This is a genomic window from Tepidicella baoligensis, assembly GCF_013432195.1.
GTDB lineage: Bacteria > Pseudomonadota > Gammaproteobacteria > Burkholderiales > Burkholderiaceae_C > Tepidicella > Tepidicella baoligensis.
Map to the genome: position 1 here is coordinate 55,721 of NZ_JACCDB010000002.1, position 55,290 is coordinate 111,010.

Annotated in this window: 55 protein-coding genes and 1 tRNA gene (2 of these 56 only partly in view); 28 read left to right on the top strand and 28 right to left on the bottom strand. The window is 65.1% G+C overall.

What is annotated here, in order from left to right; translation table 11 throughout:
* From ugpA to asd, 4 genes are all read right to left on the bottom strand, one after another.
* A protein-coding gene (gene ugpA, locus HZS63_RS03125; RefSeq protein ID WP_180682595.1) for a sn-glycerol-3-phosphate ABC transporter permease UgpA crosses the window boundary here: on the bottom strand, window positions 1–540 show its 5' portion. 345 nt of this gene lie to the left of the window's left edge; the window shows 540 of its 885 coding nt (coding positions 1–540); its start codon is at window positions 538–540; its stop codon lies off the left edge, out of view.
* Between the two features lie 76 nt (window positions 541–616).
* Window positions 617–1,939 carry a sn-glycerol-3-phosphate ABC transporter substrate-binding protein UgpB gene (gene ugpB, locus HZS63_RS03130; protein ID WP_180682596.1) on the bottom strand — a complete coding sequence of 441 codons (1,323 nt, stop codon included), beginning with the start codon at window positions 1,937–1,939 and terminating at the stop codon, window positions 617–619.
* Window positions 1,940–2,090: 151 nt separating this feature from the next.
* A complete protein-coding gene (gene ppk2, locus HZS63_RS03135) occupies window positions 2,091–3,008 on the bottom strand; it encodes a polyphosphate kinase 2 (protein ID WP_180682597.1) in 918 nt (305 codons plus the stop codon).
* Window positions 3,009–3,040: 32 nt separating this feature from the next.
* Window positions 3,041–3,952 (bottom strand): archaetidylserine decarboxylase, encoded by a 912-nt coding sequence (gene asd, locus HZS63_RS03140; RefSeq protein ID WP_180682598.1) that lies wholly within the window; start codon window positions 3,950–3,952, stop codon window positions 3,041–3,043.
* 57 nt (window positions 3,953–4,009) lie between these two features.
* Between asd and HZS63_RS03145 the strand changes: the two genes are divergently transcribed.
* Window positions 4,010–5,677 carry an aminotransferase class III-fold pyridoxal phosphate-dependent enzyme gene (locus tag HZS63_RS03145; RefSeq protein ID WP_180682599.1) on the top strand — a complete coding sequence of 556 codons (1,668 nt, stop codon included), beginning with the start codon at window positions 4,010–4,012 and terminating at the stop codon, window positions 5,675–5,677.
* 19 nt (window positions 5,678–5,696) lie between these two features.
* Here HZS63_RS03145 and HZS63_RS03150 read toward each other — a convergent pair whose 3' ends face one another.
* On the bottom strand, window positions 5,697–6,329 hold the full coding sequence (locus HZS63_RS03150; protein WP_219339068.1) for a hypothetical protein: 633 nt from the start codon (window positions 6,327–6,329) through the stop codon (window positions 5,697–5,699).
* 151 nt (window positions 6,330–6,480) lie between these two features.
* On the opposite strand from HZS63_RS03150, the gene HZS63_RS03155 reads away from it, so the two are divergent.
* Complete coding sequence (locus HZS63_RS03155) at window positions 6,481–7,737, top strand: glycosyltransferase family 4 protein (RefSeq protein WP_180682600.1); 1,257 nt, start codon at window positions 6,481–6,483, stop codon at window positions 7,735–7,737.
* On the opposite strand, the gene HZS63_RS03160 is transcribed toward HZS63_RS03155, so the two are convergent.
* Window positions 7,691–9,124, bottom strand: coding sequence for a UDP-glucose dehydrogenase family protein (locus HZS63_RS03160; RefSeq protein WP_180682601.1), 1,434 nt, complete (start codon window positions 9,122–9,124; stop codon window positions 7,691–7,693). The two genes, HZS63_RS03155 and HZS63_RS03160, sit on opposite strands and share 47 nt — an antisense overlap.
* Before the next feature lie 172 nt (window positions 9,125–9,296).
* Between HZS63_RS03160 and HZS63_RS03165 the strand changes: the two genes are divergently transcribed.
* The 4 genes from HZS63_RS03165 to HZS63_RS03180 all read left to right on the top strand — a co-directional run bounded on the left by HZS63_RS03165 (window position 9,297) and on the right by HZS63_RS03180 (window position 12,535).
* Window positions 9,297–10,148, top strand: a complete 852-nt coding sequence (locus HZS63_RS03165) for a GNAT family N-acetyltransferase (protein ID WP_246316120.1) — start codon at window positions 9,297–9,299, stop codon at window positions 10,146–10,148.
* Window positions 10,149–10,219: 71 nt separating this feature from the next.
* Window positions 10,220–11,074 carry a UDP-2,3-diacylglucosamine diphosphatase gene (locus HZS63_RS03170; RefSeq protein WP_425505909.1) on the top strand — a complete coding sequence of 285 codons (855 nt, stop codon included), beginning with the start codon at window positions 10,220–10,222 and terminating at the stop codon, window positions 11,072–11,074.
* A gap of 74 nt (window positions 11,075–11,148) precedes the next feature.
* Complete coding sequence (locus tag HZS63_RS03175) at window positions 11,149–11,670, top strand: arsenate reductase/protein-tyrosine-phosphatase family protein (RefSeq protein WP_180682603.1); 522 nt, start codon at window positions 11,149–11,151, stop codon at window positions 11,668–11,670.
* A complete protein-coding gene (locus tag HZS63_RS03180) occupies window positions 11,651–12,535 on the top strand; it encodes a hypothetical protein (protein WP_180682604.1) in 885 nt (294 codons plus the stop codon). Before HZS63_RS03175 ends, HZS63_RS03180 begins: the two co-directional genes overlap by 20 nt.
* Window positions 12,536–12,624: 89 nt before the next feature.
* Here HZS63_RS03180 and HZS63_RS03185 read toward each other — a convergent pair whose 3' ends face one another.
* A complete protein-coding gene (locus tag HZS63_RS03185) occupies window positions 12,625–14,046 on the bottom strand; it encodes a coniferyl aldehyde dehydrogenase (protein ID WP_180682605.1) in 1,422 nt (473 codons plus the stop codon).
* A gap of 8 nt (window positions 14,047–14,054) precedes the next feature.
* Window positions 14,055–15,218 (bottom strand): PQQ-dependent sugar dehydrogenase, encoded by a 1,164-nt coding sequence (locus HZS63_RS03190; protein ID WP_180682606.1) that lies wholly within the window; start codon window positions 15,216–15,218, stop codon window positions 14,055–14,057.
* A 350-nt stretch (window positions 15,219–15,568) separates the two neighbouring features.
* On the opposite strand from HZS63_RS03190, the gene rpoH reads away from it, so the two are divergent.
* The gene (rpoH, locus tag HZS63_RS03195; RefSeq protein ID WP_180682607.1) at window positions 15,569–16,519 is read left to right on the top strand and encodes an RNA polymerase sigma factor RpoH; all 951 of its coding nucleotides are present in this window, start codon (window positions 15,569–15,571) and stop codon (window positions 16,517–16,519) included.
* Here rpoH and lysS read toward each other — a convergent pair whose 3' ends face one another.
* The 4 genes from lysS to HZS63_RS03215 form a co-directional block, all read right to left on the bottom strand.
* Window positions 16,520–18,064 (bottom strand): lysine--tRNA ligase, encoded by a 1,545-nt coding sequence (gene lysS, locus HZS63_RS03200; protein ID WP_180682608.1) that lies wholly within the window; start codon window positions 18,062–18,064, stop codon window positions 16,520–16,522. It abuts the gene before it with no gap.
* 53 nt (window positions 18,065–18,117) lie between these two features.
* Window positions 18,118–19,398: a replication-associated recombination protein A gene (locus HZS63_RS03205; protein WP_343039943.1), complete on the bottom strand. Its 1,281-nt coding sequence runs from the start codon at window positions 19,396–19,398 to the stop codon at window positions 18,118–18,120.
* A 10-nt stretch (window positions 19,399–19,408) separates the two neighbouring features.
* Window positions 19,409–20,056, bottom strand: a complete 648-nt coding sequence (gene lolA / locus HZS63_RS03210; RefSeq protein WP_246316147.1) for an outer membrane lipoprotein periplasmic chaperone LolA — start codon at window positions 20,054–20,056, stop codon at window positions 19,409–19,411.
* Window positions 20,057–20,159: 103 nt separating this feature from the next.
* Window positions 20,160–22,583, bottom strand: a complete 2,424-nt coding sequence (locus tag HZS63_RS03215) for a DNA translocase FtsK (RefSeq protein WP_180682610.1) — start codon at window positions 22,581–22,583, stop codon at window positions 20,160–20,162.
* A gap of 93 nt (window positions 22,584–22,676) precedes the next feature.
* On the opposite strand from HZS63_RS03215, the gene trxB reads away from it, so the two are divergent.
* The 3 genes from trxB (at window position 22,677) to rpmG (ending at window position 24,271) form a co-directional block, all read left to right on the top strand.
* Window positions 22,677–23,624 (top strand): thioredoxin-disulfide reductase, encoded by a 948-nt coding sequence (gene trxB, locus HZS63_RS03220; protein ID WP_180682611.1) that lies wholly within the window; start codon window positions 22,677–22,679, stop codon window positions 23,622–23,624.
* Window positions 23,625–23,846: 222 nt separating this feature from the next.
* Window positions 23,847–24,083: a 50S ribosomal protein L28 gene (gene rpmB, locus HZS63_RS03225; RefSeq protein WP_180682612.1), complete on the top strand. Its 237-nt coding sequence runs from the start codon at window positions 23,847–23,849 to the stop codon at window positions 24,081–24,083.
* A gap of 17 nt (window positions 24,084–24,100) precedes the next feature.
* Complete coding sequence (gene rpmG / locus HZS63_RS03230; RefSeq protein ID WP_180682613.1) at window positions 24,101–24,271, top strand: 50S ribosomal protein L33; 171 nt, start codon at window positions 24,101–24,103, stop codon at window positions 24,269–24,271.
* A gap of 614 nt (window positions 24,272–24,885) precedes the next feature.
* On the opposite strand, the gene hrcA is transcribed toward rpmG, so the two are convergent.
* Window positions 24,886–25,905, bottom strand: coding sequence for a heat-inducible transcriptional repressor HrcA (gene hrcA, locus HZS63_RS03235; RefSeq protein WP_180682614.1), 1,020 nt, complete (start codon window positions 25,903–25,905; stop codon window positions 24,886–24,888).
* Window positions 25,906–25,941: 36 nt separating this feature from the next.
* Between hrcA and HZS63_RS03240 the strand changes: the two genes are divergently transcribed.
* The 3 genes from HZS63_RS03240 to rapZ are packed head-to-tail and all read left to right on the top strand — an operon-like array spanning window position 25,942 to window position 29,365.
* A complete protein-coding gene (locus HZS63_RS03240) occupies window positions 25,942–26,862 on the top strand; it encodes an NAD kinase (protein ID WP_180682615.1) in 921 nt (306 codons plus the stop codon).
* The gene (gene recN / locus HZS63_RS03245) at window positions 26,859–28,514 is read left to right on the top strand and encodes a DNA repair protein RecN (RefSeq protein ID WP_180682616.1); all 1,656 of its coding nucleotides are present in this window, start codon (window positions 26,859–26,861) and stop codon (window positions 28,512–28,514) included. The genes HZS63_RS03240 and recN overlap by 4 nt, the downstream gene beginning before the upstream one ends.
* A complete protein-coding gene (gene rapZ / locus HZS63_RS03250; RefSeq protein WP_180682617.1) occupies window positions 28,499–29,365 on the top strand; it encodes an RNase adapter RapZ in 867 nt (288 codons plus the stop codon). The genes recN and rapZ overlap by 16 nt, the downstream gene beginning before the upstream one ends.
* Window positions 29,366–29,373: 8 nt before the next feature.
* On the opposite strand, the gene mutY is transcribed toward rapZ, so the two are convergent.
* From mutY to mutM, 3 genes are read right to left on the bottom strand one after another with little or no spacing between them, the layout of a single operon-like run.
* Window positions 29,374–30,423, bottom strand: a complete 1,050-nt coding sequence (mutY, locus tag HZS63_RS03255) for an A/G-specific adenine glycosylase (protein WP_180682618.1) — start codon at window positions 30,421–30,423, stop codon at window positions 29,374–29,376.
* Entirely contained in the window at window positions 30,420–32,372 is a 1,953-nt protein-coding gene (locus HZS63_RS03260; protein ID WP_180682619.1) for a dynamin family protein, read from the bottom strand. Before HZS63_RS03260 ends, mutY begins: the two co-directional genes overlap by 4 nt.
* A 41-nt stretch (window positions 32,373–32,413) precedes the next feature.
* Window positions 32,414–33,229 (bottom strand): bifunctional DNA-formamidopyrimidine glycosylase/DNA-(apurinic or apyrimidinic site) lyase, encoded by an 816-nt coding sequence (mutM, locus tag HZS63_RS03265; RefSeq protein WP_180682620.1) that lies wholly within the window; start codon window positions 33,227–33,229, stop codon window positions 32,414–32,416.
* A gap of 46 nt (window positions 33,230–33,275) precedes the next feature.
* Here mutM and HZS63_RS03270 point away from each other — a divergent pair, with 46 nt between their 5' ends.
* The 7 genes from HZS63_RS03270 to pth all read left to right on the top strand — a co-directional run bounded on the left by HZS63_RS03270 (window position 33,276) and on the right by pth (window position 39,048).
* Window positions 33,276–35,078 (top strand): tetratricopeptide repeat protein, encoded by a 1,803-nt coding sequence (locus HZS63_RS03270; RefSeq protein ID WP_219339069.1) that lies wholly within the window; start codon window positions 33,276–33,278, stop codon window positions 35,076–35,078.
* The gene (locus HZS63_RS03275; protein ID WP_180682621.1) at window positions 35,075–35,563 is read left to right on the top strand and encodes a lipoprotein insertase outer membrane protein LolB; all 489 of its coding nucleotides are present in this window, start codon (window positions 35,075–35,077) and stop codon (window positions 35,561–35,563) included. The genes HZS63_RS03270 and HZS63_RS03275 overlap by 4 nt, the downstream gene beginning before the upstream one ends.
* An 11-nt stretch (window positions 35,564–35,574) precedes the next feature.
* Window positions 35,575–36,438: a 4-(cytidine 5'-diphospho)-2-C-methyl-D-erythritol kinase gene (ispE, locus tag HZS63_RS03280; RefSeq protein ID WP_180682871.1), complete on the top strand. Its 864-nt coding sequence runs from the start codon at window positions 35,575–35,577 to the stop codon at window positions 36,436–36,438.
* 65 nt (window positions 36,439–36,503) lie between these two features.
* Window positions 36,504–36,580: transfer RNA gene (locus HZS63_RS03285), tRNA-Gln, on the top strand.
* Window positions 36,581–36,606: 26 nt separating this feature from the next.
* Window positions 36,607–37,593, top strand: a complete 987-nt coding sequence (locus tag HZS63_RS03290; protein WP_180682622.1) for a ribose-phosphate pyrophosphokinase — start codon at window positions 36,607–36,609, stop codon at window positions 37,591–37,593.
* 110 nt (window positions 37,594–37,703) lie between these two features.
* The gene (locus HZS63_RS03295; RefSeq protein ID WP_180682623.1) at window positions 37,704–38,327 is read left to right on the top strand and encodes a 50S ribosomal protein L25/general stress protein Ctc; all 624 of its coding nucleotides are present in this window, start codon (window positions 37,704–37,706) and stop codon (window positions 38,325–38,327) included.
* A gap of 79 nt (window positions 38,328–38,406) precedes the next feature.
* Entirely contained in the window at window positions 38,407–39,048 is a 642-nt protein-coding gene (pth, locus tag HZS63_RS03300; protein ID WP_180682624.1) for an aminoacyl-tRNA hydrolase, read from the top strand.
* Window positions 39,049–39,054: 6 nt separating this feature from the next.
* Here pth and HZS63_RS03305 read toward each other — a convergent pair whose 3' ends face one another.
* The 5 genes from HZS63_RS03305 to HZS63_RS03325 are packed head-to-tail and all read right to left on the bottom strand — an operon-like array spanning window position 39,055 to window position 43,270.
* Window positions 39,055–39,312, bottom strand: a complete 258-nt coding sequence (locus HZS63_RS03305; protein ID WP_180682625.1) for a YfhL family 4Fe-4S dicluster ferredoxin — start codon at window positions 39,310–39,312, stop codon at window positions 39,055–39,057.
* A gap of 13 nt (window positions 39,313–39,325) precedes the next feature.
* Window positions 39,326–39,841 carry a pantetheine-phosphate adenylyltransferase gene (gene coaD / locus HZS63_RS03310; RefSeq protein ID WP_180682626.1) on the bottom strand — a complete coding sequence of 172 codons (516 nt, stop codon included), beginning with the start codon at window positions 39,839–39,841 and terminating at the stop codon, window positions 39,326–39,328.
* Window positions 39,838–40,506, bottom strand: a complete 669-nt coding sequence (gene rsmD / locus HZS63_RS03315) for a 16S rRNA (guanine(966)-N(2))-methyltransferase RsmD (protein ID WP_180682627.1) — start codon at window positions 40,504–40,506, stop codon at window positions 39,838–39,840. The genes coaD and rsmD overlap by 4 nt, the downstream gene beginning before the upstream one ends.
* The gene (locus HZS63_RS03320; protein ID WP_180682628.1) at window positions 40,503–41,870 is read right to left on the bottom strand and encodes a M16 family metallopeptidase; all 1,368 of its coding nucleotides are present in this window, start codon (window positions 41,868–41,870) and stop codon (window positions 40,503–40,505) included. Before HZS63_RS03320 ends, rsmD begins: the two co-directional genes overlap by 4 nt.
* Window positions 41,867–43,270, bottom strand: coding sequence for a M16 family metallopeptidase (locus tag HZS63_RS03325; RefSeq protein WP_180682629.1), 1,404 nt, complete (start codon window positions 43,268–43,270; stop codon window positions 41,867–41,869). The genes HZS63_RS03320 and HZS63_RS03325 overlap by 4 nt, the downstream gene beginning before the upstream one ends.
* Window positions 43,271–43,273: 3 nt before the next feature.
* Between HZS63_RS03325 and ftsY the strand changes: the two genes are divergently transcribed.
* The 4 genes from ftsY to HZS63_RS03345 all read left to right on the top strand — a co-directional run bounded on the left by ftsY (window position 43,274) and on the right by HZS63_RS03345 (window position 46,784).
* The gene (ftsY, locus tag HZS63_RS03330) at window positions 43,274–44,326 is read left to right on the top strand and encodes a signal recognition particle-docking protein FtsY (protein WP_425505912.1); all 1,053 of its coding nucleotides are present in this window, start codon (window positions 43,274–43,276) and stop codon (window positions 44,324–44,326) included.
* Between the two features lie 158 nt (window positions 44,327–44,484).
* The gene (locus HZS63_RS03335; protein ID WP_180682631.1) at window positions 44,485–44,787 is read left to right on the top strand and encodes a c-type cytochrome; all 303 of its coding nucleotides are present in this window, start codon (window positions 44,485–44,487) and stop codon (window positions 44,785–44,787) included.
* A gap of 12 nt (window positions 44,788–44,799) precedes the next feature.
* Window positions 44,800–46,083 carry an NAD(P)/FAD-dependent oxidoreductase gene (locus HZS63_RS03340; RefSeq protein ID WP_180682632.1) on the top strand — a complete coding sequence of 428 codons (1,284 nt, stop codon included), beginning with the start codon at window positions 44,800–44,802 and terminating at the stop codon, window positions 46,081–46,083.
* Between the two features lie 74 nt (window positions 46,084–46,157).
* Window positions 46,158–46,784, top strand: coding sequence for a c-type cytochrome (locus tag HZS63_RS03345; RefSeq protein WP_246316124.1), 627 nt, complete (start codon window positions 46,158–46,160; stop codon window positions 46,782–46,784).
* 64 nt (window positions 46,785–46,848) lie between these two features.
* On the opposite strand, the gene HZS63_RS03350 is transcribed toward HZS63_RS03345, so the two are convergent.
* The 5 genes from HZS63_RS03350 to rpsP all read right to left on the bottom strand — a co-directional run bounded on the left by HZS63_RS03350 (window position 46,849) and on the right by rpsP (window position 50,466).
* Window positions 46,849–48,201, bottom strand: a complete 1,353-nt coding sequence (locus HZS63_RS03350; RefSeq protein ID WP_180682633.1) for a DUF3422 family protein — start codon at window positions 48,199–48,201, stop codon at window positions 46,849–46,851.
* A 100-nt stretch (window positions 48,202–48,301) separates the two neighbouring features.
* Window positions 48,302–48,658 (bottom strand): 50S ribosomal protein L19, encoded by a 357-nt coding sequence (rplS, locus tag HZS63_RS03355; protein WP_180682634.1) that lies wholly within the window; start codon window positions 48,656–48,658, stop codon window positions 48,302–48,304.
* Window positions 48,659–48,790: 132 nt separating this feature from the next.
* Window positions 48,791–49,582 carry a tRNA (guanosine(37)-N1)-methyltransferase TrmD gene (gene trmD, locus HZS63_RS03360; protein WP_180682635.1) on the bottom strand — a complete coding sequence of 264 codons (792 nt, stop codon included), beginning with the start codon at window positions 49,580–49,582 and terminating at the stop codon, window positions 48,791–48,793.
* A gap of 22 nt (window positions 49,583–49,604) precedes the next feature.
* On the bottom strand, window positions 49,605–50,189 hold the full coding sequence (gene rimM / locus HZS63_RS03365; protein WP_180682636.1) for a ribosome maturation factor RimM: 585 nt from the start codon (window positions 50,187–50,189) through the stop codon (window positions 49,605–49,607).
* A 16-nt stretch (window positions 50,190–50,205) separates the two neighbouring features.
* Window positions 50,206–50,466: a 30S ribosomal protein S16 gene (gene rpsP / locus HZS63_RS03370; protein ID WP_180682637.1), complete on the bottom strand. Its 261-nt coding sequence runs from the start codon at window positions 50,464–50,466 to the stop codon at window positions 50,206–50,208.
* Window positions 50,467–50,585: 119 nt separating this feature from the next.
* Between rpsP and HZS63_RS03375 the strand changes: the two genes are divergently transcribed.
* Both HZS63_RS03375 and HZS63_RS03380 read left to right on the top strand, forming a co-directional pair.
* On the top strand, window positions 50,586–51,146 hold the full coding sequence (locus HZS63_RS03375) for a GNAT family N-acetyltransferase (protein WP_180682638.1): 561 nt from the start codon (window positions 50,586–50,588) through the stop codon (window positions 51,144–51,146).
* Window positions 51,147–51,148: 2 nt separating this feature from the next.
* The gene (locus tag HZS63_RS03380) at window positions 51,149–51,631 is read left to right on the top strand and encodes a hypothetical protein (protein ID WP_180682639.1); all 483 of its coding nucleotides are present in this window, start codon (window positions 51,149–51,151) and stop codon (window positions 51,629–51,631) included.
* A 15-nt stretch (window positions 51,632–51,646) separates the two neighbouring features.
* Here HZS63_RS03380 and HZS63_RS03385 read toward each other — a convergent pair whose 3' ends face one another.
* Both HZS63_RS03385 and msrA read right to left on the bottom strand, forming a co-directional pair.
* Complete coding sequence (locus HZS63_RS03385) at window positions 51,647–52,609, bottom strand: AEC family transporter (RefSeq protein WP_180682640.1); 963 nt, start codon at window positions 52,607–52,609, stop codon at window positions 51,647–51,649.
* 27 nt (window positions 52,610–52,636) lie between these two features.
* Window positions 52,637–53,173 (bottom strand): peptide-methionine (S)-S-oxide reductase MsrA, encoded by a 537-nt coding sequence (gene msrA, locus HZS63_RS03390; RefSeq protein WP_180682641.1) that lies wholly within the window; start codon window positions 53,171–53,173, stop codon window positions 52,637–52,639.
* 84 nt (window positions 53,174–53,257) lie between these two features.
* Between msrA and HZS63_RS03395 the strand changes: the two genes are divergently transcribed.
* Together HZS63_RS03395 and kynB are read left to right on the top strand one after the other, a co-directional pair.
* Entirely contained in the window at window positions 53,258–54,763 is a 1,506-nt protein-coding gene (locus HZS63_RS03395; RefSeq protein ID WP_180682642.1) for a potassium/proton antiporter, read from the top strand.
* Window positions 54,764–54,840: 77 nt separating this feature from the next.
* Window positions 54,841–55,290, top strand: partial view of an arylformamidase gene (gene kynB, locus HZS63_RS03400; RefSeq protein ID WP_180682643.1) — the 5' portion only. It continues 189 nt past the right edge of the window; the window shows 450 of its 639 coding nt (coding positions 1–450); its start codon is at window positions 54,841–54,843; the stop codon falls past the right edge of the window.

Consider the following 55,290-nt stretch of genomic DNA (forward strand, 5'->3'; position numbering starts at 1 on the left):
CAGACCCGCCAGAAAGAACAGAAAGTTGTAAGCAATCTGCTTCCAGGCGGAAGCCAGGATGACGAGTATCATGGCATCGGTCCCGTCGAGGGTAGGGTTCCAAGCCACGCCTGCTTGGCGCAAACCATAGGACACCACCCCAATGGCAGGATTGAACATGAACAGCCACAACACACCGGCGATGGCCGGAGCAATCGCGTAAGGCACCATGAGCGCGGTGGTGTAGGCCCCTCGCCCCCGCAGCAGGGCATCGGCGGCCACGGCCATGACAAGCGCTGGCACGAGCGCCAGCACGGTCACGGACGTGGAGAAAACCAACGTCCGCACCACGGCATCGTAGTACGCCGGATCGGTGAGCACAGCGTGGAAGTTGTCCAGCCCCACCCATTGCACGGCGAGGCCAAACGGATCCTGCTGCTGAAAGGCCATCAGCACCGCCTGTGCGCTGGGCCAGATGAAGAACACCAGCGTCACCGCCAACTGAGGGGCCAGCAACGCATACGGCAGCCAGCGGTTCGGAAAGACGACTTTTCTTTGCATAAGACAGCCACCCCTGCGGGAGGGGTGGGAATGGAGTCCAGAAAAGCGGCCAGTCCGGTGCCGGCCGGTGGGGCGATCAGTTTGCGGAACGTTCGAAAGCGCGCAGCAAGGCGTTGCCACGGCGCTCGAAATTCACCATGGCCTGAGCAGCCGTCTGACGGCCTTGCAGCGCACGCTCGACCTCTTCGTGATAGATGTCGCGGATTTCGGTCCAGCGACCAAAGCGGTAACCGTTGGTGTGCTCGCCTTTGGCGCCTTCGATCAGCGAGAGGATGGGCACGTCACGACCCGGGTTCTGAGCAAAGAAGCCTTCGTCCTTCATGGCTTTGAAGGCGCTGTTGGTGGCGGGCAGGAAGCCGGTGGTCTTGGCCCATTCGGTCATGACCTTGTCGGAACGCAGATAGTCCAGGAATTTGGCGACGCCGCGGAATTCATGATCGCTGCGGTTGGGGGCGTTGAACACCCACAGCGAGGCCCCACCGATGGTGGTGGCATAAGGCGCGCCCTCGACATCCGGCCAGTAAGGCAATTGGGCGGTACCGAATTCGAACTTGGCATCGCGCGCGATGGCCCCCAGACCACCGGAGGACTGGGTCAACATGGCACATTCGCCGCTGATGAACTTGGCCGCGGCGTCGTTGGAGCGACCGCCGTAGTCGAAGCGCTTGTCCTTTTGCATATCGACCAGGGTCTGCACCATGCGCACGTTCATGGGGTTGCTCACGGTCAGCGAGGTACCCAGGCCACCACGACCGTTGCTCAAGGTACCCATTTGCAGGTTGTGGCGCGAGCTGAACTGCTCCAGCATGATCCAAGCCAGCCAGGTGGTGGTGAAGCCGCAGGCGGCCGCGTTGGTGGAACGGATCTTGCCGGCGGCCTCGATCACCTCAGGCCAGGTACGGGGCGGCTGCTCGGGATTCAGACCAGCCTTGCGGAACGCGTCCTTGTTGTAAAACAGCACGGCAGTGGACACATTGAATGGCATGGACAGCAGATCGCCATTCGGCAGGCCGTAATAACCGCGCGCCGGGGCGATGAAATCGGCCGGATCGAAACGGATGTTGGCACGCTTGAACACGTCGGAGACGGGCAGTATGGCGCCACGGGCCTGAATCATATCGCCCGAACCGGCATCGAACATCTGCATGATGTGAGGCGGGTTGCCGGCACGGAAAGCCGCCACGGCAGCGGCGCGCTGTTCGGGGTACTGCCCCTTGAACGACACCACGACGCGGTATTCATTCTGAGACTTGTTGAAGTCGTCGCCAAAGCGGCTGAGCAACTCGCCCGAGGGGCCGGTCAGGCCCATCCACATCTGGATTTCGGTGGGGGCTTGTTGCGCCATCGCGGCGCCAGCAATGGCGACGGTGCACGCCATCAAGGTACGCTTGAAAGACATGAATCTACCCTCCTGGTGGGTCACTGTAACATGGAGAACGACTCGCCGCGAGTCGTACAAGACTAGCAGTTTGTGTGACCAATATGACACATTGATGAAGCTTTCGCGTCACTGGAATGACGACGCCCGTCGCACCCGCCCCTACCTGGTTTCAGTACACCTGTGGCACGATCATGTGGGCCGGCACGGGGTGGCGCAGGTAATCGGCGTTCCGAACGCGGGCTGGCAAGGTCACTTCTGGGCGCTCGATTTCGTGGTAGTCAAACTGGCTCAACAGGTGGTGAATGCAATTGAGCCGGGCACGCTTCTTGTCATCGGCTGGAACCACCCACCACGGTGCTTCGGGTTTGTGGGTGCGTTCCAGCATGGTTTCCTTGGCTCGGGTGTAGTCCTCCCAGCGCCGGCGGCTTTCCAGGTCCATGGGGCTGAGTTTCCACTGCTTGAGGGGATCGTGGATACGCCCCAGAAAGCGCAGGTGCTGCTCTTCGTCGGTGATGGAAAACCAGTACTTGATGAGGCGGATGCCCGAGCGCACCAGCATGCCCTCGAACTCGGGCACCGAGCGGAAGAACTCCTCATATTCTTCGTCGGTGCAAAAACCCATGACCTTTTCTACCCCGGCGCGGTTGTACCAACTGCGGTCGAACAGCACGATTTCGCCGGCCGCCGGCAAGTGGGCCGCGTAGCGTTGGAAATACCACTGGGTGCGCTCGCGGTCGTTGGGGGCGGGCAAAGCCACCACTCGACACACGCGGGGGTTCAGCCGCTGGGTGATGCGCTTGATCACACCGCCCTTGCCGGCGGCATCGCGGCCTTCGAACAGGACCACCACCTTCTGCTTGGTGGTAGCCACCCAGTCCTGTAGCTTCACGAGTTCACCCTGGAGCTTGAACAGCTCCTTGAAGTAGGCGATGCGGCGCTGCTTGTCGGCGTCGGTTTGGCCGTGGCCCAGATCGGTGCCGTAGCCGACCGGATCACGGTCTTCGATCTCCAGCTCCAACTCCTCGTCGTAGCTGTCCAGCAGGTCGCGTTCGATGCGACGGATGATCTCGTCGTGCGGCAGAGCCATGGCAGTGGTCCACAAGTGTCGGGAGCCGCAGCCTATGACACAACCGTGTCCGTTTCGTGACAAGCCATGAAATGCTCGGCAGGACGCTCGAAAAGCGCCTGCCCGGCCCGAATCAAGCCCCCAGTCTCCAGACCGTCAGCCAACCGGGCGTCGGGTGGCGCGAACACGATGACGGTGGAGCCGTGTTCGAACCAGCCCAACTCCTCCCCCCGCTGGACCTGCGCCGCACAGGGAATGACATGGGGCCCGCGATAGCGCAGGTGCAAGCGTTGCGGCAGGCAATGCAGCCGGATGCTGGCCACCAGAATCGCCGCCACCGGCACCAAGGTCAGGCGCGAGCCGTCGGCGCAGAGGCGGGCTTCGATGACGGCGCGCTCGTTCTTGCAGAACAGAGCCTCGATGCGCTTGAGCGCGATCGGGTTCACGTTCCAGGTATCGCCACTGATGTAGGTCACACGGTCGATGCGCATGGCCTGCGGCGCGTGGAAGCGGTGGTACATGCTGGAGGTCAGGCGCAGCGTCACGTAGCGGCCGCCCTCGTGGGCGCTGGCCAGTTCGTCCGAACCCAGCAGATCGGCCAGGGTGTACGGGAAGCCCTTGGCCTGCAGCACCTGCCCGCGCTCCACGGTGCCATGGGCCCCCACGATGGCATCGCACGGGCTGGCGATGACGTGGGGGCGATCATCGAACGGGCGTGCACCGGGACGCAGTTCGCGCGTGAAGCAGTCGTGCAGACTATCGAAGCGTTGCTGCTTGGCCTCGCTCAGGTCCAGGTCGGTGAACAGCCGCCACACCGCAATCGAAAAACGGGTCAGCCACGGACTGCGCAGACGGCTGTACCACCCCATGAAGCGCGTCAGCGCGATGCGCGGTACCCGGTTGGTGAGCAAAAAATTGAGGTCTTCCTGCAACAGCAGGCGGTCGCGCAAGGTTCGTGTTTTCATGGCTTTGTCAAATGGCCGGCATACAACTGTCACACCGGCTTTTGAAAGGTTGATGACATGTCTGCCGAACTCGTGATGACCGCCAGCGCGCTGGCCGCCGCCCTCATGGGCCTACCCGCCTTGCGTCGGCGCCTGCAGTTGTCCCGCGCCAAACACCGCTCACTGGCCGGTCACTCACGCATGGCCAAGCGCGTGGCCCGCTGGATGCCCGCCCTGCATTACGACGACGCGCGCTTCTTCTCGGCCGACGATGCCCCTGCCGAGGTGGTGGCGCAACGCCGCGCCGGTTTCGAACGGCTGTCGAAAACGCTGCGCGAACGTGCCCCGACCACATTGGCGCTGGGGGCCGAGGCCCGCGAGGGTCTGCCCGATTTGCGTTTCACCGGGCGTTACCGCGTGCCCTTCCCTTTCAGCGCCTATGCCCGCGCCCACTTGCCCATGGGGGCGTTCTGGGCCTCGGCCCAGGGCGTGACGCTGACCGACCTGGACGGCAACGAACACCTGGACCTCACCGGCTCCTACGGCGTGAACGTGTTCGGTGTGGACTTCTACAAGGCCTGCATGGCCGAAGGCGCTGCCATGGGGGCCGCCCTGGGCCCGGTGCTCGGCGGCTACCACCCCTGCGTGGCCGACAACGTGGCCCGGCTCAAGGCCCTCTCGGGCATGGATGACGTCAGCTTTCACATGTCGGGCACGGAAGCGGTGATGCAGGCCGTGCGCCTGGCCCGTTACCACACCGGCAAACGCCATCTGGTGCGCTTCACCGGGGCCTACCACGGCTGGTGGGAAGACGTGCAGCCCGGCCCCGGCAACCCGCTGCCCCCGCGCGAGACCTACACCCTCAAGGACATGGACGACCGGGCGCTGGAGGTGCTGCGCAGCCGGCGGGACATCGCGTGCGTGCTGGTCAACCCCATCCAGGCGCTGCACCCCAACCGCAACGCCCCTGGTGACTCCACCCTGCTGGACGGCAGCCGCAGCGCCCACTTCGACCGGGCCGCCTACACCCGCTGGCTGCAACGCCTGCGCGAGGTCTGCACCGAACGCGACATCGCGCTCATCTTCGACGAGGTGTTCGTCGGCTTCCGGCTGGCCAAGGGGGGCGCCCAGGCCTATTTCGGCGTGCAGGCCGACCTCGTGTGCTACGGCAAGACCCTGGGCGGTGGCCTGCCCGTGGGCGTGGTGTGCGGCCGCCGCCGCTGGATGGAGCGCTTCCGCGAAGAACGCCCGGCCGACATCTGCTTCGCCCGCGGCACCTTCAACGCCCACCCCTACGTCATGGGCGCGATGAACGCTTTCTTGCGCCGCCTGGACGACGCCGACATCCAAACCCTGTACGACACCCTCGACGCCACCTGGGACGAACGACTTCAGCGCTTCAACCGTGCCATGCGCGAGGCGGGCCTGCCCCTTGAAGCGGCTGCGCTGTCCACCATCTGGACGATCAACTACACCCAACCCTCGCGCTACCACTGGTTGTTGCAGTTCTACCTGCGGGCGCACGGCCTGGCGCTGAGCTGGGTGGGCACCGGACGGCTGGTGTTCAGCCTCACCTACACCGACGCCGACATGGACGAGGTGATCCGCCGCTTCATCGCCGCCGGCCACGCCATGCAGGCCGACGGCTGGTGGTGGTGCCACCCCGGCCTCACCCATCGCCGCATTCGCCGCCAGATGGCGGGGGAACTGTTGCAAACCGCCTGGCAACGGTTCACCCGGCGATGACGGTGCGACGGCAACGAGATCAGTGGGTCCGGTGACCCGGGTCCATCATCTGGCCACGCAGCAGGTACCACGGCGCCTTGTAGTAAAGCATGATGTCGTGAAACGGGTCGGTCAGGATCTTGGTCACCCACACCAAGCCCGTCTGCACGCTCTGCTGCACGAAGAGCTGCACCATGCGAAACAGCAGGCCACCCACGCCCACCCACAGCCACAGCAGGCCCACGTGGTGGATGAAGCCACGCCAGTCGGCATGCGGCTCCAGCAAGCCGAACAGGCTGGGCTGCCACACCAGCAGCAATGGCGACAAGGCCCAGATCGCCATCAGCACCACCTTGCGCTGCAGGTTGTAGCCCACCTTGATCGCTTCCTTGTACTCGTGTGTGGCCTGGTTGATGTGGTCGTAGCCCTTGGGCTCGAAGAAGAAGTGCCCGGCCTGGCGGCTCACCATGGACACCAGCCATGCGATCAGAGCGGCCATGGCCGGGTCTTTGAACAGCATGGCATAGGCCACCAGAAAGCTGATCGCGCTGAGCAGGTGCAGACTCTGGTTGATGCGGCTGTGGTGATAATAGCGGTGGTCGTCCCAGCGCTGGACCCGAAGGGCTTGCAGAAAGTCTTTCACTTCATGTTCCTCATGCTGATGGATGGGCATGCCCCGACCGGGGCACAAGCGCGATGGTGCGCAGCCCCTGTGAAATCGGCGTGACAGCCAGCCCCTCGTCATGCCGCTGCCGCAGACCCGCGCCACATCAGGGACACCACTCTGTCACACGGCTGTTATGAAGGGGCCCGACCATGCGGCCATGAACAGCCCCGCTCAACCCCCACTCCACATCGAAAACTATCCGCCACCGCAGCGCTCGCTGCGCATCGCGGTCGTGACCGAGACTTACCCGCCCGAGGTCAATGGCGTGGCCTTGACGGTGGACCGGCTGGTGCGCGGGCTACAGGCGCGCAACCACGAGCTGCAGGTGATCCGGCCACGCCAGGCACCCATGGACCGGCCGGGCATGGCCGAGGGCTTCGAGCAGGTGCTGCTGCGCGGACTGCCCATCCCCCGCTACCCGCACCTGCGCATGGGCCTGCCGGCGAAAAAAACGCTGCTGCAAATCTGGTCCCTGCGTCGGCCCGACCTGGTGCACATCGCCACCGAGGGGCCGCTGGGCTGGTCGGCCCTGCAGGCGGCCCGCAAGCTCAAGCTGCCGATCAGCAGCGACTTCCGCACCAACTTTCACGCCTACAGCCGCCATTACGGCGCCGCATGGCTCCACAAACCCATTGCCGCCTACCTGCGCAAGTTCCACAACAGCGCGCACTGCACCATGGTGCCGACCCCGAGCCTGCAGGCCGAGTTGAGCGCCCTGGGCTTCGAACGCCTGCTGGTCGTGGCACGTGGCGTGGACACACAGCGCTTCCATCCAGGGCACCGCAGCGAAGCCCTGCGCGCCCATTGGGGGGTGGAACCGAGCGACTGTGTGGCGCTCTCGGTGGGCCGTCTGGCCGCGGAAAAAAACCTATCTCTGCTGGTGCGTGCCTACCAAGGCATGAAACAGGTCAACCCGCGGGTGAAGCTGGTGGTGGTGGGTGACGGCCCCGAGCGCGATACCCTGCAGGCCGCGTGTCCCGACGCGCTGCTGGTGGGCGCCAAACGTGACGCCGAGCTGGCCATGCACTACGCCAGCGCCGACGTGTTCCTTTTTCCCAGTCTGACGGAAACCTACGGCAACGTCACGCCCGAAGCGCTGGCCAGCGGCTTGGCCGTGCTGGCCTTTGACTGCGCCGCGGCTGCCGAACTCATCCGTCATGGCCACAACGGCCTGCTGGTGCCGGTGGACGATGCGGACGCCTTCGTTCGCCGGGCCCAGGACCTCGCGACGCAGCCGGCGCTGGTCCGCAGCCTGCGCCTGGGTGCACGCGCCACCACGCAAACCCTGGACTGGGCGCATATCGTCACTCAGGTGGAGGCGATCTGGCTGCGCCTGCTCCAGGCGCATGCCAGCGGAGCCGATGATCTCATGCAGCGCGAAGTTCGCTGGCAGCAACCGGCATCGGGGCTGTGAGCCCCAGCCGCGCCACCCCCAGGGCATTGCGACGGCCGATGCCCAGGTAGGTCACGCCCAGCGACTGCAGCACCTGCGGATCGTACAGATTGCGCCCGTCCAGGATCAGCGGGTCTCGCATCAAGGCGCGCATGCGAGCGAAATCGGGGCTGTGGAAGCATTTCCACTCGGTCAGAATCAGCAGCGCATCAGCCCCCTGCAGCACCCCCTCCGCCGCATCGCCGACATGCAAGCGTTGCAACAGCGCCGGTGTCGAAGCCAGATCCTCGGCGAGCACGCGGCGTGCCTCGGTGGTCGCCACAGGGTCGAAAGCCGCTACATCGGCCCCGCGCTCGAGCAGCTCACGTATCACGACCCGGCTCGGCGCTTCACGCATGTCGTTGGTGTTGGGCTTGAACGACAAGCCCCAGACAGCGAACCGGCGTCCGCTCAAGTCCTCTCCCATGAGTTGCACCACCCGTTTCACCAGTTGCCGTTTCTGCGCCCGGTTCACCGCCTCCACAGCGCTGACCACCCGCATCGGCGTGCCTTGCTCCATGGCGGTGTGCATGAGTGCCCGGGTGTCTTTGGGAAAACAGCTGCCTCCATAGCCGGTGCCGGCATACAGGAAACTGTGGCCGATGCGCCGGTCCGAACCGATGCCGCGCCGCACCGCGTCGATGTCCGCCCCCACCTGATCGGCCAGCAGGGCCATCTCGTTCATGAAGGAAATGCGGGTTGCGAGCATCGCGTTGGCGGCGTACTTGGTCAGCTCCGCGCTGGGCACGTCCATCCACACCGTGCGTTCGTGGTGGCGGTTGAACGGCGCGTACAACTGGCTCATGCACTCCCGGGCCCGTGCCCCCGCCGCCCCAGGCGGCACGCCGATGACGATGCGGTCCGGGCGCATGAAATCCTCAATCGCCGCACCTTCCTTCAAAAACTCCGGGTTCGACACCACGGTGAAATCCAGCGCTTCGTGCCCTCGGGCCACCAGGCCTTGCCGGATCGTGTCGGCCACTGCGGCACCGGTGCCCACCGGCACGGTGGACTTGTTCACCACCACCAGCGGTCGCTGCAGATGCTGCCCGATCTGGCGCGCCACCGCGAGCACGTGCTGCAAGTCGGCCGAGCCGTCCTCCTGGGGCGGGGTGCCCACGGCAATGAACAGCACCTCGGCGTGGTCCACGCCCTGCGCCATGGAGGTGGTGAACCGCAGCCGGCCCGCTGCCTGATTGCGCTGCACCAGCTCGTCCAGCCCCGGCTCATAGATCGGCACACCACCCGCCTGCAACAGCACCACACGGGCCTGGTCATGATCCACACCCACCACCCGATGCCCCAGCTCCGCCAAGCAAGCGGCCGTCACCAGCCCCACATAACCTGCGCCCACCACCGTCACGTTCATGGTCTGCTCCTTTCATGCATGCCAACCATGCTGGAGCCACTGCGTGGCAGTGGCATGGCAACCCCATGACAGTGGCGTGACTGACGAATCTGGTCGTCATGGTTTTTTCATCGAAACGCCATGGCAACGACACACGCGAGGCGAAGAATCGGCACAGCCAAAGGAGTTCCCCATGAGCGACCTGTCCGTCCTCGATCACATGCGCCACCCGGTCCTGCCGCTGAGCAGTGGACCCGCCGCCTTGCCAGGCCTGGCGCCCACGGCACACAAACCTTCCAGCCCCCAGCCCGAACTCCTGGTGACCTGGGCCCGGCACCTGGATGAAGTCCGAGCCGCCCAACGGCTGCGTTACGACGTGTTTGCCGGCGAAATGGGCGCACGGCTGCCACAAACCCTGCCCGGACACGACATCGACCTGTTCGACGATTACTGCGAACACCTGCTGGTGCGCGACGCTTCCACACTGGAAGTGATCGGCACCTACCGCGTGCTCACGCCGGCCCAGGCCAAACGCGTGGGAGGCTTCTACAGCGACACCGAGTTCGACCTCACCCGCCTGCGTTTCCTGCGCGAACAGATGGTCGAACTCGGGCGCAGCTGCGTCCACCCCGACCACCGCCACGGCGGCGTCATCCTGGCCCTGTGGGGGGCTCTGGCCGAATTCATGGCGCGCAACCGGCTCGACACCATGATCGGCTGCGCCAGCATCCCCATGCAGCATCAGGGCAGCCACGGCGCAGTCAGCGATGGCCACGCCGCCGCCAGCATCTGGCGCCAGGTCCGCGACAAGCACCTGGCCTCGATCGAATACCACGTGCGCCCGCGCCTGCCCCTGCCGGTAGATCGGCTCGACGACTCTTTGCCCATTGAGCCCCCCGCGCTCATCAAGGGCTACCTGCGCCTGGGCGCCAAGGTGCTCGGCCCCCCGGCCTGGGACCCTGACTTCAACGCCGCCGACCTGCCCATGATGATGCGCCTGGCCGACATGCCTGCGCGCTACCGCAAACACTTTCTGGGGGCTTGATGCGCAACAGCTTCGTTGGCAACGGGCCCTTGCCTGGGCACCCTCCACGACAGTCTGATCTCGCCGCCCACGTGACGGATACTTGGCGTTCACCACTTGACAGCGACGATGACCCGGACGAGCCCCTGCCACCTGCAGGTCAACGCCTGCGGGCCGTCTTCATTTCCGACGTGCACCTGGGCACCCCCGGCTGCCAGGCCAAGGCCCTGCTGGCCTTCCTCAAGGCCCATCCCAGCGACAAGCTCTACCTGATCGGCGACATCATTGACGGCTGGCAACTGCGCCGCAAGTGGTACTGGCCGCAGAGCCACAACGATGTGGTCCAGAAAATCCTGCGTCGCGCCCGCAAAGGCTGCAAGGTCATTTTCGTGCCCGGCAACCACGACGAATTCGCACGCCATTTCGTCGGTCATAAATTCGGCGGCGTGGATGTGGTTGAAGACGCGGTCCACACCACCGCCGACGGGCGCAAGCTTTGGATCATCCACGGCGATCACTTCGACGGCGTGATCCAATACGCCAAATGGCTGGCCTATCTGGGCGACAACCTCTACGAGCTCACCCTGCGGCTGAACACACACCTGAATTCCTGGCGTGCCCGTCTGGGTCTGCCCTACTGGTCGCTGTCGCAATACCTCAAACACCGCGTCAAGAGCGCGCTCAACTACGTGCTCCAGTTCGAAGGGGCGGTGGCAGCCGAAGCCCGCAAGCGGGGACTCGACGGCGTGGTCTGCGGCCACATCCACCGCGCGGAGATGCGCGACATAGACGGCACCCTCTATTGCAACGACGGCGACTGGGTCGAAAGCCTCACCGGTATCGTCGAGCACCCTGACGGCCGACTCGAGATCGTGCAATGGGGCGCCTCATCCAAGACCATGAAAACCCTGGCTCCCCGTCCAACCACTGCGGTGCCATTCCGCTGAACCCGATAGATGATTGACACAAAAATGTCACACACCCTGCCTAGCATGCGGTTTTTATCCCGAGAGACGGCCCCGTGAGTGAACCGATCAAAGTCCTGTTCCTGTGCGCGCACAACGCCGCCCGCAGCATCATGGCCGAGGCCATCCTGAACCACTTGGGCGGGCACCGTTTTCGGGCGTTTTCGGCCGGTACGCATGCGCGCCCCGACCATCGCCCCCACCCCATGGCCTTGGCAGCCCTGCACAGTGCCGGCATCGACACCGCCGGGCTGCGCAGCAAGAACTGGGCTGAGTTCAGCCAGCCCGACTCGCCCCATCTCGACCTCATCATCACCGTCTGCAACATAGCCGCTGGCGAACCCTGCCCGGCCTGGCCCGGCCATCCGGCCACCGCCCACTGGGGCTACCCCGACCCCACGCTGGTCGAAGGCACCGAGGAAGAACGGCTGCACGCCTTCAAGCAAACCATGCACGCCCTGCATCAACGCATGGAACTGCTCGTGAATCTGCCGATGAGCCGGGTCGATCGTCTGGTGCTGGAAACCGAGGCTCGCCGCCTGGCTGCTTCAGCCCAAGGTGCGGATCGCACGTCCTGAGCATTGGGGCCTGCGGCGTACGCTGGCCATTGGACTGACTGGCGGTCTGCTGTTGGGCATGACCGCCCTGGGCGTAGCCCAGATCACCTGGGCGGTCGGACCATGGTATCCCGTCTGGCTACGGGTGGCCGGTGCCCTCATGGTGGCCACCGGTTTCTGGAGCGCGAGCTGGGTGTGGATCGCCTTCCTGAACGCTGAACGCCGGGTGCAGGAAGGTCTGAGCCTGCCTCGGGGCATCGCGGGTTTTGCCACCAACTGCCTGGTCGCCCTGATCGTGCCACTGCTCATAGGCCACCAGCTGCATGGCATGCTGTACGCTTGGCATGCGCACCACTTCACGCCCACGCCCACCGCCGAATTACGCCTCCTGCCTGAGCGCAACCCAGACGGCAGCGACGTGCTCGAACTCTACGGCCCCATGGGCATCGGCACCACCCACAAGCTGCAACACTGGCTGGCGCAATACCCCTGGGTGCGCACCCTGCAACTCGACAGTCCGGGCGGACTGGCTCCCGAGGCCATCGGCGTGGCCCAGCTCATCCAGCTGCACCAGCTCGACACCGCCGTGGTAAGCCGCTGCGAAGGAGCCTGCATCGTGGCGTTGGCGGCCGGCTCGCGCCGCTTGGCATCGCCACAGGCCATCCTGCGTTGCCACAAGCCCTACATGCCGGTCGTGGGCGGTGCCCACACCCTCACCGCCACCGACCGCCACCTGCTGCGCTGGCTCACGGCACAGGGTGTGGACCCGCAGCTCGCCCAGCACTGTTTTCAACGACCGGCCTGGGATGCCTACACCCCGGACCCAGAGGCACTGCACAGCGCCTGGCTGATCACCCACTGGTTGCCAGCCCCTCAAAGCCAGTGATCAAGGCGGCTGGCAAGCTCCACCACCATACCCCCAAAAAGCGCCGTGTAGGCCATGGCCGAGGTGCCGGTCATGACAGCCCCGCCGCGTCAGCGAATGAACCAGCGCTGGATCATCCGGTGCACCCAACCCCCATAGGGCGGGTAAGCCAGCTTGCCGCTGTTGAAGCGGCCCTTGATGTGCACCCCCTTGGCCTTGGAAAAAGTGAGAAAGCCTTCATTCGCGTGGTAGTGCCCCATACCTGAAAGACCCACCCCACCAAAGGGCAGATCGTCCTGGGCCACGTGCATCAGGGTGTCGTTGATCGTCACCCCGCCGGAATGGGTCTGCTCCAGCACCTTGCGCTGCACCTGCCGGTCGTGGCTGAACAGGTACAAGGCCAGCGGCCGCGCCCCGCTGCGCACCCGCTCCACGGCCTGATCCAGGTCGCGGTAGGGCAGCACCGGCAGCAAGGGGCCGAAGATCTCCTCCTGCATCACCTTCATGCCGTCGTGCACGTCCAGCAGCAGGTGCAAGGGCATCTTGCGGGTGCCTTCGAAGCCCTCTCCGGCCGGGTTGCACACCTGCACCCGTGCGCCTTGCCGCACCGCGTCGTCCAGCCAGGCCTGCAAGCGCTGGTGCTGCCGCTCGTTGACGATGGCGCTGTAGTCGGGGTTCTCGCGCAGCGTGGGGTACAGGCGCGCCACCACGTGCTGCATTGCCTGCACGAAGGCGTCCTCCTGGCCCGCGGGCACCAATGCGTAGTCGGGGGCGATACAGGTCTGCCCGGCGTTGAGCATTTTGCCGAAGACGATGCTTTCGGCCGCCGCCTGCAGGGGCGCATCCGGCGCCACGATCACAGGCGACTTGCCCCCCAGTTCCAGCGTGACCGGCGTGAGGTTCTTGGCCGCTGCCGCCATCACGATCCGGCCCACCGCCGTGGAACCGGTGAAGAGCAGATGGTCCCAGGGCTGCTGGGCAAACAGGGTGGACACATCCACCGCCCCCTCGATCACGGCCACCTCGTCCTCGTCGAAGGCGTCGGCCAGCAACGCCCGAAGCACTTGGTTGGTGGCGGGCGTGAACTCGGAGAGCTTGATCATGGCCCGGTTCCCGGCTCCCAGCGCCCCCACCAGCGGCAACAGCGCGAGCTGGATCGGGTAGTTCCACGGCACCATGATGCCCACCACCCCCAGGGGCTGGTATGCCACCCGGTTACGAGCGGGCGCAAACAGCAGGCTCACCGACCGGCGTGACGGGCGCATCCAGCGCCGCAGGTGCCGCACCGTGTGGTCGATGCCCTGCACCGTGGTCAGCACCTCGGCCATCAGCGTCTCGTCGCGCGAGCGTGCGGAAAAGTCGCGGTCCACCGCCTGCACCAGTGCCTCCCTATGCCGCAGCAGCGCCGCACGCAAGCGCTTCAAACCGGCGATGCGCTGTTCGGCCGGTGGCATGGGGAAACGGGCAAAAGCTTGGCGCTGGCGCTCGAACAGCGCCGGCAGTCTGGCCATGTCGGGAGGCATCTGGCTCATGGTGATGCTCAGCGTTGGGTGGACGTGGGCTGCAGACGGATCAGCTGTCCGTTGCGGTCGTCGGTGAGCAGGTACAGCAGGCCATCGGGGCCTTCGCGCACATCCCGGATGCGCTGGCCCAGCGACTCCAACAGGCGTTCCTCGCGCACCACCCGGCCATCGGCCACTTCCAGCCGGGCCAGGTGCCGCCCGCGCAGTGCACCCACCATCAGGCTGCCTTTCCAGGCCGGCCCGTAACGGTCACTGCTCACGAAGGCCATACCCGACGGCGCGATGGATGGCGTCCACTGGTGCAGCGGCTGCTCCATACCTTCTTTGTGCGTGATGCCATCGCCAATCGGGCCGCCGCCGTAATTCTCGCCATAGGTGATCACCGGCCAGCCATAGTTCTTGCCCGGCTCCGGCCGGTTGATCTCGTCACCGCCCTGCGGGCCGTGCTCGTGTATCCACAGCCGCCCGTCCGGGCCCCAGGTGGCGCCTTGCGGATTGCGGTGGCCCCAGCTCCAGATCTCTGGCAAGGCCCCCGCGCGTCCCACCAGCGGGTTGTCCGGCGGCACGGTGCCGTCCTTGCGCACGCGGATCACCTTGCCGTGGTGGTTGTCCAGCGTCTGGGCATCCTGCATGCGGCCAAAGCGATCGCCCAGCGTCAAAAACAGATACCCTTGCGGCGACTCGACGATGCGGCAACCGAAATGGTGGCGGCTGTTCACCTTGGGCCGCTGGCTGAAGATCACCCGCACGTTTTCGAGCCGGCGCTGGTCGGCCGACAGCCGGGCCGAAGCCATGGCCGTGGAGTTTCCGCCCCCATCGGCCGCCGGCTCGGCAAAGCAGAAATAGAGTTGGCGGTTGCTCGCGAAGTCACTGTCAGCGATCACATCCAGCAGCCCGCCCTGGCCCACGGCATCGACCCGGGGCAGACCCTCGAGGGGCGGCCCCAGCTCGCCCGCAGGCGACACCACCCGCATGCGCCCGGGCCGCTCCGTCACCAACATCTGCCCCTGGCCTATGAAGGCCACGGCCCACGGGTGCTCCAGCCCGCGCACCAGCACCTCGGGCTGCACGCCAGCGGCCTGCGCGTGCCATGCCGCTGCCGCACACACCAGCCCCCCGATGATCCGCTTCCAGCGGAGGAATCTCCACCGCTTGTTGACTCGTTCCTGGTTGGTCTGCATCGTTCGCCTCCTGACGGGGTGTCCGTGTCTGGTTCTGGTGCGCGGCACAGGTTCCCGCGCGTTTCGGCAACGATACCGCACCGGGAGTGGAGAGGTGCCAAGCTCTGGGACGGCCTGACCGAAACCAACGTGGCCCGCGTGCAGGCCCAGGTCAGCAGCTGCATCATCGGCGATCCTCTGCCCAGCCAACCCCTGCCGCCGCGGAAGATGACGGCTGGAACAGGTTTTAGAAACACCCCGCGGCATTGGGACGATGGATGTGAATGGCGGAACTTTCCATTAGCACTCTCGTCAATAGAGTGCTAACATAGTGACATGCCCTATACAGGCTGATCAGGAGAGAGGACATCATGAACGCCATCACCACCACACCTTATGCACTGGCCCCCGCCGCCAAGCACGGTTGGTCGGGTTCGTCCCTCGTGTTGCCCCCGCTGGGCAATCTGGATGCCTATATTGCGGCGGTCAACCGGCTGCCCATGCTCACCGCCGAAGAAGAACGGGACTACGCCGAGCGATTGCAAAAATACAATGACCTGGAAGCCGCTGGCAAGCTGGTGATGTCGCACCTGCGCCTGGTGGTATCGGTTTCGCGCCAGTACTTGGGCTATGGCCTGCCGCACGCCGATCTCATCCAGGAAGGCAACGTCGGCCTCATGAAAGCCGTCAAGCGCTTCGACCCGGCCCTGGGTGTACGGCTGGTGAGCTATGCCTTGCACTGGATCAAGGCCGAAATCCACGAATACATCCTGCGAAACTGGCGCATGGTCAAGGTGGCCACCACCAAGGCACAGCGCAAGCTGTTCTTCAACCTGCGCAGCATGAAACAGGCCTTCAAAGCCGACGCCCTGGACGCCGACACCCACCGCGAACGCCTGAGCGAGCAGGAAATCGACGTGGTGGCACGCGAGTTGAACGTCAAACGCGAAGACGTGCTGGAAATGGAAACCCGCTTGTCGGGTGGCGACGTGGTGCTCGACCCCACGCCTGGCGACGATGGCGAGGAAGCCTATGGTCCCATCGCCTACCTGGCCGATGCCCGCCACGAACCCACCGCCGTGCTGGAAGCCACCGAGCGGGACGTCATGGCCACCGAAGGCATCGCCCGCGCCTTGGAGCAGTTGGACGAGCGTTCGCGCCGCATCGTGACCGAACGCTGGCTCAAGGTCAACGACGACGGCTCCGGCGGCATGACGCTGCACGAGCTGGCCGCCGAGTACGGGGTGAGTGCCGAGCGCATCCGCCAGATCGAGGTGGCGGCCATGAAGAAGATGCGCAAGGCGCTGGAGGCTTACGCCTGATCAGCCTTCGCGGCGCAGCGCCGGGAACAGGATCACGTCGCGGATGCTGGGGCTGTCGGTCAGCAGCATGATCAGACGGTCGATGCCGATGCCGCACCCTCCCGCCGGGGGCATGCCGTACTCCAGTGCGCGCACGTAGTCGGCATCGAAGAACATGGCCTCGTCGTCGCCCGCGTCTTTACTGGCCGCCTGGGCATGGAAGCGCGCTGCCTGGTCTTCGGCGTCATTCAATTCGCTGAAACCGTTGCCCACTTCCCGCCCGGTGATGTAGAGCTCGAAACGTTCGGTGATGGTCGGGTCGCTGTCGTTGGCGCGGGCCAGCGGGGAAATCTCGGTCGGGTGGTTGCAGATGAAGGTGGGGTTCCAGAGCTTGTCTTCCACCGTCTCCTCGAAGTACATCACCTGCAGGCCGGCCAGGCTGCGGCTGTCCAGGCGCTCCTTGACCGGATCGAGACCCAGCTTTTTCAACTGCTGCACCAGCCAGTCACGATCGTCCACGCGGTCGCCGGCCTCGGTGTGTTTGAGGATGGCCTCTCGGATCGTGAGGCGCTCGAACGGTGACTCCAGGTCCACGTCGCGGCCTTGGTAGGTCAGCCGGGTTCCACCGCAGACGCGCTGCGCCACATGGCGGATCAGTTGCTCGGTGAACACCATCAGGTCCAGGTAGTTCCAGTACCCCGCATAGAACTCCATCATGGTGAACTCGGGGTTGTGCCGCACGCTGATGCCTTCGTTGCGGAAGTTGCGGTTGATCTCGAACACCCGCTCGAAACCGCCCACCAGCAGGCGCTTCAGGTAGAGCTCCGGCGCAATGCGCAGGTACATGTCCTGCTCCAGCGCGTTGTGGTGCGTCACGAAGGGCTTGGCATTCGCCCCGCCTGGAATCGGGTGCAACATGGGGGTTTCCACTTCCAGGAAGTCGTGCTGCACCATGAACTCACGAATGCAGGTCACCGCCAGACTGCGCGCCACGAAGCGCTTGCGAGCCTGCTCGTCGGTCATCAGGTCCACGTAGCGCTGGCGGTATTTGATCTCCTGATCATGAATGCCGTGGAACTTGTCTGGCAACGGGCGCAGGCTCTTGGTCACCAGCCGCACCTTGTCGGCGTGGATGGTCAGCTCGCCCATCTTGGTCTTGAACAGCACGCCTTCGGCCGCCACGATGTCGCCCAGATCCCAGTGCTTGAAGGCTTCCAGCACTTCGGCGCCCACGCTTTCCAGGTTCAGGTAGATTTGGATGCGCCCGCCGCTGGGCCCGAAGGAGGCATCCTGCAACGTCGCAAAGCTGGCCTTGCCCATGACGCGCTTGAGCATCATGCGGCCGGCCACGCTGGCACGAACCTTCAACAGCTCCAGCATCTCCTTGCTCATGCCGTCGTATTCGGCGAACAGGTCAGCCGCCTTGTGCTGCGGCTTCACATCGTTCGGGAACGCGGGGCCGCGACCCGCTGCCTGGGCCTCGCGCAAGGCGCGCAGCTTCTCGCGGCGCTCGGCGATGATGTGGTTCTCGTCAGCGTGCGGGGCGTGGTCGGCAGGGGTGGTCATGGGTTCAGGCGTCAACGGATAGGCATGCGCCTCAGCGCACAAAACTTTTGATTTTATTCGGTGTTGCGCTCGCGCAGTGCCTGCAGCTTTTCCCCGATGCGGATTTCCAGCCCGCGCGGCACCGGCCGGTAGAACGGCGGCGGGGTGAGCCCGTCGGGAAAGTAGCGCTCACCGGCCGAGAAGGCATCGGGCTCGTCATGGGCGTAGCGGTAGCCCTTGCCGTAGTCCATATCTTTCATCAGCTGGGTAGGCGCGTTGCGCAGGCGCAGGGGCACGGGGCGGGTGCCGTCCTGCTTCACGAAGGCGCGCATCTCGTTGTAGGCCTTGTACACCGCGTTGCTTTTGGGTGCCACGGCCAGGTACACCACCGCTTCGGCCAGCGCCAGCTCCCCTTCGGGGCTGCCCAGGCGCTCGTACACCTCGGCGGCGTCCAACGCCAGCCGCAGCGCGCGCGGATCGGCCAGGCCGATGTCTTCCGTGGCCATGCGCACCAGCCGTCGCGCCAGGTAACGCGGATCGGCCCCGCCGTCGAGCATGCGCACGAACCAGTACAGCGCGGCATCCGGGTCCGAGCCGCGCACGCTCTTGTGCAAGGCGCTGATGGTGTCGTAGAACTGCTCGCCGCCCTTGTCGTAACGGCGCATGCGCTCGCCCAGCACCTTCAGCAGCCAGTCGTCGGTGATCTCGTTCAAACCCTGGGCCTGCGCGGTCACGGCCAGGGTTTCCAGCGTGTTCAGCAGGCGCCGGGCATCACCATCGGCATAGGCCAGCAGGCGCTCGCGGGCGGCAGGCTCCATGGTCGGCACCCCGCCATGGACATGGGCTCGGTCCATGAGTTCGCCCAAATCGTCCACGCTCAGCGGCTGCAGCACATATACGGCTGCCCGCGAGAGCAAGGCCGAATTCACCTCGAAGCTCGGGTTTTCGGTGGTGGCCCCCACGAAGGTGAACAAGCCGCTTTCGACGTGGGGCAGGAAGGCGTCTTGCTGGCTCTTGTTGAAGCGGTGCACCTCGTCCACGAACACGATGGTCGCCTGCGGGTGCAGGCCGCTGCGCGCCAGCTCAGCCTTCTCCACCGCTTCGCGTATGTCCTTCACGCCACCCAGCACCGCGCTGATGGCGATGAACTGGGCGTCGAAGGCCTGCGCCATCAGGCGCGCAATGGTGGTCTTGCCCACCCCCGGTGGGCCCCAGAAGATGCAGCTGTGCGGCCGTCCGGACTCAAAGGCCGCGCGCAGCGGCATGCCCTCGCCCAGCAGGTGGCGCTGACCGATGACTTCGGCCAGCGAGCGAGGGCGCAGGCGTTCGGCCAGCGGCAGGTGGGGCGTATTCACAGGCAGTGGCTCACTGGCGAATCACATCCGCCCCTGCGGGAGGCTGGAACCGAAAATGCTCTGCTCCAAAACCTGGCTGGGTGTCCATGGCCTCAAAGCGAATGGTCGAACGCTGACCGAAGCTGTCCAGGATGTCGAGCGCGGCCAGTTGCCCCTGCCTAAAACCCAGCTGGATCCACTGCAACTGCCCGTCGCGCTGTTTGGGCGTGGCCAGGACCCAGGTCAGTCCATCGGCATCGGGCGCGTTGCGCAAGTCGAACACCTGCGTCAAACCCCGCAAATCGGGAGAGGCCGCGATCAGGGCGGCCGGTGTCTGGCCCAGCGCCTCCTGCTGGGCACGGGCGGTCACCTGGTTCAGGTCCACGTCGTAAAGCCACAGCGTTTGCCCGTCGGCGACGATGGTCTGCTCGAAGGGGTGGGTATAGACGAAGCGAAAGCGGTCGGGTCGCTGGAATTCGAACACGCCCCGGCTGGTGCGGGCGCGCGGCGCTGCCTCGCCGTCCTTGCGCGGCGCCGTCACCGTCTGGGTGAAGGCGGCCCTGCCCTGCTGCGTCTGCCGCAGAAAGCTCTCCAGTGCCGACAGTCCATCGGCGTGAGCGGGAAACCACACCCCCACGCCACAGCAGGCGACAGCCAGTAAAAGCGAACGTCGTTGCATCATGAGCCTTGGGGTGGTTGGGCGCGCCACCAGTTCCGAGCCGCTGGCTCCGGGTTGTAAACAGCTGTAGCGAAAACCGCGCAGCCCCACTGGTTCGGACCGCTCATTCGCCGCCCCGGTTGGCCACCAGAATGTCGCGCTGGCCGCTGGCGGTGAGCGCACTCACCAAGCCGGCGTTTTCCATGTCTTCCAGCAAGCGGGCGGCGCGGTTGTAGCCGATCTTGAGTTTGCGCTGCACGTAGCTGATGCTGGCCTTGCGGTCTTGCAGCACGATGGCCACGGCCTGGTCGTAGAGGGGGTCTTTCTCGCCACCGGCATCGCCTTCGCCGAACAGGTCGCCGCCACCGCCTTCACCCTCGCCCGCGCCTTCCAACACGCCGTCGATGTAGTCGGGCTCACCGTACTGCTCCTTGAGGTAGGCCACCACGCGGTGCACCTCGTCGTCGCTGACGAAAGCACCGTGCACCCGAGTCGGGAAGCCGGTGCCTGCCGGCATGTAGAGCATGTCGCCCATGCCGAGCAGGGCCTCGGCGCCCATCTGGTCCAGGATGGTGCGGCTGTCGATCTTGCTGCTGACCTGGAAGCTGATGCGGGTGGGAATGTTGGCCTTGATCAACCCGGTAATCACGTCCACGCTGGGGCGTTGAGTGGCCAGGATCAGGTGGATACCCGCCGCGCGCGCCTTTTGCGCCAGCCGAGCGATGAGCTCCTCGATCTTCTTGCCCACCACCATCATCAGGTCGGCCAGTTCGTCGATCACGACCACGATGTAGGGCAGTCGCTCCAGGGGTTCGGGCTGCTCGGGCGTGAGGCTGAACGGGTTGGGCAGGGATTCGCCGCGCGCCTTGGCCTCGTCGACCTTGGCGTTGTAGCCCGCGAGGTTGCGCACGCCCACCTTGCTCATCAGCTTGTAGCGCTTCTCCATCTCGCCCACGCACCAGTTCAGGCCGTGCGCGGCCTGCTTCATGTCGGTCACCACGGGGCACAACAGGTGCGGAATGCCCTCGTACACGCTGAGTTCCAACATTTTGGGATCGATCAGCAGCAGGCGCACGTCCTTGGCGTCGGCCTTGTAGAGCAGGCTCAGGATCATGGCGTTGATGCCCACCGACTTGCCCGAACCCGTGGTCCCGGCCACCAGGCAGTGCGGCATCTTGGCCAGGTCGGCCACGACGGGGTGACCGGCAATGTCCTTGCCCAGTCCCATGGTCAGCAGGCTCTTGGCGTCGGCATAGACCTGCGAGCCCAGGATCTCGCTGAGCTGGATGGTCTGGCGCTTGGCGTTGGGCAGCTCCAGCGCCATCAGGTTCTTGCCCGGAATGGTTTCGATCACGCGGATGCTCACCAGCGACAGCGACCGCGCCAAGTCCTTGGCCAGATTCACGATCTGCGAACCCTTGACCCCCGTGGCCGGCTCGATCTCGTAGCGGGTGATCACAGGCCCCGGCTGCGCCGCCACGACCCGCACCTCCACCCCGAAATCGCGCAGCTTCTTCTCGATCAGGCGGCTGGTCATCTCCAGGGTTTCGGGCGCCACCGTGGCCTGCTGGCGCCCGGCGGCATCGAGCAGATCGATCTGAGGCAGTTTGCTGTCGGTCAAGTCTTGAAACAGCGGCTTCTGGCGCTCCTTCACCACTCGGGTACTGACCGGCACCTCGGCCAACGTGGGCTCGATCTGCAGCGACTTGGCCTTCGCCTTGGCCCGCGGCGGCGCAATCTCTTCGGACGTCAATGGCCGTGTCGGTGACGGCTCCAGATCGGACGCGGCAAGTTCCCCTGCATAAGCAGACTCCTCCATGGCACGCTCGCGCGCCGCCTGCTGACCGATGCGCTGGTCTTCGTCGGCCTCGCGTCGCTCGCGTCGGCTCTCGATCCATTGATCCAGCCACCGGCCCAACCCTTCGGCGGTATGCGCCCAGGAGAAGCGAAACACCCAGGCCAGCGCCACCACCCACACCGCGATGGCAACCAGAGCCGATCCTGTCACCCCCAGCCAACGCACCGCCAACGGCCCCAGCACCGACCCCAATACCCCCCCGGCTTCACCGGGCAGGATGGCATCCCAGCGGTGCAGGCGGCTCCACTCCAGCACCGTGCTGGACGCCAACAACACCCCCAGCCCCAACCAGAACACCACACGCTGCATGCCCGCACGTTGCCACCAGCGCTCCTCGTCGGGCGAGGTCTGCGGACCGACACCCACACCATGGCCGCGCAACCAGCGCGCCAAAGCCGCCAGCCACGCCCGACACCCTGCCAGCACCATCCACCAGACCGACATGCCCAACAGGTAATAGCTCAAATCCGCTATCCAGGCTCCAAGCCGCCCACCCCAGTTGGTCACAGCTCCACCCGCCCCCGAGGTGGACCAGGCCGGATCCAGCAGAGAATGGCTGAGCAATGCGATCAACCAGAACAGCAGGCCGGCGGCACCCAGCAACAAGGCAAATTCGTGGGCAAAGCGCCGCAGACCGCTGGGCGCGTGGTGAGCGGCATCGTTGTTGAGGGTATTCAATGAATAGGTCATAGGCGCAGACGCAAGCTTAACCCAGCCTCAGCAGCCCCAGGAGCGGCTTCCTACAATAGAGGCCGTTCTTCTACCCCGATCCCTTTCACGCGCATGAAACACGCCAAAGTCCTCATCCTCGGCTCCGGCCCGGCTGGCTACACCGCCGCCATCTATGCCGCCCGCGCCAACCTCAATCCCGTGCTGATCACCGGCATGGCCCAGGGTGGCCAGCTCATGACCACGACCGAAGTGGACAACTGGCCCGCCGACGTTCATGGCGTGCAGGGACCGGATCTGATGCAACGCTTCCTCGAACACGCCGAACGCTTCAAGACCGAAATCGTCTTCGACCACATCCACACCGTCCACCTGCATCAGCGCCCCTTCACGCTCGTGGGTGACAGCGGCAGCTACACCTGCGACAGCCTCATCATCGCCACCGGCGCCTCGGCGAAATACCTGGGGCTGCCCTCCGAGGAAGCCTTCATGGGCAAAGGCGTCAGCGCCTGCGCCACCTGCGACGGCTTCTTCTACCGGGGCCAGGCCGTGTGCGTCATCGGAGGCGGCAACACGGCGGTGGAAGAAGCCCTCTACCTCAGCAACATCGCCAGCAAGGTCACTCTGGTACACCGCCGCGACACCTTCCGGGCCGAACCCATCATGGTGGACAAGTTGATGGAAAAGGTCGCCGAAGGCAAGATCGAACTGAAACTGTTCCATGTGCTCGACGAGGTGCTCGGCGACGCCAAAGGCGTGACCGGCATCCGCATCAAGCATGTGCAAACCGGCGCCACCGAGGAGATCGCCCTGCAAGGCTGCTTCATCGCCATCGGCCACAACCCCAACACCGACATCTTCAAGGGCCAGCTCGACATGAAGGACGGCTACCTGGTCACCAAGGGCGGTCAGGATGGCTTTGCCACCCAGACCAGCGTGCCCGGCGTGTTCGCCGCCGGCGACGTGCAAGACCACATCTACCGCCAAGCCATCACCAGCGCCGGTACCGGCTGCATGGCCGCTCTCGATGCGCAACGGTTTTTGGAACAGCAAGCGGGGTAAGCAGGCCTTTTGCCACCTTTTGCCACCGCAGGCTCGAACGGCTATAATGCCGGGTTTGGTGTTGTGCGATTGGCTTTTTTCGGCTGAGCCGCCGCACCAAAAATTGACCGCCCACGAGCCGGAGCCGTCCCCGCCACCTGAGAAGGCCGCGGGGCAGGCGGCACAACACAGGACGGGGCGAGGTGCGGCGCAAGCCGTTGATTTTTGATTGGAGTGTCCCTCATGGCACGCGTATGTGAAGTCACGGGCAAGAAGCCCATGGTCGGGAACAACGTTTCCCACGCCAACAACAAAACCAAGCGCCGGTTCTTGCCGAACCTGCAATCCCGTCGTTTCTGGGTCGAGAGCGAAAACCGCTGGGTGCGCCTGCGCGTCTCCGGTGCCGCCCTGCGCCTGATCGACAAAAATGGTATCGATGCGGTGCTCGCCGACCTGCGCGCCCGTGGTCAAGCCGAATAAGTCACAGGAGCACCACCATGGCAAGCAAAGGCGGACGCGAAAAAATCAAGCTGGAATCCACTGCCGGCACCGGTCACTTCTACACGACCACCAAAAACAAGAAAACCATGCCCGAGAAAATGGCGATCATGAAGTTTGATCCCAAGGCTCGCAAGCACGTGGAGTACAAGGAAATCAAGCTGAAGTGATGCAGCTCTGGATTCCTGAGGGTGTCATGCCATCACTGATGGACACCAACACCCTACGACGGCCCCTCGCGGGCCGTTTTGCTTGAGGAAGGCATTCCCAATGGGCCGGCTTCGAAGCATGAATCGAGCCGGAAGGCGCGGTGTCGCAAAGGCAAAAGGCCCAAACCCTGCACACGATGGATCAAGTCCCCCATCGGACACGCCTCTTCGGCCTCTTCGCCGCAGCGGCGCCAAAGCATTTGGTGGGCCTCCCGTGAGTCGAACACGGCACCAACGGATTATGCTTACCCACTATGGCTTTCGCCACCCCTTTCGGGTTTGTGGTCTGGACTGTCTCTTGTCTTTACGACCTGCCCGTACAGTCTCTACACGTTCTCTCCAACCGAGAGCTTCGCTCGGGATTGCCACGCCACTTGGGCAGAGGTTTCCCCGAATTTGAGCAGTTCTACCGGCACGCAGAGTGAACTTACACACCGGCAACCCACATTTGCTCCGCCCGTATTCTTGCGAACCGTAGGGCGGCACAGCTTAAGTCCGCTGCTCTAACCAAGCATGAGCTAGAGGCCCGAATCCAAAATTCTACAGCACTGGACCATGCGGCTGACTGTGGTCACTCACTTGTGGTGGCTCAGGGCGTTGCTGACCAGTTTGGAAGTGATGTCCACAATCTGGATCATGCGATCGTAGGGCATACGCTGTGGGCCAATGACGCCCAGCGCGCCGACGACTCGACCATCGACCTCATAAGGCGCACTCACCACCGACAAGTCCTCGTAAGGCACGACCTGGCTCTCACCACCGATGAAAATGCGCACCCCCTCGGCCTGGTTGGACACCTCCAGCAGACGCATGAGCTGGGTTTTCTGCTCGAACAGATCGAACATCTTGCGCAGATGATCCATGTCGCGCGAGAACTCGCTGACCGACAGCAGGTTGCGCTCGCCGGCCACCACCACCTCGTCTTGCTGATCGATCGCTTCAGAGCCGGCCTCCACCGCCTTGACCATGAGTGAGGCGATTTCATCGCGCAGGCTTTCGACCTCGGTACGCAGGCGTTCTTTGACCTGGTCGATGCTCAAGCCTGCGTAGTGGGTGTTGAGAAACTGGGCGGCCTCTTGCAGCTGACTTTGGTTGTAGTCGGTCTGCGTGTGGATGACCCGGTTTTGCACGTCGCCATCGGGCGAGACGAGGATGACCAGCACCCGCCGGTCCGACAGCCTCAAAAACTCGATGTGGCGAAACACGGTGGGGCGCTTGGGCACCATCACCACGCCCACGAATTGCGACAGATTGGACAGCATCTGCGCCGCCTGGCTCAGCACCTGCCTGGGCTGCTCGGCCTGCAGGGTGGCGTTCGGCAGGTTTTCCACGGGATGCAATTCATCGCGGCGCACGGTCAGCATGGTGTCCACGAACAACCGGTAGCCACGGGCCGTGGGAACACGCCCGGCGGAGGTATGGGGGCTGGTAATCAGTCCGAGCTCCTCCAGGTCACTCATCACATTGCGGATGGTGGCCGGCGACAGTTCCAGACCCGCCGCCTTGGAAAGGGTGCGCGACCCCACGGGCTGGCCGTCGGCGATGTAGCGTTCGACCAACGTCTTGAGCAGGAGTTTGGAGCGGTCGTCAAGCATTGGTTGATTGTAAAAACCTTGTGCTCTAATTTGAGCATGGATTGCCCACGCCCGCAGCATACGCCGCCCACGCCCAAAGGTCCACTGCGCTTTCACCACGTCGCCGTGATTGGGAAATACCACGCCGTCGGCTCGCGCGATGCGATCGAGAGCATTGTGCACTTCCTGCACGACCAGGGCTGCGAGGTCGCACTGGAGCGGGAAACCGCCCTCAATACCGGCCTCAGTGGGCACCAGGTGCTCACAGCGCCCGAAATCGGTCGCAGCTGCGATCTGGCGCTCGTCATGGGCGGTGACGGCACCATGCTTGGCATTGGCCGCCAGCTCGCTCGCTACAAGGTGCCCATGGTGGGCGTGAACCAAGGGCGGCTGGGTTTCATCACCGACATCCCTTTCCGGGACTTCGAGACGCCGCTGTCCGCCATCCTGCGGGGCGTCTACGAAGAGGACCGGCGCGCCCTCTTGCAGGCCGGCGTATGGCGCGACGGGCGTTGCATTTTCGACACCATCGCCATGAACGATGTGGTGGTCAACCGTGGGGGCTCCCCCGGGATGGTGGAGCTGCGCGTGGAGGTGGACGGTCACTTCGTGGCCAATCAGCGGGCCGATGGCCTCATCATCGCCTCGCCCACCGGCTCCACGGCTTACGCGCTGTCGGCAGGCGGGCCGCTGCTGCACCCCGCCATTGCCGGGTGGGTACTGGCTCCGATCGCCCCGCACACCCTCTCCAACCGCCCCATCGTGCTGCCGTCCACCGGAGAGATCGCCGTGGAGGTGGTGGCGGGCCGGGAGGCCAGCGCGCATTTCGACATGCAGAGTTTCACCAGCCTGCTGCACGGAGACCGCATCACCGTCCGGCGCTCGGCTCACGAACTGCGACTGCTGCACCCGGCGGGTTGGAGCTATTTCGATACCCTGCGGCGCAAGCTGCACTGGAATGAAGGAGTGGTCAGTTGAGTTGGCAACGCATGGCGCTGCGCGACTTCGTGATCGTGCCGTCGCTGGATCTGGATCTGCACGAGGGGTTCACCGTGCTCACTGGGGAAACCGGGGCTGGCAAATCGATATTGATCGATGCGCTGCAACTGGTGCTCGGCGCCCGGGCCGATGCGTCGGTGGTGCGCGAAGGCGCATCTCGCTGCGAGATCGTGGCCGAGTTCGGCCTGCGCCCATCCGTGACGCAATGGTTGCAAGACAACGGCTTCGATGCCGCTCCCGGTGAGCCTCTGCAACTCAAGCGTCAGGTGGACAGCCAGGGCCGCAGCCGTGCCTGGATCAACGGCAGCGCGGCGACCGCCAGCCAACTCAAGGCCCTGGCAGACGAACTGGTGGATATCCATGGCCAGCACGCCTGGCAGAGTTTGACCCGGCCCGACGCCGTGCGCCAGTTGCTGGACGACTATGCACGGCTCGACACCCGACCCCTTCGGTCGTGCTGGACCGCATGGCGCGAAGCGGTGCGCGCCCTCGACGACGCCCGTACCCGCCAGAACACCTTGCAAGCCGAACGCGAGCGGCTGCAATGGCAGATCGGCGAGGTCGACAAACTGGCCCCCCTGCCTGGCGAGTGGGAAGACCTGAATCTGCAGCATGGCCGTCTGGCCCACGCGCAGGGCCTGATCGACGCCGCCCAGCTGGCTCTTGGCGCCCTGGATGCAGACGACGACAGTGCCACCACCCGCATCCACCGGGCGCTGCAAGCCCTTCGGGAGCAGCAGCACATCGAACCGCGCTTCGCCGAACTGGCCAACTTGCTGCAGACAGCCCTGGCACAGATCGAAGACGCCTGCCACGACCTGCAACACCACGCCCACCATACCGAACTGGACCCGACCGCCCTGGAGGCACTGGACCAGCGGATGGGCACCTGGATGTCACTGGCGCGGCGATACCGCTGCAGCCCCGAGGAACTGCCGCAGCGCTGGGAACAGTGGAAACAGGCACTGGCAGAACTGGACCGCAGCGCCGATCTGGAGGCCCTCCACCACGCCGAGCGCACCGCCCACAAGGCCTTGATGGAGGCTGCGCGCCCAGTGAGCGAGACGCGCTTGAAGGCGGCTCGGCAACTGTCCGCCGCCGTCACCGAAGCGATGCAGGGCTTGGGCATGGCTGGCGGGCGTTTCGAGGTGCGGCTGCAGGCATTGGACGAACCGCAGGCCTTCGGGCTGGAAAACGTGGAATTCCTGGTTGCCGGACATGCCGGAAGCACCCCGCGGCCGGTCGGCAAGGTGGCTTCAGGAGGCGAGCTTTCACGCATCGCGCTTGCCATCGCCGTGACCACCAGCGAACTGGGGCAAACCCCCACGCTCATTTTCGACGAGGTGGACAGTGGCATCGGTGGCGCAGTCGCCCACACCGTCGGACAACTCATGCGCCGGCTCGGCTCCGCCCGGCAGGTGCTCGCCGTCACCCACTTGCCCCAGGTGGCGGCCTGCGCGCATCACCACCTGCTGGTGGAAAAGGTACGCTCTGCTGGCGGCGCCGCCAGTGGCGTGACCGTGATCGATGGCGAGACGCGGGTCCAGGAACTGGCCCGCATGCTGGGCGGCGACCGCCTCACCGACACCTCGCTGGCCCATGCCCGGGAACTGATATGCAGCTCGTCCTGATCACCGGCATGTCCGGCTCCGGCAAGTCGGTGGCGCTGCATGCCCTGGAAGACGCCGGTTTCTACTGCGTCGACAACCTGCCGCCGGAACTGCTCGAATCGTTGATCGAGGTGGAACAGGCATACCAGGCCGAACGCGTGGCGGTGGCCATAGACGTGCGCAGCGCGCAGTCGCTGCCTGGGCTGCCCGATCGCCTGCGCGCCATCCGCGAGCGTGGCCAGGCACTGACCGTGCTGTTTCTCGATACCACCACCGAAACGCTGGTGCGCCGCTTTTCCGAAACACGCCGCATGCACCCGCTCTCGCTCAAAGACACCCAGGACCAGCGCCGGGCCCTGGTCGAGGCCATCGAGCTGGAACGCGAGCTGCTCAGCGAGTTGCGCGAACGCGCGCTCGTGCTCGACACCAGCCAGCTCAGGGCCTCGCACCTGCGCAGCGAGGTCAAGGCCCTGCTGCATCGTGCGCCCGCGCCCTTGACGCTCGTCTTCGAGTCGTTCGCGTTCAAGCGCGGCATTCCCATGGACGCGGATTTCGTCTTCGACGTGCGCATGCTGCCCAACCCCCATTACGAAGCCGAACTGCGGGCACTGACCGGGCAGGACGCCCCCGTGGCCCAGTACCTGCAGGCGGAACCGGAGGTCGCCGAGATGGAGACCCACATCCGGGGCTTTCTGGAACGTTGGCTGCCCCGCATGGTGGCCGACCACCGCAGCTACGTGACCGTGGCCATCGGGTGCACGGGCGGGCAGCACCGCTCGGTGTATCTGGTCGAGCGACTCGCCCGGCAATTGAGCACCCACGGCACGGTGCAAGTGAGGCATCGTGAGCTCGACGCCCTGAAACACCGCTGATCCGCGGTTCAACCCGCGCCGTCGAGTCGCCCCCTCAACCAGACCCGCAGTGGCGCCGGCAGCCCCAGCACCAGATCATCGACATGCCGCACCCAGCGACCCGGGCCTGACGGCTGGTGCCGCACCACTGGCCATTCCACCGGCTGGAGGATCAGTTCGCGGTGGGTGAGGCTGTGGTGCACGGGCTCGTGCCAGATCGGCTCTCCGATGCCTTCCGCCTCCTGCGGAGGCTGGGCCGCGGCTTCGACAGACGTCAGCACCGGAAAGGTGTACAGGCCAGCCCAAATACCTCGATCCGGCCGCGGCTGCAACCAGACGGCACCGTCATCGGCGCGCCGCACCACCTGGAGCCACCAGTGTTCGGTGCGACGCCGGAGTTGCCGTGTTTTCACCGGGAAGGCGGTCGGCTGCTGCCGCGCCCGGGCCTTGCACAGCGCCTGGGCGGGGCAGATCTCGCACGCCGGTCGGGAGCGCTTGCACACCATGGCACCGAGGTCCATCAGGCCCTGGGTGTAGGCCGCCATGTCGTCATGCACGGCGTGCGGGGGTACCAGGTCTTGTGCCAGTTGCCACAAGACACGCACCTGCCCCGCCTGCGCCAGATCGCCCTCGAAAGCCAGCAGCCGTGAGAGCACGCGCTGCACATTGCCGTCGAGAATGGACACGCGCTCACCAAAGCAGAAAGCCGCGATGGCTGCTGCCGTGGATGGGCCAATGCCCGGCAGCGTCTGCAGCGCCTCCGCACGGGAGGGAAACCGCCCCTCGTGCCGCTCCACCACCTGCCGGGCACAACGGTGCAGGTTGCGCGCCCGGCTGTAGTACCCCAGCCCGCTCCACAGGGTCAGCACCTCCTCGACATCCGCTTCGGCAAGCGCCTGCACGTCAGGAAAGCGGGCCACGAAACGGTCGAAGTAGGCCAGCACGGTGCTGACCTGGGTCTGCTGCAGCATGATTTCCGACAGCCACACCAGGTAGGGCTCGCGCGTGCGCTGCCAGGGCAGGCCGTGCCGGCCATGCTGCCGCTGCCACCGCACCACAGCGTCGAAAAAAAGACTCATGCGGGTTCAGGTCGGTGAAGCGCTATCGGCGTTTCAGGTACGGTCTCCGCATCGGGCGACGTCAGGCGCACCAACTCGGCCTGCTCGGCCTCGATTTCGACCAGGCGCTCCTGGAGTTCGGAAAGCCGTTCGTCCAGCCCTCCCGCCGCCTCCTGGATGCGATGCACGGCTTCGATGCGACGCGCAAAGTTCTTGCGCCGCTCACGCAACTGTCCATCGAGCTGGGAAGCGGCCGTCTTGTTCCAGAGTTCCACCGCATTGGATGCATCGTCGTAGAGCTTGCGCAGACGCGAGAAGACTGCCTTGGCCAGCCGGTCGGCAAATTCGGGCTGGGCCAGACGGAATACATTGGTCAAACCCAAATACTGCAGGTGGTTGCGTTCGATGAGGGCCAGCTCCTCGGCGTAGGGGCTCAGGTCCAGCCGCTCGGGCACCTGCAACACGAACCCATATTCGGCGTTGAGGCTGCGAAACGCCCCGGCCAGCATCTCCTGCACTTCGGCGGCCATGCGCTGGGCCTCGGCAAAGCTGAGACGCAGCCGCCCGAACGCCTCTGCGTACACCTTCTTCACCCCCAGCTTGATGCCCGGCTGCTTGAGCGCTTGGGCCAGGTCGGCGATGTCGGCCTTGAGCCGGCTGCTGCCCAGTTGGGCGAACAGTTCCTTGAGCTGCTTCAGATGCACCGAGCGCACCGCCTGGATCCGAGCCCCGCCGGCATCGAACTCCTGTTGTTCCTGTTCGATGCGCAGGCGCATCTGCCGGATCACCGAGGCGTTCTTGCCCCGCAGCGCCTCCAGTTCCTGCATCTGCTCGACCAGTTCGCGGGTCCGGGCATGCAATTGCTGGCCCACTTCCCGCTGCAACTGCTCCAGCGTGGAACGCACATTCGCCCGCAGAATGTCGCGCCGGCGTGACAGCACGTCATCGGCGAGCGCCCGCTCCAGATCGGCCAGGCGGCTTTCGGCGAGCAAGGCCTGATCCTGCCGCACCTTGGCCAGCAGACCTTTCTGGGCGGAGACGGCGATCACCTGTTGCGGCTGCAGACCCAACACCTCGGCCGAATGCTCGCGCTGGCGCCGGATCTGCGCCTCGATATGCTCCGGCGTGCTCAATTCGTCCCAGAGGGTGTCGATCTTGTTGAGCACCACCAGACGGGAATCGCTGCGCTGCGCCGACGGCGCCAGATGCTCACGCCACATGGCCAGATCGGACTTGCTCACCCCCGCATCCGCCGCCAGGATGAACACCACCGCGTGCGCCTGCGGCAGCAGGCTGACGGTGAGCTCCGGCTCGGCGCCGATGGCGTTGAGACCCGGCGTATCGAGGATCACCAACCCCTGTTTCAGCAGCGGATGCGCCATGTTGATCAGCGCGTGGCGCCAGCGGGGAATCTCGACCAGGCCATCAGACCCGCGCAGCGGGTTGTCGTTGGGCTGCTCGTCATGCCAGAAACCCAGTGCACGGGCTTCGTCCACCGTGACGCGGCGCACCTCGGCGACTTTCTCGATGGCTTCGGCCAGTTGGGCCGGGTCGTTGACGTCCAGGTCGATGCGCTCCCACTGCTGTGGGGCACTGCGCCACTCCAGCAGCGACTGCGTCTGCAGCCGGGTTTCGATCGGCAGCAGGCGCAAGCACGGGGGCACCTCGGGGTCATAGCCGAGCTCGGTCGGGCACATGGTGGTGCGCCCGGCACTGGCGGGCATGATGCGACGCCCGTAGCCCGCGAAGAACACCGCATTGATCAGCTCCGACTTGCCGCGCGAAAACTCGGCCACGAAGGCGACCATCACCTTGTCGCTGCCCAGGCGTTCCTGCAGTTGCGCGAGGCGTTCGCGGGCACCGGCATCCAGCAGGTCGTGACCGCCCAGCCACTCCGCCAAGACCTGCAACTGACGGGCCCGTTCGCGACGCCAGCGGCCGTGCTCGTCGAATTCCGCGTTGAATGACATGGACGATTGGCCCTCTCAGACACCAATATAGCACCGCCCCTTCAACGCCTCTGGCAAACCGGACAGAAAAACGTTGAGCGCTGCCCTTGCCGTATGTGACGCACCACCGTCCCGCAGACCCGACAGGGTTGACCCTCACGGCCATACACACGGGTTTCGAGCTGGAAGTAGCCACTCCCGCCCTGGGCATCGACGAAATCCTTCAGCGAACTGCCGCCCACTTCCAGCGCGCGCGCCAGCACCTGCCGGATCGCCGCGTGCAGCCGCTCGGCCCGCACCCGACCGATGCGATCGGCCCGGGTGGTGGGACGAATGCCAGCCATGAACAGCGCTTCCGATGCATAGATGTTGCCCACCCCGACCACGATGCCGCCGGCCAGCAGCACCTGCTTGATGCTGCTGCGGTGCCGCCTGAGCGCCGCATGGAAAGCCGCTGGCTCGAAATCGGCCGACAGGGGCTCCACCCCCAGTCCTCCGAGCAACTTGCGCGCTTCAGGCGCGGCCTCATGGGCGGCATGGACCACGGCACCGAAGCGACGGGGATCGTGCAGGCGCAACACCCCGCGGTCCGTCTGCACATCCACATGATCGTGCGGACCGGCTGGCGGCAACCCGGCTGCGAACCGCAAACTCCCCGACATGCCCAGGTGCACCAGCAACAGGCCGTGGTCCAGATCCAGCAGCAGGTACTTACCGCGCCGACGCACTCCTTGTACCGTGCGCCCCACCAGCGACTGCGGCTGCACACCCAGCGGCCAGCGCAGCGGTTTGCCCAACCGGACACCCGTGATCCGCGCGCCAGCGATGCGGTCGGCGAAGCTTCGGCGTGTCACTTCCACTTCAGGCAATTCAGGCATAGGCATGCCTCCAGATGGCTCGACGTGAATCCTTTATCATGCCCCAATGCTACAGGCCGCTGCCCACCTTCGCTCTGTCTTTCCGCACACCCGGCGGCGCTCCGGCTGGCTCGCCAAGCTCGCCTGCACAGTGGCGCTGTCAGTCGGCACGGCACAGCCCCTGTTGGCACAGTCCGGCCCGACGCTGCATTTCCCGGCCGCCCCCGACACACTCAGCGCCGAACTGTTCTACCAATTGCTGCTGGCGGAATTCCAACTCCAGAATCAAGACCCGGGCGCCGCCTATTCCTTGATGCTCGACGCCGCCAAGCGCACCCAACGTCCCGAACTCTACCGCCGCGCCGTCGAAATCGCCCTGCAGAACCGCGCTGGCAACGCCGCCCTGACTGCAGCCCGCGACTGGTCGGCCGCCTTTCCCGATGCAGACGAGCCCTACCGCTATGAATTGCAGATCCTGCTGGCGCTCAACCGCCCGGCCGATGTCAGCCGCACCTTGCGCAACCTGATTCGACTCACACCTGCCGAACGGCGCAGCGAGGTGATCAGCGCCATCCCCCAGACCCTGGCCCGTACCAGCGACCGCGACGCCGCGCTCGCCGCCGCCCGTGACGCCCTGCAACCCGCGCTGCGTGACCCGGCCACCGCCGCCGCTGCCTGGGCTGCGATCGGACGCATGGAGCTCGAGCGAGCGGCACCGCAAGCCGCCCTCGCCGCTGCCCGATCAGCCTTGCAGGCCCAGGGAAATTCCGCCTATGGCGCCGCGCTGGCCGTGGAACTGTTCGAACGCGAAGTCCCGGGTGCCGAGCCCCTGGTGCAGGCCTACCTGCAACGCACGGCCGGCACCGCCGTCGAACACCGCAGCACCATCCACCTGGCCTACATCCGCGCCCTGATCGACCTGCGCCGCCTCGCCGATGCCCAGCACGAGCTCGAACAACTCCTCACGCTGGAGCCGGACCAGGCACAGGCCTGGCTGCTGCAAGGCATTTTGCTGACCCAACAACGCCGCGCCACAGCAGCCGAAGCAGCCCTGGAGCGCTATCTGGAGCTGTCGCGCGAGCTACCACCCGACGAGGCCCGCCCCGGTCAGACCCAGGCCTTTCTGCATCTGGCGCAGATCGCCGAGCAACGTGGCGATTTCGACGCCGCCAACGCTTGGCTGGATCGCATCGAAAACGCCGACGACATCCTCTCGGCCCAAATCCGGCGGGCCACCATTCTGGCCCGGCAAGGCCACATCGAACAGGCCCGGGAGCTGATCCGGCGCCAGCCCGAACGCACGGATGCCGACACACGCCGCAAGCTGCTGGCCGAAGCCCACTTGCTGCGCGAGGTCAAGGCTTACGAAGCCGCCTATGAAACCTTCACCGCCGCCGCTCAGCGTTTCCCGGACGACCCCGATCTGATCTACGAACAGGCCTTAGCCGCCGAGCGGACCGGGCGTTTCGAGACCATGGAAGCCCTGCTGCGCGACCTGATCGCCCGCCATCCCGACTACCACCATGCTTACAACGCACTGGGCTATTCGCTGGCCGACCGCAACGAGCGTCTCGAAGAAGCGAAATCGCTGATCCAGAAAGCACTGGCCGTCGCACCCAACGATGCCCACATCCTCGACAGCCTGGGTTGGGTCGAATTCCGGCTCGGCAACAAACAAGAAGCGCTACGCATCCTTCAGGACGCTTTTCGACGCCTGCCCGACGCCGAAATCGCGGCCCACCTGGGCGAGGTGCACTGGGCCCTGGGGCAACAGGATGCCGCCCTGAACGTATGGCGTGAAGGCCTGTTGCTCAACCCCGAAAACGAGACCCTGCTCAACACCTTGCAACGGCTCCGGGTCCAGCCATGAGTCCCGCGCGACGTCTCGTCCTGGCCTGGTGTGCCGTGCTGCTGACCGGCTGCGCCGTACCACCGCCCCCTTTGCGCGACGCATCCTTTCCCAGCGACCGCTGGACCGGCCGGCTGGCCTTGCAGATCGACAGCGATCCGCCGCAACACTTTTCCGCCGGCTTCGAGCTCAGCGGCCAAGCTGCGCAAGGGGAACTCAGGCTGGTCTCGCCCCTGGGCCAGGTGGTGGCCTCGGCCCGCTGGACCTCCGAGGCAGCCTGGCTGCAACGCGGCAACGACCAACAACGCTATGCCGACATGAACGACCTCACTGCCGCGGTCACCGGCACGGCATTGCCGCTGGAGCCCCTGTTCCGCTGGCTGCGGGGCGAGGCGGCCGAGGTCGAAGGCTGGCAGGCCGATTTGTCACGACACGCCGAAGGCCGCCTGCTGGCACGCCGCCTCCAGCCCCTGCCCGCCGTCCAGCTCCGCATGGTGTTCCACTGACCAGCATGACGATTCAACACCTGCTGGACGTGCCCGCGCCCGCCAAGCTCAACCTGTTTCTGCACGTGGTGGGCCGACGCCCCGACGGCTACCACCTTCTGCAATCCGTGTTCACGCTGATCGACTGGTGTGACACCCTGCATTTCGAACGCCGGCTCGATGGCCGCCTCACCCGCGAAGACCTGCACACCCACACCGATCTGCCCGCAGACGACCTGATCATCCGTGCGGCACGTGCCCTGCAAAGTGCGACCGGCTGCCCGCTGGGCGCCCATATCGTTTTGGATAAACGCATCCCTATGCAAGCCGGTCTGGGCGGCGGCTCGAGCGATGCCGCCAGCACCCTGCTGGCGCTCAACCGGCTCTGGGGCCTGGGACTGGACGCAACAGCCCTGACTCGCATCGGGATCGGCTTGGGAGCCGACGTCCCCTTCTTCATACATGGGCGCACGGCCTGGGTCGAGGGCATCGGCGAAGCCATCACCCCCATCGAACTGCCGACCACCCGGTTTCTCGTGCTCAAGCCGCCAGCCGGCGTGTCCACGCCAGACATTTTTCGGCATCCGGCCTTGAAGCGGGACACGAAACACGCTACAATTGAAGGCTTTGTTGCACTCGATGCGTCTGAGGCTTATGGTTTTGGTCGCAACGATCTGCAGCCGGTTGCCGAACAATTGTGCCCAGACATTGGTCAGGGCCTGCGCTGGCTCCAGGCCAAGGGCTTGGAGGGTCGGATGACCGGCTCAGGCAGCGCCCTGTTTGCGCGGCTGCGATCCGATGTGGACACATCGGACCTGCCCCGCGGATGGATCGCTCGGCATTGCAACAATTTGAGGGAACATCCTCTGATCGGATGGCGACAGCGGTTATACTAGCGGTCGTTGTTCAACAGAGATGAACATGCTGCATTCGGTGCGCTGCGTCAGCGGCGAACCAGTGTAGGGGAGTCGCCAAGTTGGTTAAGGCACCGGATTTTGATTCCGGCATGCGAGGGTTCGAGTCCTTCCTCCCCTGCCAAATTTCTTACCTGCGCCGGGTCATCCATGCAAACGTTTTCGCCAGTGCAAACGCCGGATTTCATGCTGTTCACCGGTAATGCCAATCCGGTCCTGGCCGCAGAAATCGCCCAGCATCTCGGAACCCGTCTCGGGGCGGCCAATGTGGGCCGCTTTTCCGACGGCGAGGTCATGGTCGAAATCACCCAGAACGTGCGTGCGCGCCATGTGTTCGTGGTGCAGTCCACCTGCGCCCCCACCAACGAGAACCTGATGGAACTCGTGATCATGGTGGACGCGCTCAAGCGCGCCTCGGCCGTCAGCGTGTCGGCCGTCATCCCCTACTTCGGCTATGCCCGCCAGGACCGCCGGCCCCGCTCCAGCCGCGTGCCCATCTCGGCCAAGGTGGTCGCCAACATGCTGCAGGTGGTCGGCGTCAACCGGGTACTGACCATGGACCTGCACGCGGACCAGATCCAGGGTTTCTTCGACATCCCGGTGGACAACATCTACGCCTCCCCGGTGCTTCTTGGCGACCTGCGGGCCAAGAACTACCCGGACCTGCTGGTCGTCTCGCCCGACGTGGGCGGCGTGGTGCGTGCGCGTGCGCTGGCCAAGCAGCTCAACTGCGACATGGCCATCATCGACAAGCGGCGCCCCAAGCCCAACGTCTCCGAAGTGATGCATGTGATCGGCGACATCGAAGGGCGTAACTGCGTGATCATGGACGACATGATCGATACGGCCGGCACCTTGGTGAAAGCCGCCGAAGTGCTCAAGGAGCGTGGCGCCCGGAAGGTGTATGCCTACTGCACGCACCCGATTTTTTCCGGCCCCGCCATCGATCGCATCGCCAAGGGCGACGCGCTGGACGAAGTCGTCGTGACCAATACCATTCCCTTGAGCCAGGCCGCCCAGGCCTGCTCGAAGATCCGCCAGCTTTCCGTGGCGCCTCTGATGGCCGAGACCATCGCGCGCATCGCCAGCGGGGAGTCGGTGATGAGTTTGTTCGCAGACGCCGATCACGCCGCCTGAGGCGTGATCGGCGTCTGTAGCAAAAGGCAGCGCCCCGGTCGCGGGATCGACGGCGCTTTTTCAGTTTGGGCCCGTGCTGGTCGCGGCCGAGCCCTTTATGGAGTCAAATCATGAAATTTGTCGCTTTCGAGCGCAGCAAGCAGGGTACGGGTGCGAGCCGCCGCCTGCGTCGTTCCGGCCGCGTACCGGGCATCGTGTTCGGTGGCAGCGCCGATCCGGTCAGCATCGAACTGGACCACAATGCCCTGTGGCACGCCGTTCAGAAGGAAGCGTTTCACGCCTCCATCCTGGACATGGAACTGAATGGCCAGGTGCAGAAGGTGCTGCTGCGCGACGTGCAATACCATCCGTTCAAGCCCCAGGTCCTGCACGTGGACTTCCAGCGCGTGGATGACAAGACCCGCCTGCGCAAAAAGATTCCGCTGCACTTCATCAACGCAGAGAACTCCCCCGCTGTCAAGGTGGACAAGTGCCTCGTCAACCATGTGGTCAACGAGATCGAGATCGAGTGCCTGGCCACTCAACTGCCCGAATTCATCGAGGTGGACCTCGGTGAGGCCGTCAAGGGCCAGTCCATCCATGCCAGCGATCTGAAACTGCCCGCCGGCGTGAAGATCGTGACCCACGGCAAACCGAATCCCACCATCGCCACGCTGGTCGAGCCGGTGGAAGAAGTGATTGCCGCGCCGGTGGCCGCCGCTGCCGACGACAAGAAGGGCAAGAAGAAGAAGTAAGCCTTTCAGGCACTTCCCTCGGGGCCCGCACCATGCGGGCCCTTTTGCTTGAAGCCTCCTTGCCCTTTCGCACCACGCCATGATCAAGCTGCTCGTCGGCCTCGGCAACCCGGGGCCCGAATACGAAGACACCCGACACAACGCCGGCTTCTGGTGGCTGGAGGCCGTGGCCCGCGAACTCCGGGCCGATCTGCAACCCGACCGCAGCTTTTGGGGCCGTTGTGCGCGCATCAACGTCGAAGGGCGGCCGCTGTGGCTGCTGGAGCCCACCACCTTCATGAACCGCTCAGGCCAGGCCGTGGGCGCCTTGGCGCGGTTCTTCAAAATCGCTCCAGAAGAAATCCTGGTCGCCCATGACGAACTCGACCTGCCACCCGGCGAGGTCAAACTCAAGAAAGGCGGAGGCCACGCCGGACACAACGGCCTGCGTGACATCCATGCCCAACTCGGCAGCCCTGACTACTGGCGGCTGCGCATCGGCATCGGACACCCAGGCGTGAAGAGCGAAGTCGTGCACTGGGTGCTGAAAAAACCTTCCCCAGACCAACGGGAAGCGTTGCTCCAAGGCATAGACCGGACCTTGAAAGCCCTGCCGGACCTGCTGGCCGGGCGCATGGACCGGGCAATCGCCCTGATTCACACCAGCAAGCCTCCTCGGCCCAAACCTACGAAACCTCAGCCGGGTGACCCTGGGTCGCCTCCCGCCGATTCCACCCCCTGAGCCGGCTCAGGACGTGGCGAGCCCCTGCAGACGCCGGTACTTGTGCCACAGCGCCTCCCGGCTCTCGACGTGTTCGGGATGGAGGGGAATGCACTCCACCGGACAGACCTGCACGCACTGGGGCTCGTCGAAATGCCCCACGCATTCGGTACAGCGGGCCGGGTCGATCTGGTAGTAGTCCACACCCATGGAGATGGCCTGGTTCGGGCACTCCGGCTCGCAAACGTCGCAGTTGATGCATTCGTCGGTGATCATCAGGGCCATGGTTCGTCTTTCCTCAACGCTGGGTGGCACCAGCGGCGGCACGCAAGCGCTCGGCCACGCCGGGGCTGACCATGCCACTGACGTCGCCACCCAGCTTGGCGATCTCGCGGACCAGCGTACTCGAAATGCACTGGAGCTGCGGCTGGGGCAGCAAAAACAACGTGTCCACCGTGGGCAAGAGCTTGCGGTTCATGGCCGCCATCTGGGCTTCGTAGTCAAAGTCCGTGAGGTTGCGTATGCCCCGCACCACCGCACAGGCGCCGTGTTCACGGCAGAAGTCCATGATCAGCCCCTCGAAGGGCAGCACCCGGACCTGTGGGCAGTGCGCCATGCTGGCCGCCACCATGGCGATGCGCTGATCGAGCGTGAACTGGGTCTTCTTGTGGTGGGCCACGGCCACGGCCACGATCAGTTCGTCAAACAGGCTGGCGGCACGCTGGATCACATCCTCATGGCCGAGGGTGATGGGATCGAAGGTACCGCTGTACACGGCGATGCGGCGCGACGGCGTGGCATGAGAAGGGTTCATGGAGTGGAATTATCGCCCGACGCCTGTGGGCCGGTACGCTCCAGCAGATGGAAGTACACCATCCCGGCCTTGCCCTGCCGGCGCACCGCGAGCGGTAGGTCTCGCAGGTCTTCGGCGCTCCAGGCACGGGGCGATTCGAGGTAGATCAAGCCGTCATCGGCCAGCAGCGGCGCGGCCGCTTGCAGGGCCTGACGAAACAGCGCCTCATTCCACTGGACCGAAGCCTCGCCAAACGGGGGGTCGAGAAAGATCACATCCCAGCTTCGAGGCGTGGCCCGGCTCAACCAGGTCACGGCATCGGCCTGCACCACAGCCACGTCCGAGGCGTTGAGCCGGGTCACATGCCCGCTCAAAGCGCGGACCAATTGGGGGTCGCGCTCGATGAGACACACCAGCCGGGCGCCACGTGAAGCTGCTTCCAATCCCAGGGCCCCACTGCCCGCGAAGGCGTCCAGGCAGCGCAAGCCGGTGAGGTCCTGGCCGAGCCAGTTGAACAGGGTTTCCCGCACGCGATCCGGTGTGGGCCGCAAACCCGGGCGGTCCGGCACGGTCAGCCGGGTGCGTTTCCAGCGCCCCCCGATGATGCGGACTTCACCGCCCCCCCTCCGGGCCGATCGGCTGCCTCCCGCAGCGCCACCGGCACGGGAAGGCGCACGGAGGTTCATGGCTCACGCCCCCCGACCACCACGGTCACCAGCCGCTGCGGCTGCAGCACCCGCTGCATCGCCGACCGCACCTGTTCGACGGTCAGCGCAGCGATGTGCGCCGTCCAGGTGTCGAGATAGTCCAGAGGCAGGTCGTTCCAAGCCATGGCCGCCACGTTGTCCAGCCACTTGCGGTTGCTGTCGAGCCGCAGGGCAAAGCCGTTGATGAGGGCCTGCTGGGCTTCGGCAAGTTCTTGTGGGGTGGGGCCTTCGGCCACGAAACGGCGAATCTCCTCGTGAATCAGGCGCACGGCTTCGGCCGCCTGGTCGGGGCGCGTCTGCATGGACACGGTGAAGGCCCCGGCATGGCGGCCAGGAGAGAAATAGCTGTAGATACCGTAGGTCAGCCCCCGGCGCTCACGGATTTCCTGCATCAGGCGGGAGGTGAAGCCGCTGCCGCCGAGGATGTGGTTGCCCACCGTGAGCGCCAGGAAGTCGGGGTCGCTGCGCGGGAAACCCGGCTGCCCGATCAGTATGTGCGCCTGGGCGGCATCGAACGGTTCGTTCAAGGTGCGCCCTTCCTGCAGCGGCATCACCTCGGCCACCGGCGGCAAGGGATCGCAGGAACGTGCCGACCATCCGGCCAACAGGCGAGTGACCAAGGCATCGGCCGCGGCGCGCTCGATGTCGCCCACCAGCGTGACGCGGGCATCGCAGGCCCGTACATGGCGCTCGAAAAAAGCTCGCAAATCAGCCTCCTCTATCGCAGCCCAGGTGGAGGGTTGCGCCTCCCGCCCGTAGGGGTGGTCGCCATACACCGCCTCGGCAAACAACCGAGCGGCTCGCGTCCCCGGACGGGTCTGCGCCTGCTGCCAAGCGGCCACGAGGCGCTCCCGCTCGCGTGCCCACACTGCCTGCGGGAAGGCTGGGGCTGCCAACTGGTGAGCCGTCAAGGCCGCGGTCTGCTCGAGCAGATCGGCCCGGGTGAGCGTGCGCAACTGGAACGAGAGGCGATCGGCCGTGGCCTGCACCCGAAACTGCGCCCCCACATCGGCCCAGGACTCGACCAACTGGTTTTCGTCCATGGCCGGGCGACCACCATGGGCCAAGACGCCTTTGTCGAACATTTGCGCGGTGGCTTGAGCCAGACCCGCCTGCTGCGCAGGGTCGCGACGGCTGCCGGCATCGACGTCGATCTGCAAATCGAGCATCGGCAGGGTGTTCGATTGAACCAGATAGACCCGGGCCCCACTGGGCTGGGTCCACTGTTCGATGGCGAGGGACGCCTGGGCACCGACCGCATGCAGGGCCAGCCACACCCAGACCAGCCAAGCGCAGGCTCGCTCGCGCAGCGTCCAACGCCGAACAGGATGTGCGAATCTCATGGGCGTTGCTCCTGGGGCAACAACACGCCCACGGTGAGTCGGTCGTCATGGAAATACCGGGCCGCCACGGCCTGCACCTGGTCAGGCGTCACCGCATCGAGGCGACGCAGGAGTGTGGCGGAGGCATCCAGCGGCCACTCCAGCGCCCAGTGGTTCCCCAGTTCACGCGCCTGGGCAAAGAGGGAGTCGAGCTTGAACACCTCACGCGCCGCCCATTGGTTCTTGACGCGGCGCAGCTCTGTCTCGCTCACGCCTTCCCGGGCGATGCGCCCGAGCTCGGCCTTGAGGGCTTCCTCCAACGCTTCGGGGCTGACCCCTGCGGCCGGCGTACCGCTGAGCAGAAACAGCTCCGGCCCCCGGCCCATGAGCCCGTACGAGGCGCCCGCCGAATCGGCCAGACGGCGGGGCTGGCCCTGACCCTGCACCAGCGTTCGCTCCAGGCGCGCGGCGCTGTGGCCGTCCAGCACGCCAGCAAGCAGGATCAAGGCGAGGGCATCGAGGGTGGCGTCGTCGGTAGCTTGCGGATGGCCGATACGGGGCACCTTGTAGCCCATGACCAGCAGGGGGCGGTCGGTACGGCCACGGTATTCGATGCGTCGCACGCCCCTTTGCAACGGTTCGGTCTGCGGTTTGCGCACCGGCACGGGACGCGCCTCGATGGACCCGTAATGGCGCTCGGCCCAGGCACGGACCTGCTCGACCTCCACATCACCTACCACGATCACGGCGGCATTGGCCGGTACATACCACTGGCGGTAAAAATCACGCACATCCTGAGGGGTCATGGCCTCCAGGTCGCTCATCCAGCCGATGATCGGGCGGCGGTAGGGATGGGCAATGAAGGCGTTGGCCTGGAACACCTCGAACATGCGCGCCTGGGGCGACTCCTCCACGCGCTGCCGCCGTTCCTCCTTGACGACCAGCATCTCACGAGCGAACGCCTCGTCAGGCCAGGTGTTGTTGGCAAAGCGGTCCGCCTCCAACCGCATCACCTCCTCCAACGCGGAGGCCGGCACCTGCTGATGGTAGACCGTGACATCGCGGCTGGTAAACGCATTCTCGCGCCCACCCAGCGCCGCCACGCGGCGGGAGAACTCGCCTTCGGCCAGCGTGGGCGTGCCCTTGAACATCATGTGCTCCAGCACGTGTGCCACGCCTGAAGTGCCGTCCACCTCGTCCATGGACCCCACACGCACCCAGAGCATGTGAACCGCGGTAGGCGCACGCCGGTCGGGCTGGACGATCAGCGTCATGCCATTGGAGAGCGTGAAAGCGTGGACTGCTGGAGCCGGCTGGTCGGTACCGGGCGCTGCGGCCCGGGCCAGCGGCCACAGGCAAACCCACACCAATCCGCACCACACCAGCCGCCACAGCCAAGAAGGAGCGACCAAGGGTTTCATAGAATCCGAATGATTCCAGAAACCCCCCAAATGTTCAGCCTGATCAAGAAAAAATTTTTCGCCTCTGGCGAAACCCCTCCCGCGGCCGATCCGGTTGCGGCCGATCCGCCCCCCGCCGCACCGGCCGAGGAACCGCCTCGCCAGTCGTGGCTGAGCCGGCTACGCCTCGGATTGCGCAAGACCGGCCATGCGCTCTCGAGCGTGTTCACCGGCACGCAAATCGACGAGAACCTCTATGAGGAACTCGAAGCCGCCCTGCTCATGGCAGACGCAGGCACACAGGCCACCCAGTATCTGCTCGATGACTTGCGCCGTCGCGTCAAGGCGACCAAGGCCACCACGCCAGCCGAGGTCAAAGGCCTGTTGGCCGATGCGATCACCGAGCTGTTGCAGCCCCTTCAAAAACCGCTGACCATCGGCACGGCCGACGGCGGCCCCACTGTGCTCATGGTGGCCGGGGTCAACGGTGCCGGCAAGACCACCACCATCGGCAAACTCACCTGGCACCTGTCACGCTCCGGCGCTTCAGTGCTGCTGGCCGCGGCCGACACCTTCCGGGCGGCTGCGCGCGAGCAACTTGGCGTGTGGGCCGATCGCAACACGGTGGAAATCGTCAGCCAGGCTGGCGGCGACCCGGCAGCGGTGAGCTTCGATGCCGTCACCGCCGGGCGCGCGCGCGGCCGCGACGTGGTCATCGTGGACACCGCCGGGCGCTTACCGACGCAACTCCACCTCATGGAAGAATTGAAAAAGATCAAGCGCGTGGTGCAAAAAGCCGACCCCGCTGCCCCGCACGAAGTGCTGCTCGTCATCGATGGCAACACAGGCCAGAATGCGCTGGCCCAGGTCAAGGCATTCGACGCCGCCCTGACCCTGACCGGACTGGTGGTCACCAAGCTCGACGGCACGGCCAAGGGTGGGGTGCTCGCCGCGATTGCCATGTGGGCCCGTGAACAGGGCCGTCAGGTACCGGTTTATTTCATTGGAGTGGGCGAGCAGCTCGAAGACCTTCAAACCTTCGATGCGCGGGAGTTCGCCTCCGCACTTCTCGCCTGAGCGTTCAGGGTTTATGCTGAGACCCTTCAACCCCCACGCCACATTGTGTAAGCTTCACGTCGGGTGCAGAATTAGAATCAACAAAAAATTCTAATATCCGCATTAGCTGATATTTTTCAGTCGTCCCATCGAGGTTCCAGTCACAGGAGACATCAACAATGAAACCTATCGCGAAGATCTTGGCCGTCGGCCTCTTGGGCGTGTCTGCCCTGGCGGCTCATGCACAGGTCAATCAGGTGCGCGTGTGGGCTGCCGCCTGCGCCAACTGTCACGGGACCGATGGTCGCGCTCAACCGGGCATGGACGCCCTGGCTGGCAAAGACAAGACGGAGATCGAGCAGAAGTTGCTCGACTTCAAGAACGGCCGCCGCCCGGCGACCATCATGCACCAGATCGCCAAGGGCTACAGCGACGAGCAGATCGCCGCGATCGCCGCCTATTTCGCTGCCCAGAAAAAGTAAGGAGACGAGAACATGAAACGCCGTCAGTTCGTACAAACGCTCGCCGCCGGCTCCGCGCTGGGCTCCCTGGGTCTGATGACCGGATGCGCCACCACCGCAGGAGGCTCCGGCCCCCACGTGGTGATCGTCGGTGGTGGTTATGGGGGCGCCACCGCGGCCAAATACACCCGGCTGTTCTCCGAAGGCAAGGTGCGCGTCACCCTGATCGAGCCCAACGCCCAGTTCATCTCCTGCCCGATCTCCAACCTGGTGATCGGCGGCATCAAGGACATCAGCTACATCACCAACTCCTACGAGAACCTGGAAAAACGCCATGGTGTGAAGATCGTGCGCGACATGGCCAGCGCCATCGATCCCGACAAGCGCCTGGTCAAACTCGCCGGAGGCGGTGAAATCGCCTACGACCGCCTCATCGTCTCGCCCGGCATCGACTTCATGTGGGAAACCCTGCCGGGGATGGCCTCCGCCGACGCCAAGGCCAAGGTGCTCCACGCCTGGAAGGCTGGCGAACAAACGGTGGCCCTGCGCAAACAGCTCGAAGCCATGCCCGATGGCGGCGTCTATGCCCTGACCATCCCGCAGGCACCGTACCGCTGCCCCCCCGGCCCCTACGAGCGTGCCTGCCTGGTGGCCAATTACTTCAAGAAAGCCAAGCCCAAGAGCAAGGTCATCATCTTCGACGCGAACGACGACATCCAGTCCAAGAAGGCGCTGTTCACCAAGGCCTGGGACGAACACTACAAGGGCATGATCGAGTACCGTCCGAAACACAATGTGGTGGACGTCGATGCCGCCACCAACACCCTGAAGTTCGAGTTCAACGACGACTTCAAGGCCGCCGTGGCCAACGTCCTGCCCAACATGCGCGCCGGCGACATCGCCGTCAAGACCGGGCTGGCCACCGCCAATGCCCGCTGGTGCGAGGTCGATTTCCTGACCTTCGAATCCAAGGCGGTCAAGAACGTCCACGTCCTGGGCGACGCCATCCAGATCGCACCGGCCATGCCCAAGTCGGGCCACATGGCCAACCAGCACGGCAAGACCTGCGCTGCCGCCGTGGTCAACCTGCTCATGGGACACCAGCCGCCCCAGTTGCCGCTGTACGCCAACACCTGCTACAGCTTCGTGAACGACCAAGACGTGGTGCATGTGGCGAGCGTGCACCGCTACGACCCAGACCAGAAGACCATGCTCACGGTTCCGGGATCCGGTGGTGTGTCCGCTGCCGCCAACGAGCTGGAGGGCCGTTACGCCCTGGCCTGGGCCCAGAACATCTGGGCCGACATGCTCTCCTGAGCATGCCATGCCCCCGCGCCGGCGACGGCGTGGGGGCGATATCTTCACCCTACCGCCCGAGCCGACTTCGCCGCATGCGTTTTCCTGCCATCCCCCATCCGCTCCTTCTGCGCTCACTCGTCGTGGCCCTGATCGGCACGGTCTCGGTAGGCACTGCTCTGGCACAGGCCGACGAGGCCCGTGCCAAACGCATCGCCGGTGGCTCCTGCTTCCTGTGCCACGGGGTCAACGGCGAATCCACCAGCGAGGTGTTCCCTCGCCTGGCGGGCCAGAACGCGCAATACATCGCCAAACAGCTGGAAGCCTTCAAGTCGGGCCAACGGAAAAGCTCGGCCATGGCAGAACTGTCGGCCCGTCTGACCTCCGATGAAATGCTGGCGCTGGGCCGCTACTATGAAAAAATGGAGCCTCCGCGCGAGGCCCCCAAAGATCCGGCGCTCGCTGCGGTGGGTCAATACATCTATCACCACGGCAACCGCTTCAGCGGTGTGCCATCGTGCGCGAGCTGCCATGGCGCCAACGGTGAAGGCGCGGCCAACCTCCCGCGACTCGCCAGCCAATTCTCCGGCTACCTGTTCACCCAGCTCAAACAGTTCAACAATCGCCAGCGCACCGACGACAATCAGGTCATGCACGTGGTGGTGGAAAAGATGACCGAGTTCGAAATGGCCGCGGTCTCCGAGTACCTCAGCGGCAAGTGATGACTGGCCCCCGGCTGGAGGCCCTCTCGACCACGCGCCCGACTGCGCCGGGTGCGGATCCAGCTCAATGGCTCGAGTGCAGCTTTTCGTGAATGCGCCGGATGGTTCTCCACACAGCCCATAGCACCAACGGAATGAGGGCACCCGCAGCCATTTCGGGGTGAATGGGCACACCTGCCGACTTCAGCGCCTTGGCGCCATACAGCAGCAAGCTGACCACGTAATAGGAAATCGCCGCGATCGACAGCCCTTCCACCGTGGTTTGCAACCGGAGCTGCAATTCCTGCCCTCGGGTGAGTTTTTCCAGCAGCTGCTGGTTCTGCCCTTCCGTGGCAATGTCCACCCGCGTGCGCAGCAACGCACTGGCCCGGGACACACGCTCAGACAAGGAAGCCAAGCGCTGCGCCGTCGCAGCCACCGTCGCCATGGCTGGCGAGAGCCGGCGCCGCATGAATTCGCCGATCGTTTGATGGCCCGGGATCGGGGTTTCATGCAGCTCGGCAATGCGCTGGGCCACCAGATCGTCATAGGCCCGGGTGGCGGAAAAACGGAACACGTGCTCGGCCATGGCCTTTTCCACCCGAGCCGCCAGCGACATCAACGTATCCAACATGGCCTGGTCGGAGGCCGACTTTTGTTCGAGCGCCGCCGTGATCTGAGCCAATTGCTGCTCCGCCTGCGCCAGCTCGGGCCCCAGCATTTTCGCAACGGGCAAACCCCGCAGGGCCATCAGCCGATAGGTTTCCAATTCAAGCAAACGCTGAGAGATACGCCCGGCTCGCATGTCGTCGATGTCGGGTGGGGCAATGACCAGCATGTGCTCGAAGCCGTTGTCGCGCAAGCGGAAATCGGTCACCACCGTGGCCGGCGCAAAGCTGCCCATCAGGGAAGCCACCAGCAAGTGAGGGCCCAGCCATTGCCGCGCGCCCTGCAGGCAGGCCGTGGGGTCGGACAGATCGCCATGAACCATACCCATGGCAATCGCGCAAAAGGTGCGTCCAGGAACGGCTGCCAGCCACTCCTTGGGAACCACGAGATGAGACAGCAGATCGGGCTCGACCACGCCCAGTGCGGCGGCCTGGGGCAAAGGCTGAACCAGGGTATAGCGGGTGAACTCGGTGTGCCGTTCCCATTTCAGCGTGTACCCAGGCAAACGCAGGCTCAGGAAATGGGCTTGCAGGTCGTTGACCGTCAGCCCTTCCTGGCCGGGCAATTGACGCAGATGCGCACACTCCTGCTCGCGGCTGACCTCGTGGTTGTACACGGCCAGGAGTACGACCAGCGCCGGCAGCCGGATACGGGCCGATGGGCGGGCATGCACCTCGTTGTGCAGCAGCAGCCGTTCGTCATCATCAGGCGGGAGGATACGGACATGGGAGGAAGCGAGCCGCGGGTCTGCGATATCGGTGGGTGCCATGGCATTTATCATACCCACAGGGGTTTCATGGAGCGACCACGAGATACAAAAAAACCGGAAGGCTTGCGCGTTCCGGTTTTTTTGTCGAGGCCAGCAGGGATTATGAACCCAGCTTTTCCTTGATGCGGGCCGACTTGCCGCTGCGGTCACGCAGGTAGTACAGCTTGGCGCGGCGCACGTCACCGCGGCGCTTGACCTCGATCTTGGCGATGCGGGGGCTGTACAGGGGGAAGGTACGCTCCACGCCTTCGCCGTTGGAAATCTTGCGCACGATGAAGCTGGAGTTCAGGCCACGGTTGCGACGGGCAATCACCACGCCTTCGTAGGCCTGCACGCGCTTGCGGTTGCCTTCCACCACGTTCACACTCACGATGACGGTGTCACCGGGGGCAAATTCGGGAATTTCCTTGTTCAGGCGAGCAATTTCTTCCTGCTCGAGGATCTGGATCAGGTTCATGGTTTCCTTGAATGACTCGATCGTGACCGCGCTGCACTGAAGGCCCACCGGGCAGCCCCTCGGCTGCTGGTCGGGCCTGAACGCTGAACGAACAGGCCCCGGGCGGCCGGCCAGAGGATCGCAAGCCTTTGATTATAACCCGCCAGCGTCTGGCAAATCAAGTTGCCTAAGCCAGTGCTCGTCGTCAGCACTCAGGCGTCCGGCCTGCCTCGCCTGCTGGAGCAGATCCGGCCGCAGGCGAGCCGAAGCCGCGAGCCGCTGTTGCCGACGCCACCGCTCGATCTGTTCATGATGACCGGACAATAACACCGGCGGCACGACCGCCGCGCCACGCGGCCCCTGCCAGACCTCCGGCCGGGTGTAGTGCGGGCAATCCAGCAAACCGTCGAGCGCAGGATTGAAGCTGTCTTGCTGGTGGCTGCCTTCGTCGTTGAGCACCCCGGGCTGTAGGCGAGCCACCGCGTCGAGCAACGCCATGGCCGCCAGTTCCCCGCCTGACAAGACAAAATCCCCGAGACTCAGTTGCACGTCCACGCACTGGTCTATGAAGCGCTGGTCTATGCCTTCATACCGACCACAGATCAGAATCGCCCCGGCTCCCTGGGCTTCGCGCTCCACCAAGGCATGATCGATGCGCACGCCTTGGGGTGAAAACAGCACGGTCGGCACCGACGGAGCGCCTTCGGCTTTGCGCTGCTCGCGCACCGCCTGCCAGCAACGGGCCAGCGGTTCGGCCAGCATGACCATGCCTGGCCCGCCGCCAAAGGGCCGGTCATCCACACGCCGGTAATGGCCCTCGGCATGGTCACGCAAGGGCCATAGCCGCACATCCACGGCACCGCAGGCAAAGGCTCGCCGGTTGATGCCGTGTTGCAAAAAAGGCCCGAACAACTCGGGGAACAGGGTGATGACGTCGAAACGCATGACCGGCTACCGCCCGCCGCCGTCAGTAATCAGGCTGCCAGTCCACGGTGATGCGGCGGGCGACTTTGTCCACCTCATCGACGTAGGCCGAAACGAAGGGGATCAGACGCTCTTGCGGTTTGCCGTCGGCCTGGTATTCGAGCACCAGCACCGAATGGGGGCCGGTGGGCATGAGGTCGCGCACGACACCAAGATCCACGCCTTGCCGATTGACGACGGCAAGGCCCATCAGATCGACCCAATAAAACTCGTCCGGATCGGTGGTTGCTGGAAAATCGGCGCGGGAGATGTAAATCCGGGCCCCCTTGAGCGACTCGGCCGCGTTGCGGTCGGAGATGGCATCGAACTGGGCGACCACGCCCTCGCCATGGAACTTGATCTCGGCGACGGCCACCGACACGGTGCCGGTGAAGGCATCGAAACCCCGGGCGTAGCGCCCTTCAGGAGGAGCCAGATACCACTGGCGGGCATGAAACAGGGCCTCGGGATCGGCGCTGTAGGGGTGCAGACGCACCCAACCCTTGATGCCCCAGGCTTCCTGGACCCGACTCACCTCCACCGCATCCGCAGGCAGAGGCGCGGGGTTCAAGTCGGGCACCAGGGCCATGAACGAACGACTGCGATCAGGCAGAGGCAGGCGCCGACTTGGCGGCCTGCTTGATCAGACGTGCCACGGTGTCGGAGGGGGTGGCACCCACGCCCATCCAGTAGGCCAGGCGGTCCTGCGCGATGCGCAGCGGCTCCTCACCCCCTTTGGCCAGGGGATTGTAGAAACCGATGCGCTCGATGAAGCGGCCGTCGCGGCGGGCACGCTTGTCGGCCACGACGATGTTGTAGAACGGGCGGGCCTTCGCGCCGCCACGGGAGAGTCGAATCACGACCATGATTTATCCTTCGGGTGGTAGGGTATTCCGCAACGCCTGAGACACACGACTGACCACCCGGCCAGCGAAACGTTGCAAACTTCGTATTATAACCCCACCCATTGAACTGGATACCAGCCATGACCCTGATACGCCCGAGCCGTGACGCCGACATCGATGCGATCACCTCGATCTACGCCCACCACGTACTGCATGGCACGGCCACCTTCGAAACCGAACCCCCTGCTGCAGCAGAGATGGCGCAACGCCGCGCCGACGTGCTGGACAAGAGACTGCCCTGGCTGGTGGCGGAAGTGGATGGTCTGGTGCAGGGCTACGCCTACGCCACCTGGTTCCGGCCGCGCTCGGCATTTCGCTACTGCGTGGAGGACTCGATCTACCTCGCACCGGGCGCACAGGGGCGTGGCCTGGGCCGGGCCCTGATGGCCGAACTGATGACGCGCTGCCAGTTGGCCGGGATGCGCAAGATGGTGGCGGTGATTGGCGACTCCGCGAACGCCGGCTCCATCGGCCTGCATCGGGCGCTGGGCTTTACCCTGGTCGGCACCATGGCGGCCTGTGGCTGGAAGTTCGAGCGCTGGCTCGACATCGTGATCATGGAGCGCACCCTGGGGCTGGGCCACAGCACACCGGCACCAACCCATGGTGGAACTTTTTCGACTCCGCCTGCACAGACCTGACCATGACCACGAGCAGCCTGTCCGCCCCCTTGGGCAAGCCCAAGAACAAAACCCTTGCCGCCTGGCTGGCCTTGGTCGGCGGCGCCTTCGGCTGGCATCGCCTGTACCTGCACGGCTGGATGGACGTGTGGGCTTGGGTACACGTCATCGCCACCGCCCTCGGGCTGTGGGGTGTGGACCGGGTATTCGCCTACGGTCAGGACGACAAGCTGTCCTGGCTGCTGCTGCCCCTGCTGGGCTTGAGCATTGCGGCGGCTTGCCTGACCGGCATCATCTATGCCCTGGCCACCCCGGAGCGCTGGAACGCCACACACAACCCGGGCCATGACCCGCAAGCCCCTGCAGGCCACACCAACTGGCTGACCATCGGCGCGCTGGTCTTTGCCCTGATGTTCGGCACCATCGGATTGATCTCCAGCCTGGCGTTCGGTTTTCAGCGCTACTTCGAATACCAAATCGAAGAGGGTCTCAAACTGAGCCAGTGACGCCATGACCCGGCATTACAAGGGCACCAACCACGACATGACCAACATCACGGCGCTGAGGGTGAACAGCGCCAGCACGGTGGATACCCCCATGGCGGCCGTGGTGAGGTCCTGCACCACCCGGTAGCGCTGGGCAAACAGAAACACGTTGGCCCCGGTCGGCAGCCCGGCAGCCACCACCATCACGACGAGCGCCATGCCCGTGATGCCGAACGCCCAGGCGCTCAAACCCACCAGCAGCGGCAGCAGCAGGTTCTTGCTGGCGGCCAGCCACAGCGCCATCCGCCAATGCCCCGCCAGCGGCGTTGCCGCCAGACTGACCCCGACCAGCACCAGGGCCAGCGGGCCGAAGGCGCTGCCCAAGAGCTGCAGGGGCTTGTCCACCACGCCCGGGAGGGTCAGGCCGGTCTGCGCGAACAGCAAGCCGCACACGATGGGCAAAGGAATCGGGTGGATGAGGGAGCCCTTGATGGCCGACCAGGCCGTCTGCCAGACGTGGGGGGCCTCGCCCCCACGGTCACGGGCTTCCCGAGCCGCCGCCAGCTCCAGCACGATGGCCCCTGCCGTGAGCAGGATGAGCGCATGCACCGACACCAGCGTGAGCAGCGTCACCAGGCCCTCTTGACCATAGGCCAGTCCCACCAGCGTGATGCCGATCATCACCATGTTGCTGAAAGTTCCAGCCAGGGCCAGCACCACGCTGCGGCAATTGAAACCCCGCCAGGCGATGCTGCCGGCCAGCAGCACACCGGCCGCCAGGAAATAGGCGGCGATCGGCTTGAGGTCCAGTTCGTCCAGCCGCACGCCGCTCATGGTGCGAAACAGCAGTGCAGGAATCAGCAGCAGGAAAACGAGGTTGGAGAGGTCCTTGACCGCGTCACCACGGATCCACTGCAGGCGGCCGGCCAGGAAACCGATGCCGATGAGCAGGAATACCGGCGTGAGCGACTGAAAAACAGGGTGTTGGGCGAAGTTCACCAGACGAGTGTAGCGAGCACCGGCCTCTCAGCGAACCCACTCGGCAAAAACCTGTCGCAGCTTCTGCACCTTCGGCGCTGCCACCGCCATGCAATAGCCGTGAAAGGGGTGGCGGGCAAAAAACGCCTGATGGTAGTCTTCGGCGCGGTGGTAGTTCGCCAAGGGTTTCACTTCGGTGACGATGGGGGCATCGAACACACCGGCTGCCTGCAACTCCGCGATCAAAGCGTTCGCCACCACGGCCTGCTCTGGATGCGTCCAGTAGATGCCGCTGCGGTACTGCGTGCCCACGTCCGCCCCTTGTCGGTTGAGCGTGGTGGGGTCATGCACGGCGAAGAAGATTTGCAGGATCTGGCGCAAACCGATCACCGCCGGATCAAACACCACGCGGACCACCTCGGCATGACCGGTGGTGCCGCTGCACACCTCCTCATAGGTCGGGTTGGGGGTGTGGCCATTGCTGTAGCCGGACTCCACATCCTGCACGCCGCGCACCTGATCGAACACCGCCTCCGTGCACCAGAAGCAACCACCACCCAATACCACCGTTTCCAAGTTTTCCATGTTCTGCTCCTGCCCGCAAACAGGCCCGGTCACCACAGCCGCAGCCGCTGGCAGCGGCGCAATTTCTGCTAGGGTAGTGCACTTATGTTGCTTTCGCTGGACTTCCTCGCCATTCCCCTGCTGGTGGCAGCGGGACTGGTTTTCGTCAGCCTGCTGGCGGGTATGTTTTCCACCCGGCTCGGGTTTTCCTTCCTGCTCGTGTTCCTGGTCGCCGGCATGCTGCTGGGAGAGGACGGGCCGGGTGGCGTGGCATTTGCAGACCACATGCTGGCTTTTTGGGTCGGCAACGTAGCGCTGGCCGTCATTTTGCTCGACGGCGGACTGCGCACACACCACAGCACGTTTCGCACCGGCCTGAAGCCCGCCTTGTGGCTGGCCACCCTGGGGGTGCTGGTGAGTGCTCTCATCACCGGTATCGCAGCGCATTGGCTGCTCGGCTTCAGTTGGCCCCTGGCCCTGCTGCTGGGGGCCATCGTCGGTTCCACCGACGCGGCGGCGGTGTTTTCGCTGCTCAAATCGTCGGGTGTGCGATTGAACGAACGTGTGGCCGCCACCCTGGAAATCGAGTCTGGCCTGAACGACCCGATGGCCGTTTACCTGACCCTGGCGCTCATCGGTTGGGTACTGAATGCCTCGCAGGGGTTGATGCAGGATGTTGCCTGGTGGGCTCCGCTGTGGAGCCTCGCTCTGCAGTTCGGCTGGGGCGCCGCGATAGGCATTGGCACCGGATGGGGCTTTGGACTGCTGCTGCGGCGCCTTACCTTGTGGGCGCGCCCCAGCGGTGGCGTGCGGGCGCTGCTGCTGACCTCTGCCGGCTTGAGCGTATTTGCTTTCACCACCTGGATGGGAGGCTCCGGCTTCCTGGCCATCTACGTCTTCGGTGTCTTCGTGGCCAACCGTGCGCCGCAGAGTGTGACACCCGCCCTGTCGGCCATGGACGGCTTTGCCTGGCTGTCGCAGGCCGCCATGTTCCTGATGCTGGGCCTGCTCGTCACGCCGACTGAAGCGCTGCGCACCTTCTGGCCCGCGTTGGGCGTGGCGGCCGTGCTCATGCTGGTGGCGCGCCCCCTGTCGGTATGGCTGTGCTTGAAGCCGATGCGCTTCGACGCCCGGGAAATGGCCTTCATCTCCTGGGTGGGCCTGCGGGGAGCGGTGCCGATCGTGCTGGCGGTATTCCCGGTCATGGCTGGCATCGAAGGCGCCAAGGCCTACGCCAACGTGGCGTTGATCGTGGTGCTGGCCTCCCTCGTGCTGCAGGGTTCGACCATTCCCTGGAGTGCCCGGCGCGCCGGTGTGGCCCTGCCCGATGCCAGCGACACCGCCCGTGCCCGAGAGGTGTTCGGCGACTTTGAAGTGCCTGGCAACACGCGCATCGCCGATCTGTGCGGTTTCTACGGTTGGCCGACCCCCGAGCCCGAACACCAAAGTGTGGCGCAATGGCTGACCCAGGCCCTGGAGCGCCCACCTGTGGAAGGCGACCATGCCACCCTGGGCCAGGCCGAGCTCAGTGTACGGGCCATGCGCGAGGGGGAAATTGTGCGTGTCGGCATCCGGCTCATCGAGTCCGCCGCAGACGGTGCAGGCAATTGATTCACACCTGAACCATTTGCACAGCCTGTTGCAAATAACCGACACCATGCCCCGCCACCCGATGCTACCTTCCGGGCATGCCTGCACTGATCGACATTTCCCCCCCCGTCGGCCCGGGTACGCCGGTTTTCCCGGGCGACACAGCCTACGAGCAAGCCTGGGTCGCTCGCATCGGCCCTGGCTGCCCGGTCAACGTCAGTGCGATCACGACCACCCCGCATGCGGGGGCTCATGCCGACGCGCCGCTGCACTATGACCCCAGCGGGGCAGCCATCGGTGCCGTGACGCTGGAGCCCTATCTCGGGCCATGCCGCGTGATCCATGCCATCGGTGCCAGACCGCTGGTGCAATGGGAACATGTGTGCCATGCCCTGCCCGATGGGGCACCCACGCCACCGCGCCTGCTGGTGCGTACCTACGCCCACATGCCCGCCGATCGCTGGGACCCGGACCTCACGGCTTTCGCCCCTGAGCTGCTGGAACGTCTGGCAGACCTGGGCGTGAAGCTGGTCGGCATCGACAGTGCG

Bases quoted from the DNA above. Each gene is read 5' to 3' on its own strand.
- ugpB (WP_180682596.1), bottom strand. From the start codon at position 1,939: ATGTCTTTCAAGCGTACCTTGATGGCGTGCACCGTCGCCATTGCTGGC.
- ppk2 (WP_180682597.1), bottom strand. From the start codon at position 3,008: ATGGCTCTGCCGCACGACGAGATCATCCGTCGCATCGAACGCGACCTG.
- asd (WP_180682598.1), bottom strand. From the start codon at position 3,952: ATGAAAACACGAACCTTGCGCGACCGCCTGCTGTTGCAGGAAGACCTC.
- HZS63_RS03145 (WP_180682599.1), top strand. From the start codon at position 4,010: ATGTCTGCCGAACTCGTGATGACCGCCAGCGCGCTGGCCGCCGCCCTC.
- HZS63_RS03150 (WP_219339068.1), bottom strand. From the start codon at position 6,329: ATGCCCATCCATCAGCATGAGGAACATGAAGTGAAAGACTTTCTGCAA.
- HZS63_RS03155 (WP_180682600.1), top strand. From the start codon at position 6,481: ATGAACAGCCCCGCTCAACCCCCACTCCACATCGAAAACTATCCGCCA.
- HZS63_RS03160 (WP_180682601.1), bottom strand. From the start codon at position 9,124: ATGAACGTGACGGTGGTGGGCGCAGGTTATGTGGGGCTGGTGACGGCC.
- HZS63_RS03165 (WP_246316120.1), top strand. From the start codon at position 9,297: ATGAGCGACCTGTCCGTCCTCGATCACATGCGCCACCCGGTCCTGCCG.
- HZS63_RS03185 (WP_180682605.1), bottom strand. From the start codon at position 14,046: ATGAGCCAGATGCCTCCCGACATGGCCAGACTGCCGGCGCTGTTCGAG.
- HZS63_RS03190 (WP_180682606.1), bottom strand. From the start codon at position 15,218: ATGCAGACCAACCAGGAACGAGTCAACAAGCGGTGGAGATTCCTCCGC.
- rpoH (WP_180682607.1), top strand. From the start codon at position 15,569: ATGAACGCCATCACCACCACACCTTATGCACTGGCCCCCGCCGCCAAG.
- lysS (WP_180682608.1), bottom strand. From the start codon at position 18,064: ATGACCACCCCTGCCGACCACGCCCCGCACGCTGACGAGAACCACATC.
- lolA (WP_246316147.1), bottom strand. From the start codon at position 20,056: ATGCAACGACGTTCGCTTTTACTGGCTGTCGCCTGCTGTGGCGTGGGG.
- HZS63_RS03215 (WP_180682610.1), bottom strand. From the start codon at position 22,583: ATGACCTATTCATTGAATACCCTCAACAACGATGCCGCTCACCACGCG.
- trxB (WP_180682611.1), top strand. From the start codon at position 22,677: ATGAAACACGCCAAAGTCCTCATCCTCGGCTCCGGCCCGGCTGGCTAC.
- rpmB (WP_180682612.1), top strand. From the start codon at position 23,847: ATGGCACGCGTATGTGAAGTCACGGGCAAGAAGCCCATGGTCGGGAAC.
- rpmG (WP_180682613.1), top strand. From the start codon at position 24,101: ATGGCAAGCAAAGGCGGACGCGAAAAAATCAAGCTGGAATCCACTGCC.
- hrcA (WP_180682614.1), bottom strand. From the start codon at position 25,905: ATGCTTGACGACCGCTCCAAACTCCTGCTCAAGACGTTGGTCGAACGC.
- HZS63_RS03240 (WP_180682615.1), top strand. From the start codon at position 25,942: ATGGATTGCCCACGCCCGCAGCATACGCCGCCCACGCCCAAAGGTCCA.
- rapZ (WP_180682617.1), top strand. From the start codon at position 28,499: ATGCAGCTCGTCCTGATCACCGGCATGTCCGGCTCCGGCAAGTCGGTG.
- mutY (WP_180682618.1), bottom strand. From the start codon at position 30,423: ATGAGTCTTTTTTTCGACGCTGTGGTGCGGTGGCAGCGGCAGCATGGC.
- HZS63_RS03260 (WP_180682619.1), bottom strand. From the start codon at position 32,372: ATGTCATTCAACGCGGAATTCGACGAGCACGGCCGCTGGCGTCGCGAA.
- mutM (WP_180682620.1), bottom strand. From the start codon at position 33,229: ATGCCTGAATTGCCTGAAGTGGAAGTGACACGCCGAAGCTTCGCCGAC.
- HZS63_RS03270 (WP_219339069.1), top strand. From the start codon at position 33,276: ATGCTACAGGCCGCTGCCCACCTTCGCTCTGTCTTTCCGCACACCCGG.
- HZS63_RS03275 (WP_180682621.1), top strand. From the start codon at position 35,075: ATGAGTCCCGCGCGACGTCTCGTCCTGGCCTGGTGTGCCGTGCTGCTG.
- HZS63_RS03290 (WP_180682622.1), top strand. From the start codon at position 36,607: ATGCAAACGTTTTCGCCAGTGCAAACGCCGGATTTCATGCTGTTCACC.
- HZS63_RS03295 (WP_180682623.1), top strand. From the start codon at position 37,704: ATGAAATTTGTCGCTTTCGAGCGCAGCAAGCAGGGTACGGGTGCGAGC.
- pth (WP_180682624.1), top strand. From the start codon at position 38,407: ATGATCAAGCTGCTCGTCGGCCTCGGCAACCCGGGGCCCGAATACGAA.
- HZS63_RS03305 (WP_180682625.1), bottom strand. From the start codon at position 39,312: ATGGCCCTGATGATCACCGACGAATGCATCAACTGCGACGTTTGCGAG.
- coaD (WP_180682626.1), bottom strand. From the start codon at position 39,841: ATGAACCCTTCTCATGCCACGCCGTCGCGCCGCATCGCCGTGTACAGC.
- rsmD (WP_180682627.1), bottom strand. From the start codon at position 40,506: ATGAACCTCCGTGCGCCTTCCCGTGCCGGTGGCGCTGCGGGAGGCAGC.
- HZS63_RS03320 (WP_180682628.1), bottom strand. From the start codon at position 41,870: ATGAGATTCGCACATCCTGTTCGGCGTTGGACGCTGCGCGAGCGAGCC.
- HZS63_RS03325 (WP_180682629.1), bottom strand. From the start codon at position 43,270: ATGAAACCCTTGGTCGCTCCTTCTTGGCTGTGGCGGCTGGTGTGGTGC.
- HZS63_RS03335 (WP_180682631.1), top strand. From the start codon at position 44,485: ATGAAACCTATCGCGAAGATCTTGGCCGTCGGCCTCTTGGGCGTGTCT.
- HZS63_RS03340 (WP_180682632.1), top strand. From the start codon at position 44,800: ATGAAACGCCGTCAGTTCGTACAAACGCTCGCCGCCGGCTCCGCGCTG.
- HZS63_RS03345 (WP_246316124.1), top strand. From the start codon at position 46,158: ATGCGTTTTCCTGCCATCCCCCATCCGCTCCTTCTGCGCTCACTCGTC.
- HZS63_RS03350 (WP_180682633.1), bottom strand. From the start codon at position 48,201: ATGGCACCCACCGATATCGCAGACCCGCGGCTCGCTTCCTCCCATGTC.
- rplS (WP_180682634.1), bottom strand. From the start codon at position 48,658: ATGAACCTGATCCAGATCCTCGAGCAGGAAGAAATTGCTCGCCTGAAC.
- trmD (WP_180682635.1), bottom strand. From the start codon at position 49,582: ATGCGTTTCGACGTCATCACCCTGTTCCCCGAGTTGTTCGGGCCTTTT.
- rimM (WP_180682636.1), bottom strand. From the start codon at position 50,189: ATGGCCCTGGTGCCCGACTTGAACCCCGCGCCTCTGCCTGCGGATGCG.
- rpsP (WP_180682637.1), bottom strand. From the start codon at position 50,466: ATGGTCGTGATTCGACTCTCCCGTGGCGGCGCGAAGGCCCGCCCGTTC.
- HZS63_RS03375 (WP_180682638.1), top strand. From the start codon at position 50,586: ATGACCCTGATACGCCCGAGCCGTGACGCCGACATCGATGCGATCACC.
- HZS63_RS03380 (WP_180682639.1), top strand. From the start codon at position 51,149: ATGACCACGAGCAGCCTGTCCGCCCCCTTGGGCAAGCCCAAGAACAAA.
- msrA (WP_180682641.1), bottom strand. From the start codon at position 53,173: ATGGAAAACTTGGAAACGGTGGTATTGGGTGGTGGTTGCTTCTGGTGC.
- HZS63_RS03395 (WP_180682642.1), top strand. From the start codon at position 53,258: ATGTTGCTTTCGCTGGACTTCCTCGCCATTCCCCTGCTGGTGGCAGCG.